Source organism: Marivita sp., assembly GCF_048006345.1.
Taxonomy (GTDB): domain Bacteria; phylum Pseudomonadota; class Alphaproteobacteria; order Rhodobacterales; family Rhodobacteraceae; genus Marivita.
The window spans coordinates 1,689,970-1,747,216 of sequence record NZ_CP180351.1 but is presented as its reverse complement, the minus strand read 5'-3'; the positions used below and the strand labels follow the sequence as shown (position 1 = coordinate 1,747,216).

52 protein-coding genes and 2 pseudogenes (2 of these 54 running past the window's edge) are annotated in these 57,247 nt (G+C 59.7%); 22 read left to right on the top strand and 32 right to left on the bottom strand.

Going from position 1 to position 57,247, the window contains the following annotated elements; all coding sequences use genetic code 11:
• The 7 genes from ACMVPR_RS08710 to ACMVPR_RS08680 all read right to left on the bottom strand — a co-directional run.
• On the bottom strand, positions 1-706 hold the 5' portion of the coding sequence (locus ACMVPR_RS08710; RefSeq protein WP_416882528.1) for a phosphotransferase. It extends 449 nt beyond the left edge of the window; only the first 706 of its 1,155 coding nucleotides appear in the window; its start codon is at positions 704-706; its stop codon lies beyond the left edge, outside the window.
• Positions 693-1,895 carry a phosphotransferase family protein gene (locus tag ACMVPR_RS08705; RefSeq protein WP_416882527.1) on the bottom strand — a complete coding sequence of 401 codons (1,203 nt, stop codon included), beginning with the start codon at positions 1,893-1,895 and terminating at the stop codon, positions 693-695. The genes ACMVPR_RS08710 and ACMVPR_RS08705 overlap by 14 nt, the downstream gene beginning before the upstream one ends.
• Positions 1,892-3,658, bottom strand: coding sequence for an ABC transporter ATP-binding protein (locus tag ACMVPR_RS08700; RefSeq protein ID WP_416882526.1), 1,767 nt, complete (start codon positions 3,656-3,658; stop codon positions 1,892-1,894). Before ACMVPR_RS08700 ends, ACMVPR_RS08705 begins: the two co-directional genes overlap by 4 nt.
• The gene (locus tag ACMVPR_RS08695; RefSeq protein ID WP_416882525.1) at positions 3,655-4,830 is read right to left on the bottom strand and encodes a glycosyltransferase; all 1,176 of its coding nucleotides are present in this window, start codon (positions 4,828-4,830) and stop codon (positions 3,655-3,657) included. The genes ACMVPR_RS08700 and ACMVPR_RS08695 overlap by 4 nt, the downstream gene beginning before the upstream one ends.
• Complete coding sequence (locus ACMVPR_RS08690; protein ID WP_416882524.1) at positions 4,827-6,029, bottom strand: glycosyltransferase; 1,203 nt, start codon at positions 6,027-6,029, stop codon at positions 4,827-4,829. Before ACMVPR_RS08690 ends, ACMVPR_RS08695 begins: the two co-directional genes overlap by 4 nt.
• Positions 6,022-7,590, bottom strand: a complete 1,569-nt coding sequence (locus ACMVPR_RS08685) for a response regulator (protein WP_416882523.1) — start codon at positions 7,588-7,590, stop codon at positions 6,022-6,024. The genes ACMVPR_RS08690 and ACMVPR_RS08685 overlap by 8 nt, the downstream gene beginning before the upstream one ends.
• A gap of 123 nt (positions 7,591-7,713) precedes the next feature.
• Positions 7,714-8,610 carry a UTP--glucose-1-phosphate uridylyltransferase gene (locus ACMVPR_RS08680; protein WP_416882522.1) on the bottom strand — a complete coding sequence of 299 codons (897 nt, stop codon included), beginning with the start codon at positions 8,608-8,610 and terminating at the stop codon, positions 7,714-7,716.
• A gap of 209 nt (positions 8,611-8,819) precedes the next feature.
• On the opposite strand from ACMVPR_RS08680, the gene ACMVPR_RS08675 reads away from it, so the two are divergent.
• Together ACMVPR_RS08675 and ACMVPR_RS08670 are read left to right on the top strand one after the other, a co-directional pair.
• A complete protein-coding gene (locus ACMVPR_RS08675; protein WP_416882521.1) occupies positions 8,820-10,199 on the top strand; it encodes a sensor histidine kinase in 1,380 nt (459 codons plus the stop codon).
• A gap of 4 nt (positions 10,200-10,203) precedes the next feature.
• Entirely contained in the window at positions 10,204-11,412 is a 1,209-nt protein-coding gene (locus ACMVPR_RS08670) for a sigma-54-dependent transcriptional regulator (protein WP_416882520.1), read from the top strand.
• Here ACMVPR_RS08670 and ACMVPR_RS08665 read toward each other — a convergent pair.
• Both ACMVPR_RS08665 and ACMVPR_RS08660 read right to left on the bottom strand, forming a co-directional pair.
• A complete protein-coding gene (locus tag ACMVPR_RS08665; RefSeq protein WP_416882519.1) occupies positions 11,376-11,978 on the bottom strand; it encodes a phosphotransferase family protein in 603 nt (200 codons plus the stop codon). The two genes, ACMVPR_RS08670 and ACMVPR_RS08665, sit on opposite strands and share 37 nt — an antisense overlap.
• 68 nt (positions 11,979-12,046) lie before the next feature.
• On the bottom strand, positions 12,047-12,844 hold the full coding sequence (locus ACMVPR_RS08660; RefSeq protein WP_416882518.1) for a glycosyltransferase: 798 nt from the start codon (positions 12,842-12,844) through the stop codon (positions 12,047-12,049).
• A gap of 725 nt (positions 12,845-13,569) precedes the next feature.
• On the opposite strand from ACMVPR_RS08660, the pseudogene ACMVPR_RS08655 reads away from it, so the two are divergent.
• A pseudogene (locus ACMVPR_RS08655) lies at positions 13,570-13,707 on the top strand (transposase); the annotation flags it as partial.
• A 526-nt stretch (positions 13,708-14,233) separates the two neighbouring features.
• On the opposite strand, the gene ACMVPR_RS08650 reads toward ACMVPR_RS08655, so the two are convergent.
• The 5 genes from ACMVPR_RS08650 to ACMVPR_RS08630 form a co-directional block, all read right to left on the bottom strand.
• The gene (locus ACMVPR_RS08650; protein ID WP_416882517.1) at positions 14,234-14,443 is read right to left on the bottom strand and encodes a hypothetical protein; all 210 of its coding nucleotides are present in this window, start codon (positions 14,441-14,443) and stop codon (positions 14,234-14,236) included.
• Between the two features lie 69 nt (positions 14,444-14,512).
• Positions 14,513-15,316, bottom strand: coding sequence for a class I SAM-dependent methyltransferase (locus ACMVPR_RS08645; protein ID WP_416884640.1), 804 nt, complete (start codon positions 15,314-15,316; stop codon positions 14,513-14,515).
• Between the two features lie 64 nt (positions 15,317-15,380).
• Entirely contained in the window at positions 15,381-15,800 is a 420-nt protein-coding gene (locus ACMVPR_RS08640; protein WP_416882516.1) for a DUF6326 family protein, read from the bottom strand.
• A 51-nt stretch (positions 15,801-15,851) separates the two neighbouring features.
• Complete coding sequence (locus ACMVPR_RS08635; RefSeq protein WP_416882515.1) at positions 15,852-16,520, bottom strand: DUF2306 domain-containing protein; 669 nt, start codon at positions 16,518-16,520, stop codon at positions 15,852-15,854.
• A gap of 34 nt (positions 16,521-16,554) precedes the next feature.
• Positions 16,555-17,175, bottom strand: coding sequence for a class I SAM-dependent methyltransferase (locus ACMVPR_RS08630; protein ID WP_416882514.1), 621 nt, complete (start codon positions 17,173-17,175; stop codon positions 16,555-16,557).
• Between the two features lie 142 nt (positions 17,176-17,317).
• Here ACMVPR_RS08630 and ACMVPR_RS08625 point away from each other — a divergent pair, with 142 nt between their 5' ends.
• The 3 genes from ACMVPR_RS08625 to ACMVPR_RS08615 all read left to right on the top strand — a co-directional run bounded on the left by ACMVPR_RS08625 (position 17,318) and on the right by ACMVPR_RS08615 (position 20,264).
• Positions 17,318-18,232: a LysR family transcriptional regulator gene (locus ACMVPR_RS08625; protein WP_416882513.1), complete on the top strand. Its 915-nt coding sequence runs from the start codon at positions 17,318-17,320 to the stop codon at positions 18,230-18,232.
• A 182-nt stretch (positions 18,233-18,414) separates the two neighbouring features.
• Entirely contained in the window at positions 18,415-19,803 is a 1,389-nt protein-coding gene (locus ACMVPR_RS08620) for an MATE family efflux transporter (RefSeq protein WP_416882512.1), read from the top strand.
• The gene (locus ACMVPR_RS08615) at positions 19,800-20,264 is read left to right on the top strand and encodes a glyoxalase superfamily protein (protein WP_416882511.1); all 465 of its coding nucleotides are present in this window, start codon (positions 19,800-19,802) and stop codon (positions 20,262-20,264) included. The genes ACMVPR_RS08620 and ACMVPR_RS08615 overlap by 4 nt, the downstream gene beginning before the upstream one ends.
• A 214-nt stretch (positions 20,265-20,478) precedes the next feature.
• Here the strand turns inward: ACMVPR_RS08615 and ACMVPR_RS08610 are convergent, their stop codons facing one another.
• Genes ACMVPR_RS08610 through ACMVPR_RS08590 form a run of 5 tightly spaced genes read right to left on the bottom strand, consistent with a single transcriptional unit; the run spans position 20,479 to position 24,801 of the window.
• On the bottom strand, positions 20,479-21,684 hold the full coding sequence (locus ACMVPR_RS08610; RefSeq protein WP_416882510.1) for an alpha-D-ribose 1-methylphosphonate 5-triphosphate diphosphatase: 1,206 nt from the start codon (positions 21,682-21,684) through the stop codon (positions 20,479-20,481).
• Positions 21,684-22,328, bottom strand: coding sequence for a class I SAM-dependent methyltransferase (locus ACMVPR_RS08605; RefSeq protein ID WP_416882509.1), 645 nt, complete (start codon positions 22,326-22,328; stop codon positions 21,684-21,686). The genes ACMVPR_RS08610 and ACMVPR_RS08605 overlap by 1 nt, the downstream gene beginning before the upstream one ends.
• Positions 22,325-23,128 (bottom strand): phosphonate ABC transporter, permease protein PhnE, encoded by an 804-nt coding sequence (gene phnE, locus ACMVPR_RS08600; RefSeq protein WP_416882508.1) that lies wholly within the window; start codon positions 23,126-23,128, stop codon positions 22,325-22,327. Before phnE ends, ACMVPR_RS08605 begins: the two co-directional genes overlap by 4 nt.
• Positions 23,121-23,939, bottom strand: a complete 819-nt coding sequence (locus tag ACMVPR_RS08595; RefSeq protein WP_416882507.1) for a phosphonate ABC transporter ATP-binding protein — start codon at positions 23,937-23,939, stop codon at positions 23,121-23,123. Before ACMVPR_RS08595 ends, phnE begins: the two co-directional genes overlap by 8 nt.
• Entirely contained in the window at positions 23,932-24,801 is an 870-nt protein-coding gene (locus ACMVPR_RS08590; RefSeq protein ID WP_416882506.1) for a PhnD/SsuA/transferrin family substrate-binding protein, read from the bottom strand. The genes ACMVPR_RS08595 and ACMVPR_RS08590 overlap by 8 nt, the downstream gene beginning before the upstream one ends.
• Before the next feature lie 11 nt (positions 24,802-24,812).
• On the opposite strand from ACMVPR_RS08590, the gene ACMVPR_RS08585 reads away from it, so the two are divergent.
• On the top strand, positions 24,813-25,160 hold the full coding sequence (locus tag ACMVPR_RS08585; RefSeq protein WP_416882505.1) for a hypothetical protein: 348 nt from the start codon (positions 24,813-24,815) through the stop codon (positions 25,158-25,160).
• Positions 25,161-25,275: 115 nt separating this feature from the next.
• Here the strand turns inward: ACMVPR_RS08585 and ACMVPR_RS08580 are convergent, their stop codons facing one another.
• The 8 genes from ACMVPR_RS08580 to cydD form a co-directional block, all read right to left on the bottom strand.
• Positions 25,276-25,623: a DUF5368 domain-containing protein gene (locus tag ACMVPR_RS08580; protein WP_416882504.1), complete on the bottom strand. Its 348-nt coding sequence runs from the start codon at positions 25,621-25,623 to the stop codon at positions 25,276-25,278.
• An 11-nt stretch (positions 25,624-25,634) separates the two neighbouring features.
• Positions 25,635-26,942 (bottom strand): FAD-dependent oxidoreductase, encoded by a 1,308-nt coding sequence (locus tag ACMVPR_RS08575; protein ID WP_416882503.1) that lies wholly within the window; start codon positions 26,940-26,942, stop codon positions 25,635-25,637.
• A gap of 74 nt (positions 26,943-27,016) precedes the next feature.
• A complete protein-coding gene (locus tag ACMVPR_RS08570; protein ID WP_416882502.1) occupies positions 27,017-27,454 on the bottom strand; it encodes a hypothetical protein in 438 nt (145 codons plus the stop codon).
• Positions 27,455-27,565: 111 nt separating this feature from the next.
• Positions 27,566-27,718 carry a cytochrome bd-I oxidase subunit CydX gene (cydX, locus tag ACMVPR_RS08565; protein WP_416882501.1) on the bottom strand — a complete coding sequence of 51 codons (153 nt, stop codon included), beginning with the start codon at positions 27,716-27,718 and terminating at the stop codon, positions 27,566-27,568.
• Between the two features lie 14 nt (positions 27,719-27,732).
• Positions 27,733-28,893, bottom strand: coding sequence for a cytochrome d ubiquinol oxidase subunit II (gene cydB, locus ACMVPR_RS08560; RefSeq protein ID WP_416882500.1), 1,161 nt, complete (start codon positions 28,891-28,893; stop codon positions 27,733-27,735).
• A 5-nt stretch (positions 28,894-28,898) separates the two neighbouring features.
• Entirely contained in the window at positions 28,899-30,512 is a 1,614-nt protein-coding gene (locus ACMVPR_RS08555) for a cytochrome ubiquinol oxidase subunit I (RefSeq protein ID WP_416882499.1), read from the bottom strand.
• Positions 30,513-30,632: 120 nt separating this feature from the next.
• Positions 30,633-32,291 (bottom strand): amino acid ABC transporter ATP-binding/permease protein, encoded by a 1,659-nt coding sequence (locus tag ACMVPR_RS08550; protein ID WP_416882498.1) that lies wholly within the window; start codon positions 32,289-32,291, stop codon positions 30,633-30,635.
• Positions 32,288-33,919 (bottom strand): thiol reductant ABC exporter subunit CydD, encoded by a 1,632-nt coding sequence (cydD, locus tag ACMVPR_RS08545; RefSeq protein WP_416882497.1) that lies wholly within the window; start codon positions 33,917-33,919, stop codon positions 32,288-32,290. The genes ACMVPR_RS08550 and cydD overlap by 4 nt, the downstream gene beginning before the upstream one ends.
• Between cydD and ACMVPR_RS08540 the strand changes: the two genes are divergently transcribed.
• Positions 33,892-34,518, top strand: coding sequence for an RrF2 family transcriptional regulator (locus tag ACMVPR_RS08540; protein ID WP_416882496.1), 627 nt, complete (start codon positions 33,892-33,894; stop codon positions 34,516-34,518). The genes cydD and ACMVPR_RS08540 overlap by 28 nt on opposite strands.
• 49 nt (positions 34,519-34,567) lie before the next feature.
• Here ACMVPR_RS08540 and ACMVPR_RS08535 read toward each other — a convergent pair whose 3' ends face one another.
• Positions 34,568-35,230 (bottom strand): peroxiredoxin, encoded by a 663-nt coding sequence (locus tag ACMVPR_RS08535; protein ID WP_416882495.1) that lies wholly within the window; start codon positions 35,228-35,230, stop codon positions 34,568-34,570.
• 110 nt (positions 35,231-35,340) lie between these two features.
• On the opposite strand from ACMVPR_RS08535, the gene ACMVPR_RS08530 reads away from it, so the two are divergent.
• On the top strand, positions 35,341-36,240 hold the full coding sequence (locus ACMVPR_RS08530; protein ID WP_416882494.1) for a hydrogen peroxide-inducible genes activator: 900 nt from the start codon (positions 35,341-35,343) through the stop codon (positions 36,238-36,240).
• A gap of 857 nt (positions 36,241-37,097) precedes the next feature.
• On the opposite strand, the gene ACMVPR_RS08525 is transcribed toward ACMVPR_RS08530, so the two are convergent.
• The 3 genes from ACMVPR_RS08525 to ACMVPR_RS08515 all read right to left on the bottom strand — a co-directional run bounded on the left by ACMVPR_RS08525 (position 37,098) and on the right by ACMVPR_RS08515 (position 39,797).
• Positions 37,098-38,426, bottom strand: a complete 1,329-nt coding sequence (locus ACMVPR_RS08525; protein ID WP_416882493.1) for an aspartate aminotransferase family protein — start codon at positions 38,424-38,426, stop codon at positions 37,098-37,100.
• Between the two features lie 79 nt (positions 38,427-38,505).
• Positions 38,506-39,159 carry a hypothetical protein gene (locus ACMVPR_RS08520; RefSeq protein WP_416882492.1) on the bottom strand — a complete coding sequence of 218 codons (654 nt, stop codon included), beginning with the start codon at positions 39,157-39,159 and terminating at the stop codon, positions 38,506-38,508.
• On the bottom strand, positions 39,156-39,797 hold the full coding sequence (locus tag ACMVPR_RS08515; RefSeq protein WP_416882491.1) for a TetR/AcrR family transcriptional regulator: 642 nt from the start codon (positions 39,795-39,797) through the stop codon (positions 39,156-39,158). Before ACMVPR_RS08515 ends, ACMVPR_RS08520 begins: the two co-directional genes overlap by 4 nt.
• A gap of 141 nt (positions 39,798-39,938) precedes the next feature.
• On the opposite strand from ACMVPR_RS08515, the gene dctP reads away from it, so the two are divergent.
• The 12 genes and pseudogenes from dctP to ACMVPR_RS08455 all read left to right on the top strand — a co-directional run bounded on the left by dctP (position 39,939) and on the right by ACMVPR_RS08455 (position 54,090).
• Entirely contained in the window at positions 39,939-40,925 is a 987-nt protein-coding gene (dctP, locus tag ACMVPR_RS08510) for a TRAP transporter substrate-binding protein DctP (protein WP_416882490.1), read from the top strand.
• A gap of 75 nt (positions 40,926-41,000) precedes the next feature.
• Positions 41,001-41,519 (top strand): TRAP transporter small permease, encoded by a 519-nt coding sequence (locus tag ACMVPR_RS08505; RefSeq protein WP_416882489.1) that lies wholly within the window; start codon positions 41,001-41,003, stop codon positions 41,517-41,519.
• Between the two features lie 3 nt (positions 41,520-41,522).
• Positions 41,523-42,827: a TRAP transporter large permease gene (locus ACMVPR_RS08500; RefSeq protein WP_416882488.1), complete on the top strand. Its 1,305-nt coding sequence runs from the start codon at positions 41,523-41,525 to the stop codon at positions 42,825-42,827.
• 15 nt (positions 42,828-42,842) lie between these two features.
• Positions 42,843-43,652: a nitrilase-related carbon-nitrogen hydrolase gene (locus tag ACMVPR_RS08495; protein WP_416882487.1), complete on the top strand. Its 810-nt coding sequence runs from the start codon at positions 42,843-42,845 to the stop codon at positions 43,650-43,652.
• 27 nt (positions 43,653-43,679) lie between these two features.
• Complete coding sequence (locus tag ACMVPR_RS08490; RefSeq protein WP_416882486.1) at positions 43,680-44,204, top strand: FAD-dependent oxidoreductase; 525 nt, start codon at positions 43,680-43,682, stop codon at positions 44,202-44,204.
• A 72-nt stretch (positions 44,205-44,276) separates the two neighbouring features.
• Entirely contained in the window at positions 44,277-44,462 is a 186-nt protein-coding gene (locus ACMVPR_RS08485; RefSeq protein ID WP_416882485.1) for a hypothetical protein, read from the top strand.
• 156 nt (positions 44,463-44,618) lie between these two features.
• Positions 44,619-45,005, top strand: a complete 387-nt coding sequence (locus ACMVPR_RS08480) for a transposase (protein WP_416882484.1) — start codon at positions 44,619-44,621, stop codon at positions 45,003-45,005.
• Positions 45,002-45,355, top strand: coding sequence for an IS66 family insertion sequence element accessory protein TnpB (tnpB, locus tag ACMVPR_RS08475; RefSeq protein ID WP_416882483.1), 354 nt, complete (start codon positions 45,002-45,004; stop codon positions 45,353-45,355). Before ACMVPR_RS08480 ends, tnpB begins: the two co-directional genes overlap by 4 nt.
• A gap of 55 nt (positions 45,356-45,410) precedes the next feature.
• Positions 45,411-46,922: an IS66 family transposase gene (gene tnpC / locus ACMVPR_RS08470; protein WP_416882482.1), complete on the top strand. Its 1,512-nt coding sequence runs from the start codon at positions 45,411-45,413 to the stop codon at positions 46,920-46,922.
• Positions 46,923-47,123: 201 nt separating this feature from the next.
• Positions 47,124-47,261 (top strand): annotated as a pseudogene (locus tag ACMVPR_RS08465) (transposase); the annotation flags it as partial.
• A gap of 1,151 nt (positions 47,262-48,412) precedes the next feature.
• Entirely contained in the window at positions 48,413-50,191 is a 1,779-nt protein-coding gene (locus ACMVPR_RS08460; RefSeq protein WP_416882481.1) for a type I secretion system permease/ATPase, read from the top strand.
• 218 nt (positions 50,192-50,409) lie between these two features.
• On the top strand, positions 50,410-54,090 hold the full coding sequence (locus tag ACMVPR_RS08455; protein ID WP_416882480.1) for a DUF4214 domain-containing protein: 3,681 nt from the start codon (positions 50,410-50,412) through the stop codon (positions 54,088-54,090).
• Positions 54,091-54,273: 183 nt separating this feature from the next.
• Here the strand turns inward: ACMVPR_RS08455 and ACMVPR_RS08450 are convergent, their stop codons facing one another.
• The gene (locus ACMVPR_RS08450) at positions 54,274-56,676 is read right to left on the bottom strand and encodes a DUF4214 domain-containing protein (protein WP_416882479.1); all 2,403 of its coding nucleotides are present in this window, start codon (positions 56,674-56,676) and stop codon (positions 54,274-54,276) included.
• 561 nt (positions 56,677-57,237) lie between these two features.
• Between ACMVPR_RS08450 and ACMVPR_RS08445 the strand changes: the two genes are divergently transcribed.
• Positions 57,238-57,247, top strand: the 5' end (the start) of a protein-coding gene (locus ACMVPR_RS08445; RefSeq protein ID WP_416882478.1) for a DUF6455 family protein. 788 nt of this gene lie beyond the right edge of the window; the window shows 10 of its 798 coding nt (coding positions 1-10); it begins with the start codon at positions 57,238-57,240; its stop codon lies beyond the right edge, outside the window.

The following is a 57,247-nucleotide window of genomic DNA, read 5'->3' as shown; positions in this document are numbered from 1 at the left end:
GCCCCATCTGCCGTTCCGACAAGATGCGAGCGTCCCAGAACGATCTCAGCCCCGAAATGGCTTGCGTCAGCGCGGAAAGGTCCGATGCCTGTGCCAGCGCCGTGTCGAGCGGGTTGCCTCTGGCTGCCTCATAGGCGATCGCGCCGATCCGAAGATCCACGCCCAAGGCACTGGCGACTGAAATACCGAAACCGGCAAGCGCCAGTTGCATAACCCTGTTCGATGCAGACAAACGCGTCGGATCATCGTCATTGACCAGTTTCACAAAAGCGGGCGGATGATCCCGCAAAGGGCAACGGAATGTGCAGGAAAGACCCGGCCGATAGCGAAGAAGCTGCGGCCTTCCGTTTGCCTCATGCCCCGTGAGGTCTGGGATGATTCCTGCGAAACCATCCAAAAACGTTCTGATTTGGGGCATTCGGTGATCGTCTGGAAACGTTTCGAACAGGGCCTGCGTCTGCGGATCGAACCGCGCGGACTTCTTGTTGCGCCGGGCAACACGCCCGGCCTTGTCGCCGCTGAAGAACCATAAGCTGCCCTCGTTGCGAGTAACACCGGTGTGAGTCTCGATATGCAAGATCGCCCGTTTGCCGACGCGATAGCGCAGGCGCAGAATATCAACTGCGTCAGCGCCGGTGATCACCCGAAGGCGCGCTTGTGTCAGATCGGCAAGGCCCGGAAGGTGGGCGTCCTTAATCCCGAGCATCGCGGCGGGCCTCCTTGATCAGGCGGTCGACTGCGGCGTCCGGCGCTGCGGAAAAGGCGTAGATCATCGCAAGTCGCAAAAGCGTTGCTCGGCGCCAAAGGGCGATCCCGCGTGCCTTCAGTTGTGACCGAAGCGGACCTTCATTGATCCCGGAAAGGAAAAAGTGCGCCAGCAGGTTGCCCGCATCCAGAGCCGGGTCCGACAGGCACAAGGTGTCGAAATCCAGAAGGCCCGCCACTCCGCCGGATATCAGGATCTGCTTCTCATGAAGGTCCCGGTGGCAGGGGCGTCGGGGCGTATCGTTGCGCGCGAGAGCGGCACTGACCTCGGCCACCGGTTCTGCCAAATGATCCGCCAATTGGGGTTTCCAGCGGTAGCACCGCGCCAGCCATTCCAAAAGGATCGCCGCCTCATCCCCCCCGGTATGGACGGGTAATCCATCAAGCGCCAAACCTTGAAGGTTTGAGATGGCACGTGCGGTGGCGGCGCTGTGCGCCGAATGAAATTCGGGCATCACGCCTGGAAGAACCCCGAAGAAAGAGGCACCGATCTCTGGCATGGACCCCAACGGTTCGGGAATGCGCAAGTCGGGCTGGTCCCCAAGATTGTTCCAGAGCGTTCGATGTCGGAGAAGACGGTCCTGTCCATCATTGCTTTTGATCACGCGAAGCCGAACATAGAATGTCCTGTCCGGCAACGTCGCCCGCAAGACCGCGCGCTTGCCCAACCGGTGCGCCACCAGTTCGACGTCGAAGCGCCCAGGATCCCGCCCGATTAGATTTTGGAACCGCTCACGCGCAAAGCTTGGATCATGAAGCAAGCGCAACCCGGGAAGGCGCTCATCCAGCCCCGGCCGCCTTAGGATCAGGCCAGAGCCGTCAACGACATGGATCGCGCGATCATCAAGGCCCGACCTTTGCCCATTGCGGCTCTTGAAAAGGCTTGCGCGGGCCTGATCCGCATGAGCACGGGTATCGTGCGGGCAATGCTCGGCAAACAGGGTTTTGAAGCTTCCATCTGCCATGTCGGCCCGAAGCACCAACTGCACGGGTCGGTTGCCGGGAAAATGCGTCCGTTCCAGTACGAGGCGCCGGGGCCGTCGTTGCAAGACATGACAGACCGCATCGAAGGTGCGCGGGTTCTGCCACGCGTCAAGAAATGACGGCATCGTGTCAGTCGTTGTTGTCATGCGGACAGGCTCCTACCACCGGCAACGATCTCCACCAGCTTGGTGTTCTCGACGCGGTAGACATGGTCCGCCAGAGACAGCGTCAGATCATCATGGGCAACCAGAAGCGTGGTGCGTCCTGCAGCCGCCCGCCGTAAGCTGGCGAGAAGGCTTTTCGCTGTTGCCGGGTCCAACCCGGTCAGCGGCTCGTCGAGGATCAGGATCGGCGCATCCCGCAAAATGGCGCGGGCGATCGCGATGCGTTGGCGTTGTCCGCCAGAGAGTGTTTCGCCCCGTTCTCCCAGAACCGTGTCGTATCCGTCTGGCAGCGCCCGGATGAAGCTGTCCGCTTCGGCGGCCTTTGCTGCGGCGACGATCTCCTCATCAGTGGCATCGAGCCGACCATACGCGATGTTGTCCCGAACACTCGTACCGAACAGGACGCTGTCCTGAAGCACCACGGCGATATTGCTTCGCAGGGAATCCAGTGTGAGGTTACGAATATCCCAGCCGTCGATATACACCTGACCTCCATCGGGATCATAGAATCGCATTAGAAGCCGCCCGATCGTCGATTTGCCCGCGCCGCTTGGCCCGACCAATGCGGTCACCTCTCCGGGAAGGAGTTCGAGGTCGACCTGATCGAGCACCGGTACGCCATCCGCATATGAAAAGCCGACACCGTCGAACAGGACCCAGCCATAAGCCCGCTGATCCAGTGCCGTCGAGCCGGGATGTTCCGCCACATCCGGCTCCAGATCGAAGATTTCCAGAAGGCGTTCTCCGCTGGCCGTGGCTTTCGCCACGCGGGCCGTCATTGAGGCCATCTTGCGGATCGGTTTGTAGAGCGATGACAGGTAGGAGGTGAACACCAGAAGATCTCCCGGACTGATCGCGCCAGCCCGAACCTGCGTGACGCCAAACCAGACCACGACCGCCGTGCCCAGGGCCAGCAGCACTTGCGTTACCCGGTCCATGTTCGCCGCAAGACGGGTTGTGACGACGCCTGCCTCAGCGGAGGAGTTGTTCTGCTTGGCGAAACGTTCTTCTTCATAGGCCTCGCGGGCGAAGCCCTTGACGACATTGATCGACGAAATGCCTTCAGTCATGACAACGGCGATCTTGCCTTCCTTGCGCCGCTGTTTGCGGGCAGCACCCTTGATGCGACTGCCGAAATAGCGCGCGACCAGCCAAAGTGCAGGAAGGATCGTCAGGGCGGAGAGGGTCAAACGCCAGTCCATCCAGAGCATGACGCCGATGGTCAGCACGATCACGAGACTGCGCGCGGCAAAGAACACCACCGCATCGATCAGGAGATCGCGCATCATCCTTACATCGCCGGTCAGACGCGCAATGATGTCGCCCGACGAGGCAGTGTCATGAAAGGAATGCGACAGACGGTGGACGTGGCGGTAGAGGTCCAGTCGGATCTGTGCCACGACCTTCTGCCCCACGGCCGCGATCAGGTAAGCGTGTGCAAATCCCATCGCACCGCCCAGCAAGGCGATGCCGAGAATGGTCGCTGCCATAGCGCCCAGCAAGGCATCACCATTGCCGAAGACCGTTATCAGCCAGCCGGTCACCGCATCGGGATTTTGCTGAGGGATCAGAATGCCATCAAAGACGATCTTGATGGGCCACGGGCGCATGATCTCGGCCAGTGCCACGCCGATCATTGCGAGAAAGCCAAGTGCCAGCTTGCGGCGATGATCCTTCAGGTGCGGCCCCATGCGGCGGAACAGGCGGCGCAGGGCGCCAACCTCGATTGTGCGGTCCCGGCTCATGCCATGGCCTCTTCGCGGGTCGCGATCTTCACCACTTGGGCCGCATTCTCGGTCCAGTCGTGACGCGCGCCCTCTGCCGCGGCCGCAGCGGACATTCGGGCCCGCAGCGCCGGGTCGTCGCATAGAGCCCGGAGCGCATTTGCCAGTGCCTCCGCATTTCCGGGGGGCAGAAGCATGGCGGCCTTCGATCCGGTCAAAAGTTCTGCCGTCTGTCCTATATCACTGGCCAAAACGGGTCGCCCCATGGCGAGGTACTCATAGAGCTTCAGTGGCGAGAAATAGTGATCGTCGGACGCGGGGTAGGGGGCGGTCGCCACGTCCATCCGTGCGATCAGCCCGGGCAGGTCCGCATGATCGACCCAGCCCGCCATCGTCACCGCGTCCTCAAGGCCCGCTCCGGCCACAAAACCTTCGATCCATCCGCGCTTGGGACCGTCCCCGCAAACCAACAAGTGAGCGCGGGGCTCGCCCGCCCGAAATGCGCGAAAGGCCGCCAACAGCGTATCGACCCCGTGCCACATTTTCAGCGATCCAGTGAAGCCAACGACAAACGCGTCGCGGGGAATCGTTGGCAGCTGCGCCACGGGTGTCTTGGTACGGAAATGGGCGGTGTCGACCGCATTGCCGATCACATGGATCCGGGCCGGATCAGTCCCGGCATCCGTCAGGTATGCCGCCATCTGGCGCGACACAGCGGCAAGGGCCGTCGACGTGCGCAGCACCTCCGCCTCTATCGCGCGGGCGTCCTCTTCGCAGACAAGCGACCTGAAGGCTGCCTGTTCCAGCACGAGGGGCGCGTTGACCTCGGTCACCACTGGCACGCCCAATCTGCGCGCGGCTCTGCATCCTGCGGCAGACCACAGCGAATAGCGTTCGTAGATCAGATCAAACGGCCACTCCCGGTGAAGCGAACAAAGCCGGTCCTCAATCGTGTCGGCCTGCGCCATGGCAGCGCGCTCTTTTTCGGCGCGCGTGTTTCCGGCGAGCAAAGTCTTAACCTCTTCGACATAGAGGGAGGTGCCTGCCGCCTCTCCGCGTTTCGCCACCACGGCTCGAACCTCGTGTCCCAATTTCGCGAAGGCGTGCATCATCTCCTGAATGTGGATCGAGGCCCCTTTTTCACCAAAGACCGGGATGCCGCGATCGGCTGTGACATACGCTATTCGCATCATGCCGCCTCTTGTGTCGCGCGAGCAGGGTCGCGGATCAGCTTGCGCAGCCGTCCCGCATTGGTCGTCAGGTCGAAGAGCTCCTCCGCCCAGCGTCTGCCTGCCTGTCCCATCAGGCGCGCCCGGTCGGGCACGGCCAGGACGTCCTCCAGCGCGTCTGCCAGCGACGTTGCATCGCCCGGTGCGCACAGGCGCCCGGTCAACCCGTCCCTGACAATCTCCGGACCACCTGAAACGGTTGTCGTGACCACCGGCAGACCCCGGGCCATCGCTTCGAGCAGAACGGTGGGCAGCCCGTCGCGATCACCGCTTTCCGTGACCACGCATGGCAGGACAGCCGCCTGCGCGGTGCCCATTTTCTGGATCAGCGCCTCTTGCGGAAGCGGGCCATCCATCGATACCACGTGTTCCAGCCCCAAAGCCGCCCGTTTTGCGCGCAGGGTTTCACCAAGGGGACCCGACCCGACAAGGGACATCGAAACCGGCACATTGCGCGCCTTCAGCAACGCGCAGGCGTCCAGAAGCACGTCAAATCCCTTCTTGGCAACCATGCGCCCGACGGCGATCAGTTGTCCCTGCTGCTGGGTGGCCTGATCGACCGGCTGGAACGCGGCCAGGTCGATCCCGTTATAAAGCCGGGTGATCCGTGCCTCGGGGCAGAGATCCGACAGGTGGCGAGCATTGTAGTCCGATACCGTGGCCACGAAGGCCGCCTCGCGCAGCTTGACGCGGCGCATCTCGGCATCTGCCTCGGGCGAGACATAGGTGTGGTAGATGTCCTTCGCATGGGCGGTAAAGGAATAGGTTCCGCCAATCGCCCGCGCCGCCAGGCAGGCGACCGTGGTGGTGTCCGATCCGAAATGTGCATGGAGATGGGAAATTCCGCGTGTCCGCGCGTCCGCCGCAATTGCTGCGGCCTTGCGCTGCAACGCACCAATTTCTTGCGGGCTTTTGCCGGAAAAGAGTGCCGCGTCGGCCGATTGCACAACACCATCGGCGCCTGAACCGTGTTCTTTCAGGATCATCACCTCGGCCTTCAGATCGGCAAGTCGCGCATGGCGCGGCTCCTCGGGCGGGGCCAAAAGGGAATAAACCCGCGTCTTTGCCCCGGCGGCCTCATGGGCCAGAAGCTCGTTCAGAATGAAGGTTTCGCTGAAGCGCGGAAAACGCTTGAGAACGTAAGCGATCGGTGCGTCAGGCATGAGCCCACTCCATCTTTTGAGACGTTTCGGTAGCGCACATCGACGCGATCAGCCGCGCCGCGTTGCGCACGCCGTCCATGTTCGGTCGTGCCGCTTGCGGCACCACGGGGGCGGATACAAGCAGCCGTGCGATGCTTTCCGCGCTCAGATCTTCGCGGCGCAGGTAATGGGCAAGTCCGGCTCGTTCCAGCGCTTCGGCCCGAAGGCGCTGCTCCGCCGATGGACCCAGCCGGGGCACCGTGACAATCGGGCATCCGAGGGCCAGGGCTTCGTTGATGGAATTGTAGCCAGTCATGGTAATCAACATGTCCGATTGGGCCATCAAGGAGGGCAGGTCGGTCACGGCCTTCAGAACCTCGACACCAAACCTTGACCCCAGCCGAATGGCCTCGTTTTGTAGTTCTTGGTCCATCAAGGGGCCGGTGATGACTGTCATTGCGGGGCGTTTCTGTTCCGGTAAAATGCCGATGCCGGCGATCGCTGAGGAAATCATGGGGAAGGCATCCCGTCCGCCCCCGCCAGATACGAGAACGCGTTTCGGCGTTTCAGGCGGGATAAGGCGACGCCGTGGCCGAACCGCCGTCACGATCCCGCAGGTGCTGACATTTCCCGGTCTCAGGGCGGACAAGCCATAGGACTCGACGCTCGGGAAAAAGCGGTCGTCGCCGTAAACGAGAATGTGATCGTAGGCCGAGGCGACAAGCTGCTCGATTCCTCGATCGGACCACAACGCCCGGGTGCGGGCAGGTTCGTCGAGGATGTCGCGCAACCCCAAGACCGTCTGCACGTTCGGGCGAGCGCGGAGGGTTTCGAGCACCGAAACCAGTTCGTCCATGGCGCCCGAGGGCTCATGGTCCACCAGAAAGACATCGGGCCGGATCGAGTTGATGACACCCTCGATGATGCGCATCCGCATGTCGCGGGTTGTTTGAGCATCGATCCGAAGCGACCCGGCCTGATAGGCACCGCGCCCCAGTTTGGACAGAGAGGGCAGCTTGACATAGTCGATGCCCGGATGCGGTTCAAACACCATGCCCGCCGGGCAGCCGACAAGCATCAGAACGGAGATGTCCGGGACCCGCGCCACCAGCTCGCGCGCGATGGCAGAGTTGCGGCGCATATGGCCAAGGCCGATCGTGTCATGCGAATACATCACAACGGATGACCCCTGTTTGCGCGTTTCGCCTCCGGCCCAGGTTCCGGCACCCGTTCGCAAGAGGGCCGACACCAGTTCGACAAGCCTGGACAGCGCAAAGGGTTTCGACAGGAAGGCGGCCACGGACAGACCTTCGGCGCGGGCCCGGTTGCGCACGCTATCCTGCCCAGTCATCACGATGACTGGTATCTGGGACAAGATCGGCGCGGCTTCTCCAAGCAAGTCCAGACCGTCTCCGTCGCCCAGCGAGATATCGGCGATCACAAGGTCGTACCCACCGTCCAAGAGCGCCGAACGGGCGTCACATGCGGAACCGGCATGCCGGACGACGGCGCCTGTGCGCTGCAAAGCCCGGGTTATGTTGCGCGCAAGGAGCGTTTCGTCTTCGATCAGCAGGATTTGCATCTGAACGGCCTCGTTTCAATGGATCCCATTATGGTCGGAGGGATGTGCGATGCGCAGATCCTTCCCCGTAGAAACTGGGGCAGCACCGCCATGGAAATTGGGGCATTTCACCCAATCTCATGCCTATTGGGCCGCGACCTGCGGTTGGACGACACTCGCAAGGCACGCTTCGAAGTCATCGCGCAGATCTGGCCGCTCCAAGGCAAAGGCAACCATCGCGCGCAGGTAGCCGGCTTTCGATCCGCAGTCATAGCGCCGCCCGTCAAAGCGGTATCCATAAACGCTGCTACGCCCGATCTCGGCTACGATGGCGTCGGTGAGTTGGATTTCTCCACCCGCACCGATGCTTTGCTGCGACAAATGATCGAGCACCGCGGGGTCGAGAATGTATCGACCCACCACCGCAAGGTTGGACGGCGCGTTTTCTGGACTGGGCTTTTCGAGCATGCCTTTGACTGCGCCAAGGCGGCCCTGCCCAAACTCGGCATCAAGAATGCCATAGGAGCCGACCATATCCGGTGCCACTTCCATCGCTGCCACCAGGTTGCCGCCGCACTCGGCATAAGCCTCGACCATCTGCTGCAAACAGGGTGTCGGTCCTGCGATCACGTCATCGGGCAAGATCACGGCGAAGGCGGTGTTCCCGATCAAGTGCCGCGCACACCAGACCGCATGACCAAGACCGCGCGGTTCGTCCTGGCGCGCATAGGCAACCGCGCCGGTCGGCATCCGCGTGCGTTCTAACTCGGCCAGCAAGCTCGTCTTGTTTCCAAGCCGCAAGGTCGCACTGAGTTGCGGGGCGTGGTCGAGGTAGTCCTCCAGCGCGGACTTTCCGCGTGCGGTCACGAAGATGAACTCTTCAATGCCCGCAGCCCGTGCTTCATCAATCGCATACTGGATCAGGGGACGATCCACCAGCGGCAACAACTCCTTTGGGACGGACTTGGTCGCCGGAAGGAATCGCGTGCCCAACCCGGCCACGGGGAAGACGGCCTTTGTCACCTTGGGTTGTCTGGTCATGTCGGCAGCCTCGCTTTTTGAACACAGGACAAGACTGGCAGAAAGCCCCGCTCGCGATGATGCGGACGGCTGAGGTGATTGGGGGAAGTCGCATAAACTTTTGGGGCAAATACCCCAAAATCGCCCCCCTAATCCTGAGTTGATTGCGCAATATCCGACAAGGAAGGAGCGTGAAGGGACGAATGGGTGATTTCAAGAGGACTCGGAACGTGCAGACACTACTCTCGCTGCGTGACTCTCCGCATTACGTAAAGGTTCTGGGCATCTTTGTGGTCGCCAGTTTTCTGGCGATCTTCACAACGACCGTTCTGCTGAGCCAGTACCTGGCGAGCTACATGACCACGAACATGATGATGCGGGACGCGGTCGTTTCGATGGAATTTCTGAATTCCATTGTGCGTGTCGAGGAACGGGATCCCCGGTCCTTTACCATGACACCTGCATCTGAGTTGACTGACGACCCTGAAACCGAAGAGTTCTTCATTCACGTCTCGAGCCTGCCGGATGTCTTCCGTGCCAATGTTTACGCGGCCAATGGCGAAATCCTCTGGTCGAGTGACAGGGAACTGATCGGCCAGACCTTTGAAGGCAACGAAGAACTCGAAACGGCGCTGCGTGGTGAACTGCATCCGGAAATCGTAGTCGTCGACCGTGGCGAGAAAGAAGAGCATGTCGGTCTGCCGGACCACGTCGATGAGTTCATAGAATTCTACATCCCGATCTGGGCCGAGTCCGGTGACGCGATCATTGGCGCGGTAGAGGTCTACAAGGCCCCGGAAAGCCTTCTGGCGACAATTCATCATGTCGTTACACTCGCCTGGGTGGGTGCGATCCTCTCCGGCGCTGTACTGTTCGCGGCGCTGCTGTCTGTGGTCTACTATGCGGCTCGCATCCTCAAGCGGCAGGAACAGCGATTGATCGAAACCGAAAGGCTGGCGGTTGTCGGGGAAATGGCCTCGGCTGTGGCGCATGGGTTGCGCAATCCGCTTGCCGCGATCCGATCCTGTGCCGAGCTGGCCGCTGACGATGATATCCCGCGCGAGACACGGGAGACCGTGATGGAAATCACCGACCAGGTCGATCGGCTTGAGGCGTGGATCCGGTCGTTCCTGACCCGCACCAGAGACAAGCCCGAGCTTGCCGCCGATACGGCGCATGTGGACATGATCATTCAGGATTGCATTCGGGGTTTTTCCGGTCAGTTGGCAAAACGGGGCATCCGCGTCGAGGTACAGCAAAGCGCGGGAAGTCCGGTTGCCGCCGCCGCGTCCTCGGAGGTTGAGCAGGTTCTCAATACGATCCTGTCCAACGCGATTGAGGCCATGAAATCCGGTGGCCTTCTGACTGTCAGGTGGCATCCCGCACCGGGAGGGCGCATTGCCATCGAAGTGGAGGACACTGGTCCCGGCTTGTCGACGGAACAACTGGAAAGGCTGTTCGTGCCGTTCCAGTCGAGCAAGTCATCCGGCCTCGGTGTGGGCCTGGCGCTGGGGCGCCGCATTGCGGAGCGTCTCGGTGGCACGCTCGATCTCAAGAACCGCCCCGAGAGCGGGGTTTCCGTGACGCTGACGCTGCCCGCAAAGGCCTGAAACCATGAGCGATATCCTTGTCATAGAAGATGAAATTGTCCTTGCCCGTTCGATCGTGAGCTTTCTCGAAAGACGCGGCTATTCCGCCCGGTTTGCGGTTGATGCTGCCACGGCCAAGGCGCAGTTCGACGAAGCAGCGCCGCGGCTTGCGATCCTCGATTACAAGCTGAACGAAGATGACGGAATTGACCTGTTGCGCTGGATCGGCCAGAAACATGGTGCGACCCAGGTTGTCATGATGACGGGACACGGCGATGTCAACTTGGCCGTCCGTGCCATGAAAGCCGGTGCGAGAGATTTTCTGGTAAAACCGACACCGATGGCATCGATCGCGGCGATCGCAAACGAATTGATGCTGGACGAGATGCAGGGAGGTCTCGACCGGACCGGCGCGGACCGGATCATCGGGCGATCGTCGGCAACGAACAGCTTGCGCGCCACGATCCGGACGCTGGGCAAATCGTCTCCGACCCGCCCCGGAATTCTCATCATGGGTCCCGAGGGCAGCGGCAAGGCACAGACCGCACTTGCCTTGCATGAAACAGCGGCGCCGGGCACGCCGCTTAGCGTGCTCGATTGCTCGTTCTGTGAAATTGCCGACCTCGAAGCCGGATACACAGAGGCCCTTGGCGGAACCCTGTTATTGCGGCACGTCTCGGATCTGAACGGCCAAGCCCAAGCGCGATTGCTGCAAATGCTGCAAAGGGATGCAACCCCACCCGCGCTGATAGCCACCTCGATCAAACATCTTCTGCCCGGCCAGGATTTCCCGCCCGAGTTGCTATATCGCATTCAGGTCGGATGGATCGACGTGCCGCCTTTGTCGGATCGAGCGGCGGATGTTCTTCCCATCGCCGACTATTTCGCCCGGCTCAAAGCGCGAGAAACCGCGCAAGCCCGCCCACGTTTCACCGCCGCCGCGCGCGCCAAACTGCTTGAACACGACTGGCCCGGCAACATCGCGGAATTGCGCAACTGCATTGACCGCGCCATGCTTCTCCAAAAGGAAGGGCGGATCGACGCTGCGGATATCCGCGCTATCGCCGCCACCAATACCAGCGACATAACTACCCTGACGGAGTTGGAAAAAGGCGCCATCTCAAAGGCTCTTGCGCGCACGGGCGGGAATGTTTCGCGTTCCGCCGAACTGCTCGGGATCACACGCGACACGTTGCGCTACCGCATGGAAAAGCTGGAACTTTCCCGCAAGTAGTCGAGGAACGGCATCTTGAAATCCGGGCGACCCGTCTCGCGCAGTTTCAGATGCCTGCGCAGTAACGCCAGGTGCAGATAGCGTGTGAAGACCCGCCGGTCCGCACGCTGGCCGAGCCTGTCCCAATCATCGCAGACCTTGCGCGCCCATTCCGCAATGCTCAGCGTCGACTCCGTGGTCGCAAGATGCGCCGCGAAATTGGCAAGGTCTGCTTCCGGCGGACCCAGAGCCAGATCATCCAGGTCAACCAGCCAGACGGTGCCCGTGGATGTGACGATGAACTGCCCGACATGCAGGTCTCCGTGCAGCACCGCGCGTCCTTGCGGAACCTGCCCGTTGGCGATCTCTCGCATAAGCGGCGTATCGGATAGGGCCAGCCGTGGGCGGATTCGCAGCAGCGGATCGTAGGGCGGGAGGTCGGTTACGACGGCCCGATGCAGCGTCACAACAGAGCGTAGGAGCGGCGCCGAGTTCCGACCTATCAGGTCGCGTCCGCTTTGGCCCTCGACCCTATCGAAGTCCAGCGCGGATCGTGTAGGCCCCGGTCTGGCCGCAGGTGTCTGCACGGATTGCGCCCGCAGCACATTCGTCCTGCGCAACGCCTCCGTTGCGCGGGACGCGCTTTGGTAGTGTTTCACGAAACCGGGCAAAACATATCCAGAAGGATTTCGGCGGCTCGTTCCGCTCCGTCGGGTCCCAGATCGACAGGTGCGCGCCTGCGTGGCCGGTCCGCTTGATCGGCCAGCCACGTTGCCCCCACCTCGATAAACCCCGGTAACAGACCAAACCCAAGCTGCGGCCCCCAAAGCCGAACCCTTGCGGTTTGGTCATCAAGACTGCGCGGGATCGGCACGATCATGGCTGGCGTGTCCGTGCTCGCCAGTTCCAGCACCGAATTATAGCCTGCCGTCGAGATCACCAGATCCGCCCGGCGAAAAACGTCGTTCAGGTTCGCTCCCGGATCGAAAACGCCGTCGATCCCTTCCAGTGCCTCGCCTTCCGCCCGAGGCCCAAGCGCCTGTCGGATGGAAAACCCCGTTCGGCTGCCCGCCTTTGCTTTTGCAAGCAGCTCTGACAGGAGAGGGAAAAGGTCCGCGCGCGTCTCCTGCGTGCCGCCGCCGCCGGTGGCAACAACGATCCCTGCGCTCTCTTCCTGTGGCCACCGAACTCCGGTGCGCCGCAGGATCCATCCCGCCGCCACAACCCTCCTTGCGAAATCCGGCGCAAGTCGCGGCATCCAATCCTCGGCCCTGTTTGGAACAATCACGCAGTCCCAAGCCCGGCCATCGTCGCGCCGAAACAGGCCCAACCGGTCCGGCGGCGTTTCGCGCAGTATCAAAACGGATCGGCCATGATAAACGCCGATGCCGGGCAAAACCATCGTGTCGACAACCGCCAAAGTGACACCCATCTTCGCCAGAACGGTGCTCATGTCCGATTTCTCACACACGATTATCTGCGCAAAGCATGCAACATCCGCTCGGCTCAGGGCGGCCGGTTCCGAGTTGGTGAGCAGGCTCAGTCTGGCAGAAGGAGCGCGTTTGGCCACCTGCCTCGCAATATTGGCAATGCGCCGCAAATGCCCCAAACCGGACCGAGAAGTTCCCAAAAAGGCGATATGTCTGGGGTCTGACACATGACGCTCCAAGCGATTTCCGCAGTACCTCTCCACGCATCGACGTTGTCGGCAAGTCACTCACATAAGGCTTTTTGCGTGATTTGCCCCATTATGGCACAATCAAGTGTGAAGCCCTCAGAAGACCCGGCCTCTCTGCAGTTGTTTCCAAAGACACGCACACAGGACTTTGGAAGCCAAAATCGAAGGATAGTGCCTTGTTTGAAATTGCGCTTTGTCCGCTGCGCTCCCAGCCGTAAAGGCACATTGATCCGCTTGACCTTAGCGCTTGCATCTCTCGAGAATTGAACTGCGCTTCAGGAAACCATAGTCCCCGTGGCCGACGTTCATCGACACCGCATACCAAACGTACATCTTTCGGCATGTTGCTCAGCTTGAGATTCGACTGTTTTGGGCGACTATTTGGAGCACTAGCAAATGCGTGGCAAGCGCTCGCCAGAGGTGGCCCGAGAAATCTGAACAGTTGGCTAGGTGGATTTTCCGCTCCTGATCCGGCAGCGTGCCGGGACGAAGGAGCGAGCATGGCAAGACGACCAAGACGGAACCACAGCCCAGCATTTAAGGCAAAAGTCGCGCTGGCGGCGTAGAAGGGCGACAGAACGATGAGCGAGTTGGCAACGCAGTTTGATGTGGACCCCAACCAGATTAAGCATTGGAAAAGACACCCGTGGGTCGTGAACAGTTTGAGTTTCGGGGTTGGTGTCAGCCTTGGACCCACCCAAAAACAGCCAATTGCCTGTCTTCACACGGGGCAGGGTGGCGGTGCGTCTTTCGTGTGCATATGGTGTGCATCATTGTTCCATCCTAAGTTCTGGCGGAACCAAGGAGATCGTTGAATGCCTTCAAACGCAGCCGCCGAGGCCGCGCGGCTGTTTACTGCGCCCATGATGGATGGTGGCGATTTCGATAAGAATTCAATAGGTTGAAGGGCATCGTGTGCGGCTGATGTTCATGTTTCGATCGCGTGATTTCGTGCTCCGTCGTGGGAAGTTCGGTCCGTGAGCGCACGTCTTTGGTTCGGCGTCCATGAGCACTCTCCACGGTCGCAGAATTACTGCCTCCAAGTTCGTCACGCTCGGATTTCGAATCGAAAGCGGTCTTCATTGGGCGCATCATGAAGTCTGGCTGTGCGGGAAGTAGCGGTCATTCAGTCTCGAGGCGATACTTCAGGAATGTGTCCCGGTCTTACTCGATCTCACCGACCGCGAGCGCGCCAAGTCTTTCGAGCGTCTCGAGATTTCTTCGAGACGGCAGCAGGAGGAATGTCAGGTATGAGATACGCTTATCAGCAATCTCGAAATCGATGGCCTTCGAAGTGATACGCCTCCCGATGCCGAAGGCGTCCGGCTCATGCCTCCATTCGTTCATACTTCCAAAGCCGATCTTCGCGAACATTCGAAAACAAAGTGTCGTAGAATTTCAGCGCAGCCTCGGGGGTATCTGTTCCAACAGTAAAGTATCCGATCATGCTTTCTTTTCGCGCTGCAAATGGTGTTGTTTGTGGCCGTCGGATCGCGATATCTTGGGTTGTTCCATTTTTTTGCCAGTCTCTTCGATCGTGTGATCTTGGACTGCGCCATGATACACACCAACCCGGCCACGTCGTTGCTTTTGGGGCTCAACTTTTGGCTTTGAAGGCGCTTCGATCAGAGCGCCCGTCCGCCTTGCAAGCACGGTTGAGGCCGGACCGTGGCTCGGAATTGCGCGCACTTCAAATCGATCGAAACTCTCGATGGCCCGCATCAGGCGAGAGCGGGACAGAAACCGGCCAGTACCGCGAAACAAGAGCGCCTTGCGCATCAGGCAGTCTGACAAACCACGGGCAGGCTCATCCGCGCAAAACGCGAGGCACAGCGCGCCCCCTGGTCGAACGACCCTGCAAAGCTCAGTCAATGCCAGATAAGGATCGGGTACGGTTTCCAGCGCCCAGACACAGGTCACAAGATCGAACGCACCATCGCCGAACGGCAGCGCCTCCAGTCTTCCTTGTATCTTTGGCACAGGAATGTCGGCGCAGCGCGCAAGCATGGCTGCAGACGGGTCGAGCAGGGTCATCAGATGCGGCGGCATGCCCTCGGCAATCAAAGTACGTGCCAGTTTGCCGGTGCCGCAGCCCGCATCCAGCAGTTTCGAATTCGGCGTTGCGAGCGCACGCACCAAGGCTTCCAACGCAGCCTGCGCCTCGCCGCCCGCGTATCGCAGCCAGCGATGATGCAGCCTGTCATAGCGCGGCGCCAGCCTCTCGTATTGATCGACGCGATCGCGCATGGGCTTCTGTGCAAACATATGAATTTCCACGCTTTCGGAAGTGTCGTGACACGAACACAGACGCTTACAGGTGTTGGTTGCCGGCCTGAGCCGCGGCACGTTCCTGATCGGTCCACGTCCAGGCGGTCCATAAAATTGCGGCGAGGGCCGCGAGCTCGATGACGAGGTGAAACGTGTCGTCCAGGTCAGTCGGCGCAGAGGAGAGGAGCGTCCCCATCGTGATCATCGCTGCAAGGAGAGTGACAGGGCGGCCGATCCTGCGGGGCAGCAGAAGCGAAAAGAGCACCATTGCGATAGGAACTTGGACGAGGACACCTCCCAGAAGCATCAGTTCTTCCGTGATTTCCATGCCGTTGTAGTAACCGGTCAGCAGCATCTCGAGGTGGGACGCGAGGACAAACTGGTGAATGTCTCGAAAGATGATGTTGAGCAGGATGAACAACCATAAGGTCGACAAAAGAATATGGGGATCGAGCTGTCTCATTTCGGTGTCTTCTTTCGTTGTTTCTGGAGATTGCTGGTATCAAGCCGGGGGTCACGACCGGCTTGAGATCACGGCACTTGATGTGCGCGTCGCGAAGACGCGGTGGATCAGCAGTTCCACAACCATAAGGTTGAGGACCCATGCCCCGACCATCAGGATGTCTCTGGAGAACCCCAGCGGCTCGGAGTCAAAGAGCGCCATCACGATCAAGCCAAGTGCGGTCTGCGTTGAAGCCCCTTGGCCGATCGCGTAGGCGCGCAGCATCGCCGCGCGATGCTTGGCGAGTTGCCTTGATCGGATCGCGACGATGGCCCAAGCGATAAAGGCGACCATCGCGAGGCTAAGCGTAACCCGTGTCCAGTAGAGCAGCGGTCCCTGGAGAGCTTCTGGAAATGTGTAGGACAGGGTCATCCATAGACCGGTGAGCGCACTGACGCATCCCGCTGCCGCCACGATCCGCCCGAGTGTCCTATGCAGGACGGGGTGGTGGCGCCGCAGGCTCGGCAGGAACTGCAGAGCGCCCGCGAGGCAGAAGACCGAACTGCCGAGGATATGCAGGGCAATCGGCATCGGGTCGATCACCGCACGCGGGTTTGGCGGTATGATCGGAGGACCGCCGAGAAGTTCGGGAATCCGCAGCAGTCCGAATACGGCCGGGATAAAGGAGTAAAGGGAGATCAGGGCAAGGAAACCCCAGTCGCGACGGCTGATGCAGTTCATTCTTCTATCTTTCAGGAGAGCGGCTCGGACTGTGTCAGGCGGGCTTGCGCGCGACGATGATAGGGCTCATGCGCTTCTTGCCGAGATGCATCGCGCGCTCGACCGTGAAGCCTGCGTCCTCAAGAAATCGGACAAGGTCCGCCTCGCTCAGCGGCGTCACGCGCGGTGCGATGCGGAGTGTGGTCAGCACAGGGATCAGGGCTCGGATAGGCCAAGCGGCGGCCTTCGCGCACACTGTCTTGGACAGGAACAGGCCGCCCGGCCTCAACTGACCGTAGACGTTCGCGACTACACCCGGCACGTCCTCCACAAGGTGCAACAGGCTGAAGGCGCAGACCGCGTCGAAGGGCGCCCCGACAATCTGATCGGCCGCATCCGCTTGATGAAACGTGACATTCGCTGGCGCGCCAGGGTCGAGTTTGGCATTTGCGATCCCGATCATGCCACGCGAGCCATCGGTCGCGGTGTATTGGGTCACCTTGGGGGCAAGGCGAAGGGCGGTGGTCCCGGTGCCGCAGCCGATCTCGAGCACGCGGTCACTGGGCTTGAGCATTGATGCGACAAGCGCGAGCTTTTCTTCGTAGGCGTCGGGATCGTCCACCGGTTTGCGGGCGTATTTGGGCGCCATGCGGTCCCAGAAAAGTTGAGTGGCCATCAATCGATCCGTCCAAGCTCTTGTTTGCGGGTGTGCGGGAACACGTGTCCAAACTGGTTAGGTCCCGGTATTACGAACGGTATCGCCATTCATCTGTGATTGGTCGATTGCCGAAATTTGTCCATCTGCTATACGCCATTGTATGAACTGGCAGGCCATCTCCTTCGACTGGAACCAGGTGCGCGCCTTCCTCGCAGCGGCGGAGGAGGGCTCATTCAGCGGTGCGGCGCGCGTGCTGAAGACCACCCAGCCAACTGTCGGCCGTCAGATCGGCTGCCTTGAGGAGGCACTTGGCGTGACCCTCGTGGAACGCAGCGTCCGGGGGCTGACGCTGTCCGAGGCGGGGCGCGACCTGCTGGACCACGTCCGCACGATGGGAGAGGCCGCGACACTGATCTCGATGGTCGCCGATGGAAAGTCGCAGGAGGTCACCGGCGAAGTCACGGTCACGGGGACCGACCTGTTATCCGCTGTGATTCTTCCAAGTGTCTTGAAACCACTGCGGGACGCCGCGCCGGGTATCCGCGTCAGAATCCTCGCGTCGAGCGAGATGGAGAACCTGACGCAGCGCGAGGCCGACATCGCGATCCGCCATGTCCGGCCAGATCAGCCTGACCTAATCGCGCGGCATCTCGGGGATTTCCGCGCCAACCTGTACGCTGCAACGGATTACCTAGACCGAGCGGGTCGCCCGCGTATGGCCCGCGACATCGCTGACCACGACTTTGTTGGAAACGCCGATCCCGAACGCCTTATGGCCCCGCTGCACAACATGGGCGTCCCCGTCCGACCCGAGAGCTTCGTGATGTCGAGCGCGAACGGCATCGTGGCGTGGGAACTCCTGAAGGCAGGGTACGGCATCGCGATGCAGCCGGAAATCCTCGGTGACGCGGAGCCGGACGTCGAGAAGGTGCTGCCCGGCTTTCCATCCCTTGAATTCCCGATCTGGCTTGTCACGCACCGGGAATTGCAGACCAGCCGCCGCATCAGGGTCGTCTTCGACCTGCTGGCGCGCGGCCTCGCTGAGCGCGTGCGCCCCGGAAACCGTTCGACTTGACAAGATCGCGACGGCTCATCTACAGGGCGCTCAGGCAACAGACGCCTGCCGCCCGCCGACAATTGTCACGGTGAAGTTCTGTAGCAGACACGATCTTCGTCATCCTCGGCACCTGTCGCGCGGATGGTAATGCGGGCCCTGTCCAGTCTTTGCGCGACCTGAGCCGGAAGGAGAACGGGGTCATGTCGTCCCAGACCAATTCATTTCTCGAGGGGCCGCTCGGCCCGATCTACGCGCGAACCGCGATTCCTATCATCTTCGTCATGGGCATGAACGGCGCTCTTGCAGTGGCCGATGCGCTATATCTTGGCCACTTCGCGGGACCGCAGGCATTGGCCGCCGTCACGCTGATGTTCCCGCTCTACATGCTGATCGTGGCGCTGGCGACGCTTGTGTCATCGGGCATGTCGAGCATCCTCGCCCGGAAGCTTGGCGCTGGGCGCGTGCAGGAGGCCTGCGCCACGTATTCCGCGGCGCACGGACTCGCGGCTTTCATGGGGTTGTTCCTTATCATGCTCTTCTTTGCGTTCGGGAAACCCGCCGCGCTTCTCGCGGCCGGCGGATCCGAGGAATTGGCCGCGATGGGGCTGAGCTACCTGCGCATCACGGTCTTCGCCGCGCCCATGGTCTTTGTGCTGTCGGTCAATTCTGACGCTCTGCGCAACGAAGGGCTGGTGATGTTCATGGCAGCGATGAGCCTGCTCGTCTCGCTCAGCAACATGGGGTTCAACTACGTCCTGATCGGCCTGCTTGACATGGGCGTGGCAGGCTCCGGCTACGGCACCGCGCTGGCGCAGGCGCTGGCGCTCGCCATCATTTTTGGCTTCCGCATCTTCGGTGAGACTGAGCTTCGGCCGTCCGCGCTGTGGCTGCATTCGCCGGTAACGGGCTGGGGGCGCATCCTCGCCCTCGGCGCGCCGCAAAGCCTCAACTTCCTCGGGCTTGCGCTCGGGTCGGGGTCGATCATCGCGGCTCTCCAATGGGTCGAGGCGCCGCACTACGATGCGACCGTCTCGGCCTACGGCATAGTCACTCGGCTGATCACCTTCGCCTTTCTGCCGCTCCTTGGTCTCGCCCATGCGATGCAAACGATCACGGGCAACAATTTCGGTGCGGGCGCTTTCCACCGCAGCGACGCGAGCCTTCGGACGGCGGTCATCGCCGCATTCGGCTATTGCTTGGTGCTGCAGATCGGCATGATGGTCTTCGCGGAACTGATCGGTGAGGCCTTCGTGTCGGACCCAGTCGTCGTGGCGGAGGTTGCGCGAATCCTACCGGTGATCTCGGCGGGTTTCTTTGCCGCGGGGCCGCTGATGATGATCGCCATGCATTTCCAAGCCATCGGCGACGTGGGCCGTGCTGCGATCCTGGGGCTTTCCAAGCCCTATCTCTTCGCCATGCCGTTGACCTTCGCGCTGGCCGGATCAGCGGGGGAACCCGGTATCTGGCTCGCGGCGCCGGTCGCGGAGGTCCTGCTCTTAGGCCTGACGTGCCTCGTGCTGGCGCAGGTCGCACGGGCGCAGTCCCTGCGCTGGGGCCTCTTCACCACGGTTCGGGAGGTGCGGGCATGAAACGCGGCTTGCCAACAATCACAGAGGCGAAGCGCGAGGCGAAGCGGCTGCGCGCCGCTCTTGCGGGGAAGGGCGAAGCGATCAGCCACGCGCAGGCGCTGGAGCGGGTCGCGCAGCGGCACGGCTACCGCGACTGGAACGCGTTTCACGCTGCGTTGCGCGACCGGCCGCCGCAAGGCTGGGAGGTCGGCGGGCGGGTGACCGGGCGCTACCTGTCGCAGCCCTTCGCCGCGACGGTGCTGGCCGCGGACCCGTTTCGGCCCGGTTGGTTCCGGCTGGTGCTCGACCTCGACGAGGCGGTGGACGTGGTCCGCTTCGACAGCTTCTCGAATCTGCGCAAGCGGATCCGGGTCGAGGTCGGTCCCGAGGGACATTCGAAGGAGCGGACCTCGGATGGCATACCGCATGTCGCGCTGGATCTCGCGCATCCCGGCACCGAAAGGGAACCGGATGACTCATGAGCTGATCTTCTCGCTCGTGGGGCTGATGGCGATGGCGGGCTGGAACATCAAACCCTGAATTTCAATGTCGCGGGCCGTGCCAAACAAGCACTCGCGGCGATCCGCGCTCTCAGCGGCCTTGCGGCAAGCTCTGATCTTGTGCCGGTCATGCGAACTATGGATCTACGGTCAGATGGTCATTGCGAGACAATGATATGGCGACTTTACAGAGAGATCACCCAGCAGGGTGGCCGCGAAAGGCAGGCCTGCCCCCAACCCATGTTCCGAAAATCGCGGGCGGGTGGCCGTCCGGCCAATCCACCAGCACCAAATCTGCACGTGTTCCAACGGCAATCTTACCGCGGTCAGACAGGTTCATCGCGCGTGCCGGACCTGAGGACACGAGCGACCAGAGCTTCAGACGGTCGGCGCGCCGATCTGCATCGAGGCGGGCCACGGCGGCCAGCATGGCCGGGTAAAAGTAATCGGATGCCAGAGCATCGCACATCCCGGCCTCGACCATATCGCCCGCGCCAAGAGAGCCAATGTGACTCCCACCCCGTGCCGCGTTCGGGGCTCCAAAGATGATCGTATCACCGTTGGCACGAGCAGCCTCGGCGGCCTCCATCACCATCGGGAACTCGGCCACATGCGCACCACGGTCGCGAAACCAAGCACGGGTTTCGGCACGTGTGTCGTCGTGGCTGAGCATTGGCGCGCCTTTTGCGCGGGCCATCTCGGCGACCTTCTCGATGGTCCCGGGCACATCGTTGCGGCGGTTCCAGACCTCGCCCAAAAGCGCGATGTAGTCGTCCTCGCTGATGCCCGAGCGGTACGCCTTGGACGACGTGCGCTTGCGCATGCGGTCGTCGTCCAGTTCGGCAACAGTGAAATCCGGGCTGAATTCGAACGCGCGATCCTGGATTGGCACGTCATAGGCGCGCATGGTCATCGAGGTGTGATCGTTGAATGCCACCGACGGCAAAAGCGGGCCGTCCAGCGCCCATTCAATGGTCTCAAGCGCTTCGAAGGCGAAGGTCTCCCAGCGCAGTTGCACACGGTTTTCGACCAAAAGGCGCGGGGCCAGATCGCGCATTGTCTGCATCAGATCACGACCACGGGTCACCTCACGCAGTCCGGGTTCCCAGCCCAGCGTGATCGCATGATAGGCCGTTGCAATTCCGTTTGTGGCAAGCTGGCGGTCGGTGTCGAGGACAGCGGCTTCGATTGGAAAGAACACACCGGGGCGCGGCATGAGCTGACGTTCGAACGCATCGCCATGCACGTCGATAAGGGCGGGGGCAAGGATCAGTCCGCGTGCGTCAATCACATCGCCCTGAACCGGTCCGCCGATATCGACAATCGTCCCATCTTCGATGGTCACAGTGGTGTCGGTGATGCCGTCGGGCAGATAGACTCTCGCACCGGTAAAAGTCTGCATCACAACCGCTCCATCACCAAATGCCAATGCCACGATCCCGGTTTCTCATGTTCCCGGTCTTCCAGCCAGCGACATTCGAAGCCCGAAAACAGCGCCAATAATTCGGCGGCAGAACAAAAGTAGTGCGGATGTATCTTGTCGGTCCCCGGCGCGTCGAAGACCCACGCATTGCGGCTGATTTCCCGACCGGGATACTTTGCGATCTCGGAAGGCAAACGTCGCTTTGACAGCATGGTGCCAAGATAGCTGCCGCCGGGTTTCAACACGCGACGGATGTCCCCGATGGTGCGCAGCAGGATGTCTTCATCACCGTGGTAAATGACGTTCCAGCTAAGCACGTGATCAAAGCTGTGATCCTCGAAGGGCAGGGCATGCATGCGGGCTTCTACTGTTGTGACGCCGCCCGCCTTGTCGATTTCGGCCAGGCCTTCTGGCGCGGCATCCAGCGCGACCACGTCGAACCCCTGCGCGGCCAGCCAAAGCGCGTGGCGACCAACGCCTGCGCCCAGGTCGAGGATGCGAGCGCCAGGGGGCAGACCTGCGGCCCAAAGCTTCACGTCCTCTTCGGGCGTCAGCCACTTGCTGCCCGCGTCGATTCCGGCCCATTGGTCGTTCCAATGCTGGTCCGCCGTATCTGTCTTCACTTCTGTTCTCCGATAATGCGTGTCCGGGCCCAGCCCGACAGTTGTTCGATGGCAATGACCACAACCGCGATCATCAGGATCACTGTCATGGCGGTTGGATAATCGAAAAGATCAAACCCGACTTTCAGTTCGATCCCGATCCCACCGGCGCCGACAAGGCCAAGGATGGTGGACGACCGTACGGCCTTTTCCAAGGCATAAAGGCCGGTAGACACGAAAGCCGGCATCGCCGCAGGAATGGTGGCACAGGCGACCACGTCAATCTTGCGCGCACCGGTCGCGGTCAGGCTTTCCGCAGGGCCCTTGTCGGTGCCTTCCATGTCATCTGCAAAAAACCGACCGCAAAAACCGATGGTGTCGATCACAATGGCCAGCATTCCGGCGAAGGGTCCAAGCCCGACGGCGACCACGAACACCAAGGCCCAGGCGATGTCGGGCACCGCGCGGATAAAGCCAAGGATGGTCCGCACAATCTGGTTCACGGCAGGTCCGGCGATCAGGCCACGCGCCGCAAAAAGTGCCACGGGAACTGACAGGATCACGCCGATCACCGCCCCGGCAACGGCGATCTGCAAGGTCTCGACCATCTTCCAGCCCAGACGGGTCAACACTTGCGGGTCCATGTTGGGTGGAAAGGCGCGTGACGCGAAATCGGCAAAACGGGGTGGCGCTGACATGACCTTGTCGAGCGAAAACCCGGCTCCGGCAAGGCACCAGAACACGATCACCAGCCCCAGCATGTAACCGAGGAACGAGACGGCAGAGGGCCGCTCGAGTCGGGCAGGGGAGAGGTCAGTCATAGAGCCCTCGCAGGTCTGAATGGGACAGGGACGCAGCAGTTGCATCCAGTTGCAGTTTTCCGTTCGCAAGGCCGAGCACACGGTCGCCGAACCGCAGAGCGTGTTCGATATTGTGCGAGGTGAAGACAACCGTGACGCCTTCATCCTTAACAAGCCGGAAGAACAACGCCATCACGTCTTCGCCTGCCGACGGATCAAGCGAGGCGCAGGGTTCGTCCGCAAACAGGACTTTGGGCCCGCTTACGATGGCGCGGGCAATCGCCACCCGCTGGGACTGCCCGCCTGACAGCCGATCCGCACGGCGCGTGGCGAAATCCGCAAGCCCGACTTTTTCAAGTGCCTGCATTGCAGCACTGCGCGACGTGGTTGGGGCAAGCATATGCGTCCAGTGTCGCAAACCCGGCGCTTGTCCCAAAAAGCCGTGTACCACGTTGGACAAGACGGACAGGCGCGGGACAAGGTTGTGTTTCTGCGACACCAGTCCAACTTGCGCCCGCAACGCGCGCAGCGCGGCACCTTTCGCGGCAGAGGTTTCTTCCCCCAAAAGGTGAACGCTGCCGGACGTCACGGGGATCAACCCCATGAGGCACCGCAGCAAGGTGGACTTGCCGGCTCCGTTGGCGCCGACCAAAGCGACCGCTTCACCACGCGCCAGCCGGAAGCTCACATTTTCAAAGATCGAAGTGCTGCCAAAACTCTTGGCAACATCCCGCGCTTCGATATCGCCAGGCGAAACCAGGGCGCTGTGCGCCCTGGTTGCCACCGGCCCCACGTCAAGCAGAACCGGGTCTTTCAGATCAAGATCAGTCACCGATGAAGTTGTCGAACTGCGGGTAGCCCGCGTTGGCATACATCGAGCGCACGTAGTCATAGGCACCGTCTTCGATGGCGACGAGGTCCATGCCGACATATTTTTCGTTCTCTTCATGAGCGGTGATGCCCGCGATGATCTGCGCCTTGTTGTCGAGGATGGCGTCACGCACTTTCATCGCAGTTTCCTGCGGAACATGCGCACCAACCATGATCATGTCATTGGGCAGGTCGCCCGAGCGTGCGATCATCTTGAAGAACCCGTAGGGCAGTTCGTCCTGACCATTCCGCACGCCGACAAAGGTGCCTGCGTTCATGCCTAGCGCGTCGATATCGCCGTTCTTGAGCGCTTCGAACGCGATGTTGCGCGAGGTGTGGGTCTTTTCGATGTCATTCACCGGATCGACGCCGTAATCCGCCAGCACCTGCATCGGGCACAGCATGTTCGAGGTCGAACCGATGTCGCCAAAGGCAACCTTCTTGCCCTTGAGATCGGTGGGCACGTTGATGCCGCTGTCCGCGCGCACGACGATGGTGCAGTGATAGTCAGGGCGGCCAAGGCCGATCAACGGCGTGGCGTTGGTCAGTTTGTTGATGACGACATATTCGGCAGGGCCGGACACAACAAAGTCGACGGTCTCACCGCGCAGAGCCTCGGCAGCCGCCGTGCGCGAGTTCACCGGGAAGAATTCGAACGTGTCGCCAGTCGCCTCTTCAAGCGCGGATTTGAACGGGCCCCATTCCAACTGCAGACGTTCCATGCCTTCAACGTCGGTGACAGCCAGTTTCCAGTTCTCTGCGGCCGCACCGAACGCCGCAGTCGCGGCAAGGCTCAGACCGATAACAAGGGATTTGAGATTCATGACATCCTCCAATGATCATTCATTCGGATGAATCACTGAAGGCTGTGGCAGTCTTTCAAAGCTTTGATGAAGTGTTTGTGACAGTTTCCATGGGTGGCCTAACACCGTCCACAACGACATCCCGCTCGCGCGCTGGTAAATTGACAAGAATTACAGGTACTTATTTGCCTTTAGTGAGCCAAAATATGTCCGGTGCCCGATTGCGCGGCAATGGAAAAGAACGCTTCGAGTGTTTGTGTTTTCCGACCCACATGGGCAAAGTGGACGTGTCGCGGTTTGACGCCGCTCCTTTGAAAGCATTTATCGCAGCAAAGGAGTCTGATTACGGGACTGAAACGAACGGACGAGTTCCGGGCTGATACGGCGGAAATAGAGACTGTGTTTGCGATACTCATAGGCCAGCGACTGTAGCAGCGAAAACCAAGAGCCAGAACCCGTCGCTATCACGCTTTCCCGCGATTGCGACGCGGGAACTCATTGCCTCGGACGGATTAAGGATTGGATCGTGTAAACCAGAATTGCGGTCCCTATGGCTCCGGCGACGGCAATGCCCAAGACCACAATGATATCCACCGGCCCACCGAGGTCGGTCAGTTTCGAACTGGTCATCACCAGAACAAACCAGATCGCAAGAATGGCACCAACCGGCATGGAGAGTTGCGCCAGCAGGAATTTCCGCCACGAGATGCTATGATCCCGTATCAGAACGTAGACATACGCTATCGTCACAAGCGCTGCGACGGCCACCATTGTCCAGAACAGGCCGATGCCAAAGGTCTCTTCGAAAACGGCGAGGATTGTACCAAATGTCATATCTTTCATGTCAGGTCTCCTTATGCGCGTCCACGCAACATCGCGTTATAAGTTGCTTTCAAGGCCACCTCTTTCATCAGCCAGCTGATCCAAAGCTCTTCCAGTGGGGCGATGATGCCGGGAAAGGACGGTGTTAGGTTGTTGTTGTAGTCGAACTCGACCAGCATCGCGCGTCCGACGCGGGTGATCATCGGGCATGATGTGTAGCCGTTGTACGTTTCAGTCGCTTCGCGGCCTTCGATGGCCGAGATCAACCCTTCTTCAACTACGGGGACCTGCCATTTGACGGACGCGGCGGTCTTGCCCTTGGGCACCCCGGCCACATCGCCAAGCGCCCAGATCGTGTCGTAGCGCAGGTGACGTAAGGTGGCCATGTCACACTCGACCCAACCCTGATCTGTCCACTTGTCGGCCCAACTCAGGCCGGATTGTCGGATCACCTCGGGCGCACGCTGTGGCGGAATGACGTGGATATAGTCATACTCCATCGTGACGCTGCCTTCGGGCGTGTCGAAGGTCGCGGTCTTGGCGCCTGCATCCAGCCCACGCAGCACGTGTGAGTATTCGGGCGTGATGCCCCGGTCGCCGAACAGCATGCGCACCTTTTCCGATACGATGGGCACACCGAACAGGCTGTCATTGTTGGACATGTAATGCACGTCAAGCTTGCCCCGTGTGCCCGCTGTTCTGGCAATGTCCTCAATCAGGAACGTGTGCTTGAGCGGCGCACCGGCGCATTTCATCTCGGTGGCCGGGCGCGTGAAAAGGCCCACACCTCCGGTTTCGGTATAGGCCTGCGCTGCTTTCCAAGTCGCGGCGGCATATTGCGGCCCGGCATACAGCGCACCGATGCCGTTCTGCCCCACCATATCCAACGAGAAGCCTTCGATTGCATCGTGGTCCAGCACCAGACCCGGTGCGACCACAAGGAAATCATAGGGCACTTTCTGACCACCGGCGGTGTCGACCGTCTTTGCTTCGGGATCAATCGCAGCGGCCGCTTCAGCGATCAGGGTCACACCATCTGGCAACCAGTCGGTGGTTTTCGACACCACGTAATTCGCGGGCTTCAAACCGGCGGCGACCAGAGACAAGCCGGGTTGATACAGGTGCTCGACTCGTGGGTCGATCAGCGTGATCTCAGCCCCGTTCAGTCGCGAGACCAAACGGTTCGCCAGTGCAGTGCCTCCAGCACCGGCTCCGATGATGACGATGCGGGCTTTGGTTGCGATCTGGGCGTCGGCGCGTTTTGCGGCGCCGGTTGCGGCAAGCGCCGCGCCACCTGCGGCCAGAGACAGGATCTGTCGTCTGTTCAGCTTGAATTCCATGAGTGTATTCCTCCGTATACATCCGAAGCGAAGATGAAAAAGCCCGCGTCCTCAAAGGGCCGCGGGCCTTGGTTTCAGTAGCTGGCGATGCGTGCGTTCGGCGCGATCATTGCAGCGGCCATAGCTGGCGGCTGCGCGACAGTAACACCGTCCATCAGCGCATCCGCCTGCATGCCTTTGCCCGGCAGATAGATCGCGCAGACCTCGACCTTGGCGTTGGGCATTTCGGCGATCTTGCCAAGCAGTCCTTTCGGGCTCATGTCGCGCGGCGGTTGTGGTGCTATCGCTGAGGCTGGTGCGTCTTTCAGCGCGATGTCACCGGCCGGACCGCAGAGCAGGATATGTGGAGCCGCGCCTTGTTGGGCCGCTTGCATGGCCAGAACCATCGCCATCAGCTGGGTCTGCGGCTCTGGCGCAGTCAGGATCGTGACCAGCGTTCCAGGCGCCTCTTGCGCAAGGGCCGGTCCTGTCAGCGTCAGTGCAGCGCAAGCTGCAAGGATGAGGTTTTTCATTTCGGAAGTCCTATTTTGATCAGGGGTTTAAAAGAAATCTTGGGGCGCGGACCCCTCGCCATAACGGGGCCCGCGCCGGACAGGGGGAGGAAGGAACAAGCCCCCGGTCGTTCAGTGTGCGGACTTGGAATGGGTGTGTTCACCCATCGGACAGTCGCCTTCGTCCGAGAAACAGGCGTCGGCGCGCATCTCCAGCCAGATCGCGTTGAGAACGGCGAACAATGCGGCAAGGGGTAATCCGAGAAGCCAGGCAAAATACCACATCGGTCAGGTCTCCTTCAGTAAACTGTGTCAGCGTTGTCAGTGACTTGTGCTTCGGTGACCTTGCCCCAGAGCACTTTGTAGACCCACGCGGTGTACATCAGGATCAGCGGCATGAAGATCGCGGTGACGACCAGCATAATGAACAGCGTCTGATGCGAGGACGATGCGTCCCACACGGTGAGCGAACTTTTGGGATCAAGGGTCGAGGGCAGGATGAACGGGAACATGGTCAGCCCAACGGACGAGATGATGCCGAGGATGCCCATCTTGGACCAGAGCAGGGTCGACACCTCGCGCCCGGCCTTCAGACCGAGCACCGCCAGTGCGATCCCGACAAAGCCCATGACCGGCGCAATCACGATCCACGGACGCTCGGCATAGGCCGACAGCCACGACCCACCGCGGGTCACTTCGGAATAGAGCGGATTGGACGGGCCATTGGCCGCGACTTCGCCCAAAGAAAAGCCATCAACTCCAAAGGCCAGCCACAGACCCGCCAGCGCGTAGCCCGCAGCAGCGACGATCCCCGCTTTGATCCCGATGGAGCGCGCACGTTCGGCGACGACGCCTTCAGCCTTGAGCGACAACCACGCAGCCCCGTGCATCAGCAGCATCGCCAGCGACACCACCCCAGCGAGCAGTGCAAAGGGGCGCAGGAGGCCGATGAACTTGACGGCGAAGTTGCCCGGATACATCGGCATCAGGTCTTCGGTCAGGTAGAACGGCACACCCAGCAGGACATTGCCCACCGCCACGCCGAACAGGAGCGCAGGCACTGCACCACCGGCAAACAAGGCCCAATCCCACCGCGCACGCCATGTCGCGCCGTCGCGCTTGGAGCGGTACTTGAACGCCACCGGGCGCACGATGAAAGCGGCCAGAACCACGAACATCGCAAGGTAGAAGCCCGAAAAGCTGACGGCATAAAGCGGCGGCCAAGCGGCAAAGATCGCACCACCGCCAAGGATGAACCACACCTGGTTGCCTTCCCAGACGGGGCCGACGGTGTTGATCGCCACGCGGCGTTCCACATCGGTCTTGGCGACGAAGGGCAGCAGCGCGCCAACCCCCATGTCAAACCCGTCGGTCAGGGCAAATCCGATCAGGAGCACGCCCAAAAGCGCCCACCAGATCACGCGCAGGATGTCATAGTCGATCAGTTCAAAAAGGATCATCTGTCTTACTCCGCAGGGGTTGCGGCAAGGGTCGGAGCGGGTGTCTCGGAGCGCAGTCGCGCCTCGTGCCGTTCCTGCCAGGCATTGGTTTCATCGACGTCCTGGAACGGGCCCTTGCGGATGTATTTCACCATCAGGCTCATCTCGATCACGAAGAGAACCGAATAGAAGATCAGGAACCCGACCAGTGTAATCAGCAGGTCCGCGATGCTCAGATGCGAGGCGCTGAGCGCTGTCGGCAGCACGCCATCGACGGTCCAGGGCTGGCGGCCAAACTCGGCCACGAACCAGCCCAGTTCGGCTGCAATCCAGGGCGTCGGGATGATGGCGACAGCAGCATAGAGCGACCAGCGCGGAAACTGCATGTTCCGGAACGAGGCACGGTAGAAGAAATAAGCCATCACCGCGATAAAGCTGAAGCCAAGCGCCACCATCAGGCGGAAGGCCCAGAACAGAGGGGCCACGCCGGGAACGGTATCATCGGCGGCCATCTTGATCTGCTCTTCCGTCGCATCGCGCGGATCGTCGACATAGCGCTTGAGAAGAAGGGCAAACCCAAGGTTCTCGGAATGCGCTTCAAACGTATCGCGCACGGACTGAGGGGTTTCATCACGCTGTTCGCGAATGGTCATCAGCGCGTCATAGGCGATGAGGCCTTCGCGAATGCGGTCCTCGGATTCAGCGACCAGATCGTTGATGCCGGGGATTTCCTTGGTCAGCGACCGTGTCCCGATCAGACCCATCGCCCATGGAATTTCCACAGCGTAGTGGGTTTCTCGTGCTTCTTGATCCGGAAAGCCGATTGCGGTGAACGGGGCAGGGGCGTCGTGGGTCTCCCACATCGCCTCGATCGCGGCGAGCTTCATCTTCTGGGTGTGGCTGGCGGAATAGCCCAACTCGTCGCCAAGAACGACAACAGACAAGGCCGCAGCCAAGCCGAAGGCTGACGCGACCGCAATGGACCGGCGGGCCAGATCCTTGTGCTTGTTCTGAATGAGGTAGAGCGCCGAAACGCCCAGCACGAAGACCGACGCGGTCACGTAGCCCGCAGATACGGTGTGTACGAACTTCGCCTGCGCCACTTCGTTGAAGAGCACGTCAAAGAATGACGTCATCTCCATCCGCATTGTGTCGGGGTTGAATTCAGCCCCGACCGGGTTTTGCATCCAGCCGTTGGCGATCAGAATCCACAAAGCCGAGAAGTTCGACCCGATGGCAACCAACCATGCAACGACCATGTGCTGCACCTTGCTCAGCTTGTCCCAGCCGAAGAAGAACAGACCGACGAACGTGGCTTCAAGGAAGAACGCCATCAGACCTTCGATGGCCAAGGGCGCGCCAAAGATGTCGCCAACATAGTGGCTGTAATAGCTCCAGTTCATGCCGAACTGGAATTCCATCGTAATGCCTGTGGCGACGCCCAGCACAAAGTTGATGCCGAACAGCGTGCCCCAGAATTTCGTCATCTGCCGCCAGATGGGGCGGTTCGTCATGACGTAGACGGTCTCCATGATCGCCACGAGGATCGATAGACCCAGCGTCAGCGGCACGAAGAGAAAGTGATACATCGCCGTCAGCGCGAATTGCATGCGCGACAGCTCGACCAGACCGATCTCCATGATGTGCTCCTTGAATGCATAATAATTCGCATCGGCGATGCGGATTAAGTTCTCGTATTCTGATTCTGAGATGTTTTATTTGACCCAGATCAAAAACCGGTATCGCAGATGCGAATTAATTCAGGTGATCCGCGGGGTGGGGCTCAGCGCCACGACGCGATCCGCAAAGTCGACCTCTTCGGGACGGTGCGCTGCCATAAGGATCGCCGTGTCCGGAAGTGTCCTTCTGATGCCCGCCAGCACGCGGCTGGCCAGCGGTGCGTCCAACCCTTCGGTCGGCTCATCGAGTAAAAGCAGTTTCGGTTTGCGCAGCAGCGCCCGCGCCAGAACCATCCGCCGCGCTTCGCCACCAGACAGGCCGGCACCCCGGAACCCAAGCTGGGCGTCCAGCCCACCTTTTTGCTCTACAGTTTCGCCAAGTTGAACAGCCTCAAGCATAGCCCAGAGTTCCGCATCCGTGGCCGCAGGCGCGGCAAGTCTGAGGTTCTCTGCAATCGTCCCCGCGACCAGCGCATGCCTTTGGGGGACCATGGCAATCAGGCGCGTTCGAAGCTCGGTGTCGATCTGATCAACATCCAAGCCGCCGAGTTTCAACGTGCCCCAGCTGGCCGTTCCGTGCCCTGCCGCTTGCAACAACACAGTCGACTTTCCGCAACCGCTGCGCCCGGTCAGTGCGACGGTTTCACCTGGTGCGACGGAAAAGGACACGGGGTCGAAGAGTGGGGCATTGGTGTGGTTAGCTGCCGCGAACGCTTCTGCGACAAGTGTTGTCGCCTTGGCATTGACGTCCAACCTCTGTGTCGCACAGGACTTGTTGATCATCGGCACAATCAGCTTTGCTGCCGCGCGCATCCGTCCGATTTCGGACAAGGCGCGGCGCACAGGGGCCACTGCCTCCGAAAGCGCCAATGCCGCGAAAATCCCAATCGCCGCCTGTGCCGCCGTGATCTCGTCTGCCTGCGCCAGGGTTGCTCCGATCCCAAGTGCCGACGCCACAACAGCCCATCCCATGATGTCGAGCCAAAGCCCCGTTGCCCTCTCGATCCGCTCAACGTCGGATTGGCTCTCGGACTGGAAATCTGCCGCTCTTTCAACGCCGGATCGTGCAGCTCTTACCTGCCCGAATACGATCAGCTCTTCCCGCATTGCGATCAGGTCAATGACACGGCTCCGTAGCGCCTGCATACCTGCCTGCGCTTTGCGTGATGGCCTGTCCGCTCGCGCTTGCCCCAACAAGAAGACCAGCGTGGGCCCAATGGCGTAACCCAGCAGGATAACGACCGCGATTGTCGGATGAACCAGCAGGGCAATTGCCAAGGCGGTCACGCCGATCACCAGCAAACCTGCCAGACCGGGAAGCACCAATCGCAAAGCCAAACCGTCCAACGCGTCGATATCCGAGGTCACACGGTTCAGAAACACGCTGGCCCGCAAGCGTTCGATCTGACGATAGGGCGACATCAGAACGCCGCTCAGCAATCGCACTCTCAGGTTCGAAAGGGCGCGTAAGGTCGCGTCATGGGTGGTCAACCGCTCACCGTACCGGGCAGCCGTACGGCCCAAGGCAAGGAAGCGTACCATTGCCGAAGGTGCGAACACGTTGAAGAGCGTCCCCATTCCAATCATTCCGGCAGCGGCGGCGGCTGTGATGAACCACCCCGACAATGCCAGCAGAGCGACCCCCATAACCAACACCGTCACGGACAACGCCATCCCTTGAGCAAAGGCGCGGCGCTCTCCGGCTAGCAGCAGACGGATGATCTGGAACAAGGACCTCATGACTGGGTCTCCAGACCTATGACATTTTGCATCCGCTCCATCAGGCGCGGATCATGCGTCGTGGTGATCAACGTACCGCCGCCTGCCACATAGGCGAGCAGGGCATCAATGATGTCATGCGCAGTGTCGGCATCGAGATCGGCCGTCGGCTCATCAGCTAGGAGAACTGCTGGTGCCCGGTTCAATGCGCGCGCAAGCATGACCCGTCGCGCTTCGCCACCTGACAAGCCCGCGCCGGTTTCCCCCAATTGTGTCAGGTCCTTATTCGGCAAGCTCGCGACGACTGGGGTCACCCGCGCGAGGCTGAGGATTTCGTCATCCAAAGGCGCGCCAAAGCCGATATTGTAACGCAGGCTGCGCCCCAAAAAGCGCGGCGTTTGCTGCATCCAGCCCACAGCGGCGCGCCATGCGTCGGCGTTTGTATCCGTCAGCGGTGCGTCATTCAGCAGGACAGCACCGCGTGTCGGCTTTTCCAAACCCGCAAGCACCCGCAAAAGGGTCGTCTTTCCGACACCACTCGGTCCGCTGATGGCAAAGCTGTCACCGGGCAGGATATCCAGATCGGGAAAGCGCAATGTGCGGTCGGGATGATCAACCTCCACATCCCGCAGTCTCAGGCCCTGGAACGCCACCGCCGGTGCCTGAGCCCCTTGGCCCAGCATCTCCCGGCGGCTTTCTGCACGCCACGATGCCAAGTCCTCCTGTACCGCGTCGGCTGCGGATTTGTCATGCCAAGCGGCTGCCAGATCGCGTAAGGGCTGAAAGAAATCCGGGGCCATAAGAAGCAGGTAAATCCCCGCGAATGGCGTCAGAGGTGCCCCCCATGTGCCCCAGCTGATTTCGCCCAAAAGCGCAAAGCCCACCCAAACGGCGATCATCGCGACACCCAGCGCCGAGAAAAGCTCGAGCACGGTGGACGACAGGAAGGCGATCCGCAGAACGGCCATCGTTTTATGCCGGAGGGCGTCTGACGCCCTTGCAAACCCGTCAATGACCTGAGGACCAGCACCGATCAGCGTCAGGTCCGCCAGCGCTGCCAATCGGTCTGCGAGCAGGTCGTTCAATGACCCGATCTCGACCATCTGACGCGCACTGGCCTCTTTTGCGGCCCAACCGACCAAAGCCATGAACACCGGGATCAGCGGACCTGCCGCGAGCAGAACCACTGCTGCAGACCAGCTGTGCCAAGCCGTGATCGCTAGGATGACCAATGGTACAACCATGACCCGCATGCGGGCCGGGGTATAACGCAGTAGAAACGGACGAACCGCGTCGAGTTTCTCGGTCGCTAGAGCAGCAATTGACCCCGCACCGCCGAAGCGGGACAAGGCGTCGGTAGAGGATTCCGTCGTAACAATCTCGTGCCGAAGTTTCTGGATCTGGGCCTCTGCCGCCAAACTCAGCGCTTCCTGTGCTTGCCGTGCCAGCAGCGCCCGTAGAACGCCTAGGCCAAAGAATGCGAATGAAACTCCCCACACGTTGACGGCTTCGCCAACCAACAGCGCGGACAGAACATGTGCAATCAGCCAGGCCTGCGCCAGCCAGATCAGGTTGGCCAGAACAGACAGCACCGCGCCCAACCGGGCAGTGGGTGATGAAAATGTCTTTGGCTTTTGAAGCTGGCGCATGGTCCGCTTTCTGTTCAGAGCTTATGGTCTCTTACGGCATGATCTTTGGATTTGACGTGATCTGGATCAAAGAAACTGGTATCCACGATGTGGAATATCGGTCGGAACGTGAAGGAAACGCCATGCGTCTGACGACCCGAACCAATCTTGCCGCGCGCACCCTGATGTTCTGCGCGGTCAATGACGAACGGCTTGTGCGCACATCGGACATAGCAGAACGCTGCAATGCCTCAATCAATCATGTCGCGCGGGTCGTCCAGCAACTCCAGGCCGAGGGTTATCTGGAGACCCTACGGGGGCGCACTGGCGGTATCCGTCTTGCCAAGCCTGCCAACCGGATTTCGATTGGTGCGGTGTTCCGCATATTCGAAACCGACATCCCATTTGCCGAATGCTTTGACGAAGTTCGCAACACATGCCCCTTGGCCGCAACCTGCCGCCTGCGTGGCTATGTCGTGCGGGCGCTGGAGGCGTTTTATCACGAGCTGGACATGGTAACGCTCGAAGATCTCGTACGCGGCAATTGCGGGTTGATGGATTTGCTTGCGATGCGCCCCGATATCTCTGCTTCCTGTTCGGGCCACACGGCTTCCGCCTGACGGATGCGCTCTTCCCAGGTATGTCGGGAAGAGCACAATCCCATGACACTCAGAGCGACTTTGTCGAGAAGTACCAATCCGTGGTCTCATATCCCTCGGACATCCGTGCCTCGGCGGCATCGGTCGTTTGCGGCGTCGGAACGATCACGTCCTGGCCGGGTTTCCAGTTTTCGGGGGTCGCCACCTTGTGGGTGTCTGAGGTCTGAAGCGCTTGGATCAGGCGATAGAACTCGTCAATCGAACGGCCATTGGTCATCGGATAATAGACCATCGCCCGCAGAATTCCGTCGGGGTCGATGATGAAGGTCGCGCGCACGGCCTGTGTGTCGGACGCCCCCGGCTGGATCATGCCGTAGTCCTGCGCCACTTTCATGTCGAGATCGGCGATGATTGGGAAGCGGATGTCGACGCCAAAGCTGTCCTTGATCGACCGCACCCATGCGATATGGGCGTAGTGACTGTCGATGGACAGGCCAAGCAGTTCCGTGTTCAGCGCGGCGAAGTCATCGGCGCGGCGGGCAAAGGCCATGAATTCGGTGGTGCAGACCGGGGTAAAGTCGGCCGGGTGCGAGAACAGGATCAGCCATTTGCCGCGATAATCCGCCAGCGATTTCCGGCCATGTGTGGTCATCGCATCAAAAGCCGGCGCGGGTTCGTTGAGGCGGGGCAGGGTAACATGGGCCTGGGATGTGATTTCGGTGACAGCGTTCATTGTGGTCTCTCCTGTGATGTGTCTGAGACCGAGATAGACCCTCTGGATATATTCTGGAAATTGAATTAAACGAGCTTGGTAATCGGAAATTACGATAACCAAGGGACAGTATGACAACGCTTCGCCAAATGCGGTTCCTTGTGGCCTTGGCTGACACGGAAAATTTCTCGCGCGCTGCCGAGATCTGCAACGTCACGCAATCAACTCTGTCCACCGGCTTGAAAGAAATGGAGGCGCGTCTTGGTGTGAAAGTCGCCGAACGCAGCACCCATTCCGTTCTGATGACCTCGATCGGGACCACCCTCGCAGAGCGCGCCCGAGAGATCCTTGCGAAGGTGACCGATTTCGAGGCCGCCGCAAAGGCTGAAACTTCGGCAGGCATGACGCAGCTCAGACTTGGTGTGATCCCGACCGTCGGTCCCTTTTTGCTTCCCCGCGCGCTGCCGGGATTGCGGGCGGCTTGGCCCGAGATGCGGATATTCTTGCGCGAAGAATTAACCGAGTCGCTGTTGGCAGGTCTGACGGATGGGCGTTTGGACCTGATCCTGATCGCTTTGCCCCATGATTTGCCACCACAAGTGGACACTCTGCCGTTGTTCGAGGACGATTACAGCCTTGCGACCCCCCGCGCGCATCCGCTGGCCAATCTTTCGCGGGTCCAAGGGTCTGATCTGGCCGGGCGTCGTCTGTTGCTGCTTGAGCGCGGTCACTGCCTGCAAAAACACGCGCTGTCGAGCGTGCCGGGCGTTACGCTGGAAGAGGACACATCTTTTGCGGCAACCAGTTTGCCGACACTGGTCTCGATGGTTGAGGAAGGCATCGGGGTCACCCTTTTGCCAAACCTTGCAATTGATGCAGGCCTGACGGCCGGACATGATTTGCATCTGTCGCAGCTCGAAGGCGCAACCCCGCGCCGGATCGTGTTGGCATGGCGCCAGAGTAGTGCTCAGACAGATATTTTTCGAAAGTTTGGTGAAATCTTGCTTCAATCAAGAGCCCCGTCTGCTTGAGTAGTCAGCGCGACCTGCGGCTTCTTGGGCAAAAACAAACGCAAGAAATTTGTCTGTTGCCGGTTTGATCTATCGCACAACACCAGCTTTTCCATCCGGCCACTCGTCTGTACGAAGTCGCGGCGAACTTCCGCTGCTCGCTGACTCTGTTGAATGCTGCACGCAACGCGAAGGTATGAGAAACGCTTGTTCATTTATCGTTGCTCGTCACAGCAATGTCTGCTCCTTGGATCGCTTTGGCGGTGAGCATATTTCAGCCGTGGGTCGTGAACAGATTGAGTTTCGGGGTTGGTTTCAGCCGTGGACCCACCGAAACACCGCCTTTCGGTTGTCTTTGCACGGGGCAGGGTGGCGGTACGTCTTTCGTGTGCGTATGATGTGCATAGTGGGTCAGTCCCAAGCGATGGCGGACCCTTGGAGATTGCTGAATGCCTTTGAACGCAGCCACCGAGGTCGCGCGCCTTTCTTCTGCCCCTATGATGGATGGAACAGGTAGTTCGAAAATTCCTTCAATATTTAAGCGCTTTGCGGAAGCCCTACTGTCATGTTGTAAAAAATGTTGTAACTTTTGGACACCCATTGAAAGGACGAATGTTTCTCGCAAGTGAATGATATCTTTCGCCCTACTGTTTGTCGGACCCTTGGTCGCCGACCTTGGCAGTGATTTCCCGCATCTTAAGGCCATTGCGAACCTTTGTCCCGCGCAGATGGGTGTATATGGAGCTCGCCTGTGCGGTAAAGTGGGCGTACGCTGCGGTGATGCGCACGGGACGTGTACAGCAGTTCGGTACGGACCCGTTTTGCCTCTGCTCGCGCCATTGGGGTGATCATGGTGCGCGGCTGAGGGGCTGAACGGCTCATACCGCCAGCGCTCGGTCGATCGCCAGCGCGAGCTTGTCGGTCAATTCACCGATCTGGTCCTCTGTGATGATGAAGGGCGGTGCCAAAAGGACGTGGTCGCCAGCCCGCCCGTCGATCGTGCCGCCCATAGGATAGCAGATCAGGCCCTCTTGCATCGCTTCCGCCTTGATCCGGGCGTGGAGTCTGCGGGCCGGATCGAAGGTAGCTTTGCTGTCGCGGTCCGCCACGAGTTCGAGACCGCGAAACAGCCCGCGCCCCCGAATATCGCCAACATGCGGATGCTGACCGAACCGGGCATGCAGCGCCTCGTCCAGATGGGCACCCATCGTCTGCACTTGTGCCAAGAGGCCGCGATCATGGATGGCGCGCAGAACGGCCGTGGCCCCGGCCGCAGCCATGGCGTGTCCCATGTAAGTATGGCCGTGCTGGAAGAAACCGGAGCCTGTTGCGATGGTTTCATAGATGCGACCTGTCGTGAGCAAGGCGCCGATGGGCTGATAGCCCGCGCCAAGCCCCTTGGCCACGGTGATCATGTCAGGGGCAACGCCATCTTCGGAACATGCGAAGAGATGCCCGGTGCGCCCCATGCCGCACATCACTTCGTCGACGATAAGCAGCACGCCGTATCGATCGCAGATTTCGCGGATACGACGCAGGTAGCCTGGCACCGCAGGCACGGCTCCCATGGTCGCCCCTACCACAGGTTCCACTATAAAGGCCATGACCGTGTCTGGCCCCAGCCGTAGGATCTCGGCCTCGAGTTCGTCGGCGACGCGCTGGCCGTAGGCGTACTGGCTTTCTCCCGCCTGCTGGTCGCGATACTCGAAACATGGCGCAATATGGCTGGTTGCCACCAGCAGCGGCGAGAACTGTGCGCGCCGCCAGGCATTGCCGCCTGCCGCCAGCGCGCCGAGCGTGTTGCCATGGTAGCTTTGCCGCCGCGCAATGACGCGATGCCGGTCGGGCTGGCCGGCCTCCATGAAATACTGGCGTGCCAGCTTGATTGCGGCCTCGACCGCTTCGGACCCGCCAGATACCAGATATACCCTATCGATGCCCTCGGGCGCGTCGGCGATCAGAACATCGGCCAAGGCTTCAGCGGGTTCACTGGTGAAGAACCCTGTATGTGCAAACGCCAGCCGATCAAGCTGCGCATGCAGTGCCGCCCGGACATCGGGATCGGAATGGCCAAGGCAGGATACCGCTGCGCCGCCGGAGCCATCCAGGTAGCGTTTGCCTGTACTGTCGATCAGATAACACCCGTGTCCGGCGACAGCGAAAGGCAGGGATGTCGCCGTATTGCGCCCGAATATATGACCCGCCATGGTCTGATCTCCTTAAACTCGATGCCCTTTCGTGCTCCTGCAGGAAACAAGACACAAGACCGTTTTCCCTAAGGCTGCGCTATGTGCGGTTCCACGCATTGAAGAGATAAGGCCCAGAGCTGCTGTTCTCGAACATCGGCAGGATATCGGGTGGCAGGTTTGTACTTTCTGCTGGAAATAACCCGCAAGATCGCAGATTTGCGCTGATGGTCGTCCGGGTCGGCGTGCGTTCCAAGAGCAATCGAACTGCACAAGCCTGATGCTTGCTGTTGGCGGCGACGCCGAGCTTGATTCCGTGCAAACGGTTCCAACGATGGGAATAGTCGGGACTCAGGATCGTCTGGGTGAGTTCGATTCCGGCTCCAGTTTCATAGTCATGCATGAAAACGCGGTCTCCCGTCATAACCGCGGCACCGACATATCTGAAAACACGTTTGCTGATCTCTCCGGTCGGAGCGATCCGCTCCAGTCGCCGATAGGTCAGCAGATCATCTTGAATCCGGAACACGATAAGGGAGCGGAGCAGCTCGGGTGCGGCACCGAATGTCGTCGTCTCGAAACCACCCCCGCACGATGAGCGGATGTACGCGCCTTCGGGTGACAGAAAGATGGCACGGTAAAGCTCGGAACCGCCCACAGATTTGCGGCCCGCACGGGCTCTACGGCCGCGCCGGCGGACATCTATGTCGTCCGATTGTGAGACGGATTGAGGAACCTTATGCTCGGCGCTCAAGCTTTGCTGTCCCGTTCTGCGAAATGATCAGAAACGGCCTCGGCGGTCTGCAAGCCCAGGAGATCGGTTCTGCTGGTGAGCACTTCTGCATAATACGGGATATTCAGCAACCGCTCTTCCCTCGGCTCGGACACCTGCATCGCATTGTAGCCGGTCTGATGGAAATAAGTGACGTAGGCTCGAACCTGTGCGGCCCGACCAGTGAATCCCAGTGCCAAAAACACCTGGTGAAGTTGTTGGATCCTGAACGCTTCGATTTCCTTCAAGACTTCGGCCGTACGCTTTGAGCTGTGAGCCCAGTCGCGGATCGCATTGTCGTATTGAGGGATGTATTCATCCTCTTTCAGCAGCACGCCGACGTAGGCAAGGTACTGGTCCCATCCATCATCGCCTGCAGCTTCGATCGCTCTCGTAAACGGCGCGGTATTACGCTCCGCCCAGTCCTGACGCACATCTTCCAGAAGCTCTTCGAGGTTGGCGAATTGCCAGTAGAAGGCCCCGGTCGTTGCCCCCAACTCTTCTGCTAGCTGTCGCAGACTGATACCGGCGATGCCTTTCTCAATCATCGCCTTACGCGCAGCCGCGATCCAGCTTGCCTTGTCGAGGTTCCGATCTTTTCTGGATTTTCGCTCCGCCATGCCAGCTCCTGTTGCCGGGCATGATAAGGGATGTCCGGAAAAAACGTTTGACACAACTATAAAACATAACGCATGTTACGCAACATACATAACGAATGTTATGTGAAAGCATTTTAGAACAACCCAACAAGGAGGATGGAGATGTTTCGAAGCTTTTTCTCGGCCGTCGTGTTCGGAACCGCGCTGGCCGCAACGGCTGCTTCGGCGGAAATCGAACTGAAATTCGCGACCAATTCCGGGGACCGTGATTCGCCCTCGGGCATTGCTCTTGCCAACTGGGCGAATGCCGTGAAGGAAGGCTCGAACGGTGAGATCGACGTCAAGATTTTCTACCAGAACGAACTCGGCGGTCAGCTTGAGGTGTTCGACCTGTTCGTCGCCGGTGAAGTCGATGTCATGATTTCATGGCCGTCGACTTCCTATGACAAGCGAATCGGGATCCTGAACACCCCCTATATGGTCACCTCTTGGGAAGAGGCGCTGGACGCCTACAAGCCCGGCGGCTGGGCCAACGGAGTGCTGAACACGGTGTTCAACGACATCGGGCTGAAATACTTCGGCGCCTGGCCGGAAGGTTTCAGCGGAGTTGCAACCCGCGGCAGCTATGCCACTGACGTTGCCGCCGCAGCGAACATCAAGGTACGCACGCCGCCGCTGTTCCCGTTCCCGCAGATACTTGAATCGATGGGCTATCAATCCGCCGCAATCGACTGGGGCGAGGTCTACACCTCGATCCAGACAGGTGTGGTCGACGGAGATGCGGGCAACGTGATCTACTGGGACTACGAATATTTCCGTGATGTGCTCGATTACTACGTCCGCACCAAACACACCTTCGTGACCGGTAACCTGCTGGTCAACCTCGAGACCTATGAGGACCTCTCAGACGAACACAAGCAACTGATCGAAGATGCTGCTGTCGCGGTGATGGAGACCCGCTTCAAGGCCGCCCGTGACGAAGACCAGCACTATGTCGATCAGTGGGTGCAGTCGGGTAAAGAGTATCTCGAACTGACCGACGAACAGCTTGCGCCGATCGCACAGAAGGTCCGCGCCGAAGTCTGGCCGCAGATGGAACCCGATGTCGGCAAGGAAATCATGGATCTGATCCGAGCTCAGGTGAACTAGCCTACTTTGCGGCCGGAGTCCGACGGTTCCGGCCGCAACCCTCTCAAGCATGCAGCAAACCGGGAGTAGCGCGACATGGTCGACCTTCTCAGAAAGCTCGATGCCGGGTTGATCGGCATTCTGAACATCGTGGTGATCGTTACGAGTCTTGCGATTACCGGACTGATCCTGTTCCTGGTTCTCGCCCGTTTCGTGCTTGGTTGGTCGGTCGTGGGTGTACTGGAGCTCGCCACCCTGTCAGCAATGTGGCTCTACATGTGCGGCGCCGTGGTCGCGGCCCGAAACCACGAACATTTGGTGGTCGATTTCCTTGCCTTGTCTTTGAAGAATCCAAAGCACAAAGCCCTGCATACTTTCGCGGTATCGGTGGTCATGGTCGTGCTGAGCCTGTTCTTTCTGAGCCTGGCCAACGACATGGTCGCCTGGTCGATCAAGCGGCCGCAAACGACTGCCGCTCTCAGCATTCCTCTCATCGTCCCGCAATCTGCGATCGTCCTGGCTGCCATTCTCTGTGCTGTCTATGCCGTTCGGGACGCCATCGTCGCCGCGGCCGCCGTGTTTGGCAGAGCCGATCAGAGCGCCGGAGAGGTCTGAACCATGGAAGCTCTATTGGGTATCTTGCTCCTGATGGCCCTGATGATCTTCGGGGTGCCAGTAGCGTGGTCTTTCGCAGGCGTCCTGATGTTTCTGGTCTGGGCCTATGACATCAACACATCGACGTTGCTCTTGCAGGGGTTCCGGTCGCTTGACTCGGTCATCCTGCTGGCCTTGCCGCTGTTCGTCCTGGCTGGCTATCTGATGCAGAGTGGCGGAGTTGCTGCACGCTTGATCAGCTTCATGTCCATGGCGATGCGTGGCCGCAAAGGCGGCCTCGGCGCGGCACTTATCGGTTCGTCCGGGGTCTTCGGCGCAATCTCGGGAACGGCGACCGCTGCCGTTGCCTCGATCGGCACCATCATGGGTGATCCGCTGGCCGCCCGTGGCTATCCCCGCGGCTATACAAGCGCGTTGCTGGGCGTGTCTTCGCTGCTCGGCATCCTGATCCCGCCGTCGATAACCCTGATCCTCTTCGGTGTTGTCACCCGCCAGTCCATCACCGCACTTTTCGCGGCAACGATCGTGCCAGGCCTTCTGCTGATGTTCGGACTGATGATCTTTAACAAGATCGTGACCGCAAGGATGCTGGTAGACACGCCCGAACGGATGGCGGCGATTTCGGCACAGAAATCACCCCATGGCCCGCTGCGGGCGACACTTCAGGCCCTTCCGGCCCTGATGATGCCGGTGGTCATTCTGGGTGGCATCTATGGTGGCGTATTTACCCCGACCGAAGCCGCAGCCGTCGCCTTGTTCATGGCAATCCTGATCGGCTTTTTCATCTACCGCGATCTTACCCTGACCCGCTTCCGCCAGAGTCTGGTCGAAGCCGGCGAAACGACGGGAACAATCATCCTGATCCTGCTGTTTTCCTTCATGATCGGCCGGATCATGGTGGCCGAAAGCGTGCCGCAGGAACTGACAGAAGCCGTAACGCATGTTACGGAAAATAAGATCCTGATCCTGCTCTTGGTCAACGCGTTCCTGATCTTCGTTGGCATGATCATGGATGATCTGTCGGTGACCGTGGTCATCGCACCGCTTATGATGCCCTTGATGGTGCATCATGGGGTCGACCCGGTACACTATGCTTCGATCGTCGCTTGTTCGGTCGTGATCGGCGCCAACAGCCCGCCCGTCGCGCCGATCCTCTACATGGCGTGCCGGATCGGAAAGGTCTCGATCCACGAGGCTGTCAAACCCGCCTTGAAGATCATCTTCTACGTCGCGCTTCCCGTGATGCTGCTGGTCACGTTTTTCCCGGAATTGTCGCTCTTCGTCCCGCGCCTGCTGGGCTTGCACTGAGAACGGGGATCCGAAATGACGCTCCTCAATCTCGCTCTTTTTCAGGCACGCCCGGCCTTCCGTTCCGTGGATGAGGCGCTTTCGGAATTGGACTCGGCAATGTCTCGAGCCGCAGCATCAGGTGCCGAAATGCTTGTCACACCAGAGTTGTACTTTTCCGGCTATGGTTCCTCCAACGCCGTGCGGGCAGCGGGCCAAGTCCAGGGATCACCGGCTCTGCGTGCTGCCGGACAGCTCGCGGCCCGGCATCGCGTCGGGCTGGTTCTAGGATACCCGGAAAAGAGCGGCAGTGCGCTCTATAACAGCGCTTCCGTCTTCGACCGTGGCGGACACCTGATCAGCAACTATCGCAAGGTCGCGTTGCCGAACGAGTTCGAACGTGACTGTTTCACCCCGGGAACGGGACCGGAGGCGTTTGATTTTGAAGGCGTCCGCTGTTCTATCCTGATCTGCTATGACATCGAATTCCCAGAACTGGCGCGACGGGCTGCATTTTTGGGAACAGAGCTCTTGCTCGTGCCGACAGCACTTCGGGCCAAGTGGCGCTTCGTCTCGGATGCCATCGTTCCGTCGAGGGCTTATGAGAACGCAATGTTCATCGGCTATTGCGATTATGCGGCCGACGAGTCCAATTCGCAATTCAGTGGAACCAGTTCGATCTGCGCCCCGGATGGGCAGCATCTTTGCCGTGCGACCGGCTCCGAAGACCTGGTATTTGCGACGATCGACACCTCCGCCGTTCATCTGCGCAAGTCTGACTTCGACTGCTTGCAGGATCTGAAACGGTTCGATCTCGCAACGCCACCGATCCCGCAGATTGCTTGAGTGCCCGGCTAAATAGAAAGTTTCGCCATGGCCTTCATAAGCCACACACCCGTAATTCTGCCACTTGACCGACCAACTGGCCGGCGCCCGGCAGATGAAATCGTCCCGATCGACGAGGTATCCGAGATCGGCGGCAAGTACGACTGGCTTGTGGTAGGCGCCGGGATCACCGGGCTGTCCGCGGCGCATCGGTTGGGCGAACTGGTGCCGCAGGACCGCGTCCTGCTGGTCGACGCGCGCCCGGTCGGCTGGGGCGCATCGGGACGAAACTCGGGTTTTTTGCTCGATCTCACGCGTGCCGAACGCAAGCGCTACACCGGCAAGATGAACTGGGGACTGACCCCGGCCGATGCGGGCGGAACCACGCTCAGGATGACATCGGACGGACGGCTCCTGATCCGAAACCATTACGGCTTTGCCCCGAACTACAGGGCGTCTTCCCGCGACTTGGGCAAGGTGGCCGAAGCGCACCGTGAGGGGCTTGACAATCGGTTTCCTACCTTGGCCAATGTTCCGATCACATCGACATGGGGCGGGGTCGTCAGCCTTTAGCGGAACCCCGCGACTTTCTTTGGTGAGTTAGCCCCTGGGGTTTATTCGGCGAACTGCTACAACGGTGTCGGCATGACGCGCGGGACAAGCTCGGGTCGCCTTCTGGTCGAACTCGCGCTCGGGAAGTCCTCTCAGGCGCTCGAAAACATCATCGCCGTCAGCGGCCAGCCTTCTGCAATTCCACCAGATCCATTCCGTTCGCTCGGGATCAGCGGACGCATGAAACTGGTCGAATGGGAAAGCCGCTCCGAGATCTGAAATTTGGCGGAATTGAAAGTAAACGAAATGAAAGCAGTCCGTCCCAAGATTGGTCCGCGCATGAGCTAGGCCGTAAGCGGTGCGCCGCGCCCACACTTTCGAGCTGACGTGTGATCTGCGATTCAGAGGCTTCTTTGGTTTGTGGGGAGTTTCTCGATGGGAGCTACAAGCGAGTTTCTGGCAAGGGTTCCGCGCCGGACGGATGGGAAACGGAATTGGCCTGCCGAGTTGAAGGCGCGGATTGTGGCGGAGACGTTGATTGAGGGCGAGACGGTCAACGCGGTCGCGAAGCGATATGAGTTGATCCCCAGTACAGTGTCTGATTGGCGTCGGATGGCACGACAGGGCAAGCTGGTCCTGCCGAATTTGGATGGCATGGATTTTGTGCCTGTTGAGATCGAGGCGCCTGCGCCTTTAGCCCAGCCTCTGCCTGCCGCTTCCGCCAGCACGATTGATGTGATCAGAGGCGACATCACCGTTCGTCTTGACGCGGCAACGCCAGCCGCGCGGGTCGCCGAGATCGCGCGGGCCATGACCACGTGATCACGCCATCCCACAAGGTCCGGATTTTTGTTGCCAGTGATCCGGTCGACTTCCGCAAGGGTCACGACGGGCTGGCCGCTCTGGTGCAGGGTCATTTGCGCCAGAAGCCGTTTGATGGGTCGGTTTATGTGTTCCGCGCCAAACGGGCGGATCGGCTGAAGCTGATTTACTGGGACGGCAGCGGGCTGGTGATGGCGTATAAGCGGCTGGAGGATAACAGCTTCAAATGGCCCGCGATCAAGAACGGGGTGGTGCGTCTGGAACCAGCCCAGTTTGAAGCCCTGTTCGCGGGTTTGGATTGGCGGCGCGTGCAGCCCTTGGAGGTCGCAGCACCGTCTGCGGCGGAGTGACTCACGGAACCCTTTGCAGGGGTCATTCTGCCTCTGTTTTGTTATGGCATCGGGCATGGTCACGCCTGATGAATTGCCCGACAATATTGCCGAGTTGAAGGCGATCATCCGTGCGCAGCAGGATCAGAATGCCCGACTCGAAGTTCTGGTTGCCGCCTTCAAGAAGGCGCTCTTCGGGAGCAAATCCGAGAAGATCGATCCAGGCCAATACGAGCTGGAACTCGAAGACATCGAGACGGCCATCGCGCAGGTGGATGCTGAGATTGATGCTGACCCGCGCACTGCGCCCGTGCGACCACCAAAGCCGCGTCAGACCAACCGGGGGTCACTGCCCAAGCATCTGGAGCGGGTGGAAGTGGTCATTGAACCCGAGTTCTCCTGCGCCTGCGGAGCCGAGCGCCATGTCATCGGCGAAGATGTCAGCGAACGGCTGGATATCATTCCCGCCCAATTCCGGGTGATCGTCACCCGTCGCCCCAAATACGCGTGCCGATCCTGCGAAGGCGGGATCACCCAAGCTCCGGCACCAGCCCACATCATCGCAGGCGGCATGCCGACCGAGGCTACCTTGGCCCATGTGCTCGTCTCAAAATATGCGGACCACTTGCCGCTCTATAGGCAGGCGCAAATCTACAGCCGCCAAGGGATCGATTTGGATCGTTCGACCTTGGCCACATGGGTCGGCAAATCGGCTTTCGAATTGACCCCTGTTTATGATGCCCTGATGGCTGATCTGAAGCGCTCCACCAAGCTCTTCATGGACGAAACACCTGCTCCGGTTCTGGCCCCAGGGCGCAAAAGCACCAAAACCGGTTACTTCTGGGCGCTGGCCCGTGATGACAGGCCATGGAAAGGCGATGATCCACCCGGTGTCGCCTTCACCTATGCACCGGGACGCTCTGGCCAGCATGCAGACAATATTTTGAAGGGTTTCAGCGGCATCCTGCAGGTTGACGGCTATGCTGGCTATAATCGCTTGCTTAAACGCCCGACCCAGGATGTGACATTGGCATATTGCTGGGCGCACGCTCGCCGCAAACTGCATGATGTCACCCAATCTGGCACTGCCCCAATCGCGCAGGAAGGTCTGGCCCAAATCCAGGCGCTCTACCGCATCGAAAAAGATCTGCGCGGCCTGCCTGCAGACCAGCGCCATGACGCTAGACAGGATCGCTCAAAACCCCTCATCGACGCCTTCGAAATCTGGCTCGCCCAGAACCGTGCCCGTGTCTCGGCAAAGTCGCCAACCGGAGAAGCCCTGAAATACATCGCCAAATACTGGGACGGGCTTATTTTGTTCCTCGACGACGGTCGCATAGAACTGGATTCCAACGCCGTCGAGCGCACCATCCGTCCAATCGCTCTCAACCGCAAAAACGCGCTCTTTGCTGGCCATGATACCGGCGCACAAAACTGGGCCGTCATCGCGTCACTGATCGAAACCTGCAAACTCAACGGGATCGAACCCCACGGCTATCTATCCGGCGTCCTGACCGCCATTGCAGCCGGGCACAAACAGACCGATATCAACCTGCTGCTGCCCTGGAACCACGTCAATCACGTGTGAACGGCGCACCGCTTACGCTAGGCCGTGCGCGCGGGCGACACCGTATACCTCGCCGGGCAAATTCCGGATGACCGTACGGCCAAAATCGTGGGTCAAACCGCCCAGACCCTTGCCAAGAGAGGTGGCCCGAGAAATTTGAACAGTTGGCTAGGTGGATTTTCCGCTCCTGATCCGGCAGCGTGCCGGGACGAAGGAGCGAGCATGGCAAGACGACCAAGACGGAACCACAGCCCAGCATTTAAGGCGAAAGTCGCGCTGGCGGCGTAGAAGGGCGACAGAACGATGAGCGAGTTGGCAACGCAGTTTGATGTGCATCCCAACCAGATTAAGCATTGGAAAAGACACCCGCGGGTCGTGAACAGTTTGAGTTTCGGGGTTGGTGTCAGTCGTGGACCCACCCAAAAACAGCCAATTGCCTGTCTTTGCACGGAGTAGGGTGGCAGTACGACCTTCGTGTGCGTATGTTGTACGCAGTGGGTCGGTCCCAAGCGATGGCGGACCCTTGGAGATTGCTGAATGCCTTTGAACGCAGCCACCGAGGCGGCGCGCCTTTCTTCTGCGCCGATGATGGATGGTGACGATTTTGATTTTATTTCAATCAGTTGAAAGGCATCGTGTGCAACACATGTTCTTCTTTTGATCGCGTTATCTCGCACTGCGTCGTGTGCATTTCGGTTTGTGACGCCGATTGAAAGAAATTCAATCGGTATTGCCGCATCGACGCTTGGAGTTGATGACGACGTGCCCTCGGACCATTTGGGACGTACAGAAGTAGCCGTTCAATGATGGCACCGTGACTGGCAGTTTGGCGGAACTTCCCGACGTTTGACCTTTTTGCGTCGACCGAAAGAACAGCCAAAAAAACATTCACGAAAAGGCTAGATCCTGCGCTGCCACGTCACCAATCCGAACATTGGTCATCGGGCAAAAGGTCACAGCCGAAGGTCACTACTGATAACCCATGATCTGCGCAGTCCGGTTAGCAATCCGGGGACCAGAACCCTTCACTCAATAGATTCGCGTCCGTTAGGAGTGATACGAATTTGCGCCAGGCACTTTACTGCCGGAGGCCAATCTCTACAGGATATGACGACGCAACTTTCGAGTAACATTTCCCCGATTTTAAGCAGGCTCAGCTCGAAACTAATATACAGGCCAACCGCGCGTATACAGGCCTCCCGCGCGGGCAATGATCGAGAGCGGGAACTGGTTCGGCTTGTAACTGATGGAAAGTGTCTGGATCGCTTTGATCAAGGAGGCAATCAAACTGCATGCAATCGCAGCCCGATTAACCTGAAAACTCCATGTTTTGCCCACTCCCGTCAAACCGACAAAATAAATTGACAAAATAAGGTTACTGCGCAACAAAAAAAATGTCATTTCGTCTTCGGTGTTGGTGCCTGCTCAGGGTTGAGTTTTTCGACTGTAAACTTATTTATAGTTGTGTCCATTTCGGACAAGTGCCACCTCTGCATCGAAACCGTCAACACATGGGCCAAGCAACCTCCCTTCAATTGGGATACCGGAAATTCCGCAGCATTTTTGCGGCTGCCATCGTATTCAGCTTTTTTGCCAACCTGCTGATGTTCGTAGGGCCATTGTACATGCTGCAGGTCTATGACCGCGTGCTTACCAGTCGGAACGAGATGACGCTTGTCATGCTGACGGTCATCGCGCTGGCCATGCTTGTCAGCTACGGGGTGCTTGAACTGATCCGGACCAAGATGCTTGTGCGCGCCGGCCTGCAATTCGACGAGATCGTTGCGAACCCGGTCTTTCACCGTGTGGTCAAGCAAAAGACAGTGCTGCCGGGCGGTCATGCACAGGTCGCGCTGAGCGACATCGACAGGGTCCGCGAATTTATGACCGGACATGGTGTCCTGGCGTTCTTTGATGCACCTTGGGTGCCAATTTTCCTGGCGCTCTGTTTCGCCTTCCATCCCTGGCTAGGCGTGGTGGCGACAAGCGGCGCAGTGATCATTTTCGGGCTGGCCCTGGCCAACGAATTCATCACCCGGCGGGCCCTGATGGAGGCCGGAGAGGCCGCGCAGCAGGCCATCTTTTTCGCCAATGCGACGATGCAGAACGCCGAGGTCATCAAGGCTTTGGGCATGGAGGAACAGTTGGCCTCGCGCTGGTCCAAGCGGCATGACGAGATGCTGCTCAACCAGGCACTAGGCAGCGACCGCGCCGGGCTGATCATGGCGACGTCGAAATTCATCCGCATGAGCCTGCAGATCGCGATACTTGCCGTGGGTGCGTTTCTGGCAATCAACCAGGAGATTTCTCCGGGGGTGATGATCGCCGCTTCCATCATCATGGGCCGCGCCCTGTCGCCGGTCGAACAGGCGGTTGGCCAATGGAAACAGTTCGTGGCCGCGCGCACCTCGCATAAACGTCTAAAGCTGCTTTTCGACAACATCCCCGATGACGAAGAATATGTGGAACTGCCCGTGCCGGAAGGGAATCTTTCTGTCGAGGGTCTGTTCGCCAATACCCCCGGAACCCATGATCCGCTGCTGCGCGGGGTCAGTTTCGCGCTGCGATCGGGCGAGGTTCTGACCATTGTCGGGCCAAGCGGATCGGGCAAGACTACCCTTGTTCGCCATATTGTGGGCGCATCCATTCCGGCAGGCGGTGCGGTGCGTCTCGACGGCACCGAATTGCAGCATTGGAGGCCCTGTCAGCTGGGCCGCTACATGGGATACCTGCCACAGGACGTGAAGCTCTTCGGTGGCACGATCGCCGAGAACATCTCGCGGTTCGAGGAAAATCCGAACGACGCCGACGTCGTCGCCGCAGCCAAGCTGGCAGGCGCGCATGAGATGATCCAGAGGCTTAGCAATGGCTACAACACCGATGTGGGGGAACGGGGCATCTTCCTGTCCGGCGGAGAGAAACAGCGCATCGGCCTTGCCAGAGCCGTCTACCGAACACCCTGCCTGATTGTTCTGGATGAGCCCGCGTCCAACCTTGACAATGTGGGAGAGCAAGCCCTTGCCGCCTGTGTCCGGGACCTGAAGGCGATGGGTAAGACGGTGGTCCTGATCACGCACAAGGCCAATCTGCTGGGTCTGTCGGACAAGACGTTGATGCTGGTGAACGGCATGGTCGAGAAATTCGGCTCCACCAGCGATTTCTTCGGGCGGCGGCTGAAACCCGATCCGCAGGACGAGGTCGCACATGTGCACCAGCCAAAAGATGTCGACCGGAAAACCAATATCAGCCTTCCGCCAGCTTCGCGCGCACTAAAACCGCGCCGCGCCTGATGCACCGCTGTCCCACATCCGCATGGCGCAGAAGTCAGAGGTGGTTTGGACTCCAAAATCTCGGTAACATATGCTATGATCCGAATGTTCGGGAAGATTTAATAAACTGACCTGTAATGATTTCTGGTGGCGCAACCCGGACTGCGCCCAAGGTTCCTGTGCCCCTGTTTCGTGAGCGGTATTCGCGGTGATCGGACCTACTTCTTGAGGAGCACATTATGCCCATCGTTCATGGTACTCAGACCGGAGGCGCAGGTCTGGCCTATGGTTTGAACGGAGTCACGGATTGGACCGTGCAGCAAGCCTTCCTTGATGTTTTCAAAACTGCCCGGACGTGGCATGGACACACTGAAAGTCAGTGGGGCGCCTACAGGGCTGAGGATCTGGAGCGAATGGGTGTTCTGGACGACGAGGGCTGGATAACACGGCTGCCTGCCGGGGTCGACCGGGTCGAGACCTTCATCCTGACCGAGATGCCTGCCGAGGCGCGCTATACCGCTGGCACCTACCGGCTGAGCTATGACGGTGCGGGACAGATCAACGTCTACGGTGCGGAGATCGTTTCGCAATCAAATGGTGAGATCTGGTTCAATTACATCCCGAACGGCGAAGGCATGGTGGTGGTGTCGATTTCGGACACCGATCCACAAAACACAGGCGATTACCTTCGCAATATCGAAGTGGTCAAGCAGGAGCACATTCCTGCCTTCGAGGCCGGAGAGATTTTCAATCCGCTCTGGCTGGATTTGATTCGAGATGCCCATTCTCTGCGCTTCATGGATTGGCAGGAAACCAACAATTCGACGCTTCAGAACTGGTCCGAGCGCCCCACACCCGGCACCTACAGCTATACCGAAGGCGTGCCGGTCGAGGTAATGGTGGCGCTGGCCAATGCCACCGGTACAGAGCCTTGGTTCAACATGCCGTGGGACGCGACCGATGATTATATCCGCCAGTTCGCCAGCTATGTGCGAGCGAACTTGAATCCCGAACTGCGCGCCCATTACGAGATGTCGAACGAGGTCTGGAATTGGCAGTTCGATCAGGCCCAGGATGCCGCACAGTCCGCGACGGAACGCTTTGGGCAGGATCTGGGTGATGGCTGGATGCAGGAATACGGTGCCCGCGCCGCCGGCATGGCCTCGGTTCTGGACAGTGTCTATGCAGAGGCCGAAGATCAGCTGGTCAAGGTTATTGCGACCCATACTGCATGGCCGGGACTGGAAGAATCCGCCCTTCAGGCTCCCGCCTGGCAGGCGCTCAGCTCGGCCAATGCAGCGCCCTATCTGTCCTTCGACACCTACGCTGTCACCGGGTATTTCGGCAACAGCCTCGGCACCGACGAGAAAGCTCCCGCCGTGCTCGACTGGATCGACCGGAGCGAGGCGCAGGCCCGTCAGGACGCCGCGAGCCGGGGATTGAGCGGTGCCGCGGCCAACGCCTATTTCGCCGAACACCGCTTCGATCTGGCAGAGGACTTGGCCATCCGCGAATTGCGCGACGGCTCGGTCACCGGCAATGGCGAGGATTCCCTGCAAGGCATCTTCGAGCTTTTTAGGTACCACAAAGGTGTTGCAGACGCACATGGTCTTGATCTGGTAATGTATGAAGGCGGCACCCATGTAGTGGGCATCGGGGAATGGGTGCATAACAGCCAGCTCACCGAATTCTTCACCCATCTCAACTATTCCGACGGCATGGGTCAGCTTTATGGCGAATTGCTTGCGGGCTGGGAAGCTGCGGGCGGGACGCTTTTCAACGCCTTTGTCGATGTGGCTCGGCCCTCGCAATGGGGCAGCTGGGGAGCGTTGCGCCATCTTGAGGACAGCACGCCGAAACACGCGGTCCTTGAAAGCTTTGCAGACAGCCATCCGGCACCCGACGCGATGAAGGACGGCTATGAGGGGACATCTCCCGTCGTGCCCTTTGATCCACCTCTAATGGTTCCGGAAACTGATGATCCCGACGAGCCGGAGGAAGAAGATGTTTCCGTCGAGGACAATCCGGATCAGGACACACCTGTAGTGTCGGACTCGGAAAACCCGCCGATTTGGCACCAGCCTCCAACGTCATCGCCGGATGCCGGCACCGAGGTGCGCGAATATGTGTTCGGCAATTCCCTGTTTTCCTGGGCGACCGGCGACCCTGAACTTTCGGTTGCACACTGGATGAACCTGATGGCCAACGAAGCCGGAAGCTCCTACACCACAGCAATCCAGACCGGCATGCTGAGTTCGCACGACAACCTGCCCCCCAATCCACATGTCTGGATCGAGGGGGTGGAGTCCCCGTGGGATCCGGAAGCAGGGCAAAGCTTTGCCGATGCAGACTTCAACCAGATCACCATTTCCGAGGTGAACTTCACCCAGAGCCGGGCTCCAGATCAGCCCGATTACAGCGACCCCGACACGACACCCGCGCAAGCCGCGCTCGACATCATCGCCTGGGTCGATGGTCGCGCACCTAATGCAACCATCAACCTTTACGAAACCTGGCCCAGCCTCGAAAGCTTTGCCGACAGTTTCCCGCCAAGCCACGAGGCCTTCACGGCCTGGCTGGAATACATGACAGGCGATTGGCACGAGTGGTGGGTCTCGCTCTACGAGATCATCCGCGAAGAACGGCCGGATATCACGCTGCGGCTGATCAGCGTCGGCCCTCAGATTGCCAGGCTGATCGCGGATCTGGGGCTGGACGATCTCAGGGCCGAGGACCTGTTCATCGATGAAGGCGGGCACGGATCTCCGACGCTGTATTTCCTCGCCGCCACCATTCATTACACCGCGCTCTTCGGCACGCCACCCGAGACTGGGTTCGACCTGCCTGACAGTTTGCATAGCCAAGTGGCAGAAAATTACGCCGGTCTGGTCGGTTGGCTGTCGGAAAACGCGGTCCGCACCTTCGACATTACCCGGAGCTACAGCCAGCACACGATCACCGAGGTGGCCCATATCCTAGTTCCCGACCTTGACCTTGAGACCCATGATAGGGACAGCCTTGCGGACGCACCTCTCGAAGGCTCGTCAGATACCGGCGATGCCGCTGCGGATGTCGGCAGCAACGGGGTGGTTGTCTTAAGCGGTGCGCAGAGCAATTACACGCTCACCATGTCGGCTGGCGACACGATCTCTCTGGAAGACCGTCGTGTCGGCGGGGATGGGATCCAGACTTTCTCGAACGATGTCACGCTCGAATTTGCCGACGGTTCTCCTGCGACCCAGCAGAGCAGCTTCTCGGTCGACGATTTTAGCGGCATGGCCTCGCTGGGCAACGAGGCCATGGACTCCCTCACCGAGCTCTACATCGCTTATTTTAACCGGGCACCGGATGCGACAGGCCTGAGCTTTTGGGGTGACAAGCTGGCCCAAGGCATGAGCATGCGCGAGATCGCCGAGTACTTCTTCGATCAGCCGGAACCCAGAGAGCTTTACGGCGAGGACATCAATCTCGCTAGGTTCGTATCGGCGGTCTATAATAATGTTTTTGGACGCGCTCCTGACTCGGATGGTTTCCGGTTCTGGCTCGATGCGCTTCAGAACGACGACTCGATCACCCCGGCCACCTTCATCATGGAAATCCTCGAAGGCGCAAAAGCTGAAACCGGCAGTATCGAAGACGCTCAGTACCTAGCGAACAAGGTGGTGCTCGGCACCCATTTCGGCGTCACACGCGGAATGTCCAACGTCGACACCGCTCGCAGCGTCATGAGCCAGTTCGACGGATCGAGCGAAAGTTTCGACACCGCGATCAGCGAGATCGAAACCGCCTATGCGGATGCTGTGGATATCGGCGACGGTGACGGGGAATTCCTGATCAAGCTTGTCGGAAGTGCTGACGACGATGATGATGACTACGCCGACGAAATCGAAAGCGATGCCCAGTTCATGCGCCTTACCTAACGAGATGTAGGCACAAGACAGGCATTTGATGGGATCAATGGACTTCAGGTGGTCCACATTGCAACAACGGTTGAGGATACCGCGGCGATTTCAACGCTGGAGGTCGATGCTCTACGCGATCGCCGGACCGGCCGCACAGAAAGGGCCATTGGGACAAGTTTCACGGCGCTTTAGAGGCCTTTTTCAGAACACCTCTCCCCAGTCGATCACACCCAGCGTCTGGATCAGAAAGCCGCCCTCATCGCCCGACATCACGCCTGCATAAGCCCGGTCCACCGCCTCGACGGCCAGTGCCAGATTCCCCTCGGTTTCTTCATAGACCCTCATGACATTCAGCGCTGCCGCCAGATCGGACAGCCCAGTTGACAACGCGAAATAGTTGCCAAGTGTGGTTTTGCCGGACAGATAAGCGGCATCCGCAGCGCTGCCGCTGGTGGCTTTTGCACCGGCGAGGACGGCCTGAACGAAAATCGGGGTATGAGATAGGGCATCGGCCTCGAGAAACTCCAGCCAGAATGACAGCCCGTCGGCGTCGGGAGATCGCCCCAGAACATTCTCGTAGACGGCGGTGATATAGGCCGGAATATCCGTCACCTCACCGTAAAGGCTGCGATGTTCCGGCTGATCGAAAAACGCCTCTGCCATCGTGTCCAGCCCGAGGCCGTCGGAAAAGGCGGTCGTCCAGAAATGTAGGCCCAACGCATCCGGAGCACGGTCGAAATAGGCAATGTAAAGCTCGGTGATCGCCGCAATATCCTCAGGGCGCAGCGTGCCCAGCCCGTCAAACCTGTCTATGGGGAAGTGGGTCGAGCCGATCTGCGGCAGGACATCGGAGAAGACGATCCATTCCACATCATATAGTGTGATCTGCGCCTCGATGCTCTGGCTGCGGTCTTGAAGACGAACCGTCTCCCCGGCAAAGCCAAGCGTGTAGCTGCCGGGGCTGCCCGTCAGGACCACCGTATCTATCCCGCCCCCGCCATCGACGCGGCTACCAGCCTCAACGTCGATCTGGTCATCGCCGGATGTCCCCGTCACCAGTAGCCGCCCGGTTTCCAACCCGTACGCCACCGCGCTGTCGTGGAAATCCTGCGTCGGAACAAAGTCGTCAAAACGCACATGCAGGATCTCGCCCGGCGACAGGGACAGATGCAGATCGGTGCCGGTCAGCAAATCAATTGGCGGGATCGGTGTCAGAACCGCCGTCGAGGCATTGTCGCCGGGGGCCTGCCCCGGCAGCACACCAAACCGGACCGCTTCTGGCAGACCGGCAGCACGGATCAGGGGGGACAGGTCGATCTGGGCCTGAACCACGCGCTCGGCCCGCGATCCGACAAAGATCTCGAGCCGCTCTTCCCCATGAAAGCCGTGGAGGCTCAGATCGCCGATCTGAAACTCGGTTTCGATCCGGTCCTCGGGGTCAAAGTCGATCGGGGCGAGGCCTGGCAAGACATCGGACAAAAGGCGAAAGACCTCGCCCGCCGGGGTCAACCCGTCATAGGAAGCGCCCTTGGCAAGGGCGTTCGCGGTGTTCTGAAGCAGCGGCCAGACCGCGGCCCGATCCACCCCCCAGAAGCTGAACGCTTCGAGGATCTCGAGCATCTCCTGCGCCTGATAGAGCCCGTAATCGACACGGCGGTCGAATTCGGATGACGATCCGGACTGGTTCCACTCGGACACATAGATTGACAGGTCGTCGAAACGGCCGCTTTCGACCCACATCTCCTGCACGACCCCCAACTGAAAATCGCGCTGGCCGGGCAAGGCCGGATCGCGCGAGAAAAGGTGAACACTGACGCCATCCACCGCCCCGGTCTCGTCTGCGGTATCGTAAGCGCTGAGGAGAAGCTGGTTGTTGACGCGGGTCCAGTCGATCTCGCCTGAATTGCGCACCACCTCCTGGGTGAAGGTGAGGCCGTAATCCTCGGACAGGGCAGCAAGGATCTTGTCCGTCGTTCCGGCATAGCGTTCATCCAGCGACGAGAAACTGAAATTCGTCCCCATCTGCACATGGATCTCCGGGCGCGGCCCATATGGGTCGGCAAGCCCGTCGAGAATATCCCGCAGCAGATGGGCCATCTCCGAGGAGACGCGGCCATATTCCACCGCACTCATGCGGCCCGATCCCCAATACTCATTGCCGATCTCGAACGCGGCGATCTGCGCCGCGCCAAAGGCGCCCGACACCGCATCGGTGACGAACTGGCGCAGAAGCGGCGCGTCGATCGCCGCAAAGCGATCCCCGTTGGCGTCGCGCTCGTCGGTCAGAGCCTCTCGGGTGGGCAAGGTGATGGTGACCGGCAGGCCCTCGGCGGCGGCAAAGGCCATAAAATCGGGAAACGGGGTGATCGCTACAGTCTCCCCGGTGGTGGGGTCGATCAGGCTTTCGAGATCGGGATTGGCAATCGAATAGTAGGTCTCTGTGACCGACCCGCCTGGAAAGCGCAGGAAGGTGATGTTGAGATCTTCCGCAAGCCGGGCAAACCCATCCTCGGGCACCACGCTGTCGCGATGCCCGAGGAAATTACCGCCAAAAAGATCAGCGGTAAGGACGGGGAGAAATCCATATGGGACAAGCGCTGTCACACCCTTTGGTCCTGAACATTAGGAAACTGCCCCTTCTATCACAGGGAATTAAGGACAGAATTTGACCACCATCCAGCAAACAGGATGCCTTTTGCAACGAGACAAATTTGATGGGAAGTTTCTCAGCGTTTCGCCGCGCGGAGGCGAGGGGTTTTTGGGCTGCAGACCCACAAATTTCTTATCTCCAGTGTGCTTCAGGCTCTGCCATGAGACTGATCGATCAGCAGCGTTTTCTTGCTGAAAAAGGCGTTAATGAAGCGCCTAACGCTGTTCTTCCCCAATAACTTAGGCACACCACGTGTTGAGGATCGACGTGTCATGAGCGCCGTAATATTGATAGATTACAGAAGCTTGCTCAGGTGCGAGGCGGAGAAGGAGTATGGATCTTCTGAAACCCGCCCACCCGTTAGAGGTTCCAGAACGACAATGCAGGGACAAAACTATAAAATGCCGCGTAGATGAAGGTTCTGCGGCGGTCCGCTTTGGTGCTTTGACTTAGATCAAAAACGCCAAAGATATTTTAGTGTATCTAAAGATCCTAAACGGTGTCCTTGGTGTCCAATGTCTGAAG

Bases quoted from the DNA above. Each gene is read 5' to 3' on its own strand.
- ACMVPR_RS08705 (WP_416882527.1), bottom strand. From the start codon at position 1,895: ATGACAACAACGACTGACACGATGCCGTCATTTCTTGACGCGTGGCAG.
- ACMVPR_RS08700 (WP_416882526.1), bottom strand. From the start codon at position 3,658: ATGAGCCGGGACCGCACAATCGAGGTTGGCGCCCTGCGCCGCCTGTTC.
- ACMVPR_RS08695 (WP_416882525.1), bottom strand. From the start codon at position 4,830: ATGATGCGAATAGCGTATGTCACAGCCGATCGCGGCATCCCGGTCTTT.
- ACMVPR_RS08690 (WP_416882524.1), bottom strand. From the start codon at position 6,029: ATGCCTGACGCACCGATCGCTTACGTTCTCAAGCGTTTTCCGCGCTTC.
- ACMVPR_RS08685 (WP_416882523.1), bottom strand. From the start codon at position 7,590: ATGCAAATCCTGCTGATCGAAGACGAAACGCTCCTTGCGCGCAACATA.
- ACMVPR_RS08680 (WP_416882522.1), bottom strand. From the start codon at position 8,610: ATGACCAGACAACCCAAGGTGACAAAGGCCGTCTTCCCCGTGGCCGGG.
- ACMVPR_RS08670 (WP_416882520.1), top strand. From the start codon at position 10,204: ATGAGCGATATCCTTGTCATAGAAGATGAAATTGTCCTTGCCCGTTCG.
- ACMVPR_RS08660 (WP_416882518.1), bottom strand. From the start codon at position 12,844: ATGAGCACCGTTCTGGCGAAGATGGGTGTCACTTTGGCGGTTGTCGAC.
- ACMVPR_RS08650 (WP_416882517.1), bottom strand. From the start codon at position 14,443: ATGTTCGCGAAGATCGGCTTTGGAAGTATGAACGAATGGAGGCATGAG.
- ACMVPR_RS08645 (WP_416884640.1), bottom strand. From the start codon at position 15,316: ATGCGCGATCGCGTCGATCAATACGAGAGGCTGGCGCCGCGCTATGAC.
- ACMVPR_RS08640 (WP_416882516.1), bottom strand. From the start codon at position 15,800: ATGAGACAGCTCGATCCCCATATTCTTTTGTCGACCTTATGGTTGTTC.
- ACMVPR_RS08635 (WP_416882515.1), bottom strand. From the start codon at position 16,520: ATGAACTGCATCAGCCGTCGCGACTGGGGTTTCCTTGCCCTGATCTCC.
- ACMVPR_RS08630 (WP_416882514.1), bottom strand. From the start codon at position 17,175: ATGGCCACTCAACTTTTCTGGGACCGCATGGCGCCCAAATACGCCCGC.
- ACMVPR_RS08625 (WP_416882513.1), top strand. From the start codon at position 17,318: ATGAACTGGCAGGCCATCTCCTTCGACTGGAACCAGGTGCGCGCCTTC.
- ACMVPR_RS08620 (WP_416882512.1), top strand. From the start codon at position 18,415: ATGTCGTCCCAGACCAATTCATTTCTCGAGGGGCCGCTCGGCCCGATC.
- ACMVPR_RS08615 (WP_416882511.1), top strand. From the start codon at position 19,800: ATGAAACGCGGCTTGCCAACAATCACAGAGGCGAAGCGCGAGGCGAAG.
- ACMVPR_RS08610 (WP_416882510.1), bottom strand. From the start codon at position 21,684: ATGCAGACTTTTACCGGTGCGAGAGTCTATCTGCCCGACGGCATCACC.
- phnE (WP_416882508.1), bottom strand. From the start codon at position 23,128: ATGACTGACCTCTCCCCTGCCCGACTCGAGCGGCCCTCTGCCGTCTCG.
- ACMVPR_RS08590 (WP_416882506.1), bottom strand. From the start codon at position 24,801: ATGAATCTCAAATCCCTTGTTATCGGTCTGAGCCTTGCCGCGACTGCG.
- ACMVPR_RS08585 (WP_416882505.1), top strand. From the start codon at position 24,813: ATGATCATTCATTCGGATGAATCACTGAAGGCTGTGGCAGTCTTTCAA.
- ACMVPR_RS08580 (WP_416882504.1), bottom strand. From the start codon at position 25,623: ATGAAAGATATGACATTTGGTACAATCCTCGCCGTTTTCGAAGAGACC.
- ACMVPR_RS08575 (WP_416882503.1), bottom strand. From the start codon at position 26,942: ATGGAATTCAAGCTGAACAGACGACAGATCCTGTCTCTGGCCGCAGGT.
- ACMVPR_RS08570 (WP_416882502.1), bottom strand. From the start codon at position 27,454: ATGAAAAACCTCATCCTTGCAGCTTGCGCTGCACTGACGCTGACAGGA.
- cydX (WP_416882501.1), bottom strand. From the start codon at position 27,718: ATGTGGTATTTTGCCTGGCTTCTCGGATTACCCCTTGCCGCATTGTTC.
- cydB (WP_416882500.1), bottom strand. From the start codon at position 28,893: ATGATCCTTTTTGAACTGATCGACTATGACATCCTGCGCGTGATCTGG.
- ACMVPR_RS08555 (WP_416882499.1), bottom strand. From the start codon at position 30,512: ATGGAGATCGGTCTGGTCGAGCTGTCGCGCATGCAATTCGCGCTGACG.
- ACMVPR_RS08550 (WP_416882498.1), bottom strand. From the start codon at position 32,291: ATGAGGTCCTTGTTCCAGATCATCCGTCTGCTGCTAGCCGGAGAGCGC.
- ACMVPR_RS08540 (WP_416882496.1), top strand. From the start codon at position 33,892: ATGTCTTTGGCTTTTGAAGCTGGCGCATGGTCCGCTTTCTGTTCAGAG.
- cydD (WP_416882497.1), bottom strand. From the start codon at position 33,919: ATGCGCCAGCTTCAAAAGCCAAAGACATTTTCATCACCCACTGCCCGG.
- ACMVPR_RS08535 (WP_416882495.1), bottom strand. From the start codon at position 35,230: ATGAACGCTGTCACCGAAATCACATCCCAGGCCCATGTTACCCTGCCC.
- ACMVPR_RS08530 (WP_416882494.1), top strand. From the start codon at position 35,341: ATGACAACGCTTCGCCAAATGCGGTTCCTTGTGGCCTTGGCTGACACG.
- ACMVPR_RS08525 (WP_416882493.1), bottom strand. From the start codon at position 38,426: ATGGCGGGTCATATATTCGGGCGCAATACGGCGACATCCCTGCCTTTC.
- ACMVPR_RS08515 (WP_416882491.1), bottom strand. From the start codon at position 39,797: ATGGCGGAGCGAAAATCCAGAAAAGATCGGAACCTCGACAAGGCAAGC.
- dctP (WP_416882490.1), top strand. From the start codon at position 39,939: ATGTTTCGAAGCTTTTTCTCGGCCGTCGTGTTCGGAACCGCGCTGGCC.
- ACMVPR_RS08505 (WP_416882489.1), top strand. From the start codon at position 41,001: ATGGTCGACCTTCTCAGAAAGCTCGATGCCGGGTTGATCGGCATTCTG.
- ACMVPR_RS08500 (WP_416882488.1), top strand. From the start codon at position 41,523: ATGGAAGCTCTATTGGGTATCTTGCTCCTGATGGCCCTGATGATCTTC.
- ACMVPR_RS08495 (WP_416882487.1), top strand. From the start codon at position 42,843: ATGACGCTCCTCAATCTCGCTCTTTTTCAGGCACGCCCGGCCTTCCGT.
- ACMVPR_RS08490 (WP_416882486.1), top strand. From the start codon at position 43,680: ATGGCCTTCATAAGCCACACACCCGTAATTCTGCCACTTGACCGACCA.
- ACMVPR_RS08485 (WP_416882485.1), top strand. From the start codon at position 44,277: ATGACGCGCGGGACAAGCTCGGGTCGCCTTCTGGTCGAACTCGCGCTC.
- ACMVPR_RS08480 (WP_416882484.1), top strand. From the start codon at position 44,619: ATGGGAGCTACAAGCGAGTTTCTGGCAAGGGTTCCGCGCCGGACGGAT.
- tnpC (WP_416882482.1), top strand. From the start codon at position 45,411: ATGGTCACGCCTGATGAATTGCCCGACAATATTGCCGAGTTGAAGGCG.
- ACMVPR_RS08460 (WP_416882481.1), top strand. From the start codon at position 48,413: ATGGGCCAAGCAACCTCCCTTCAATTGGGATACCGGAAATTCCGCAGC.
- ACMVPR_RS08455 (WP_416882480.1), top strand. From the start codon at position 50,410: ATGCCCATCGTTCATGGTACTCAGACCGGAGGCGCAGGTCTGGCCTAT.